At 34.1% G+C, this 57,671-nt stretch carries 47 protein-coding genes (2 of these 47 only partly in view); 34 read left to right on the top strand and 13 right to left on the bottom strand.

The window, feature by feature from the left end; all coding sequences use genetic code 11:
* Together ACE94K_RS11810 and ACE94K_RS11805 are read right to left on the bottom strand one after the other, a co-directional pair.
* A protein-coding gene (locus tag ACE94K_RS11810; protein WP_378172282.1) for an argininosuccinate synthase crosses the window boundary here: on the bottom strand, positions 1-30 show its beginning. It extends 1,161 nt beyond the left edge of the window; the window shows 30 of its 1,191 coding nt (coding positions 1-30); the start codon lies at positions 28-30; its stop codon lies beyond the left edge, outside the window.
* The gene (locus tag ACE94K_RS11805) at positions 18-659 is read right to left on the bottom strand and encodes a GNAT family N-acetyltransferase (protein WP_378172280.1); all 642 of its coding nucleotides are present in this window, start codon (positions 657-659) and stop codon (positions 18-20) included. The genes ACE94K_RS11810 and ACE94K_RS11805 overlap by 13 nt, the downstream gene beginning before the upstream one ends.
* Positions 660-1,458: 799 nt before the next feature.
* Between ACE94K_RS11805 and ACE94K_RS11800 the strand changes: the two genes are divergently transcribed.
* From ACE94K_RS11800 to ACE94K_RS11740, 13 genes are all read left to right on the top strand, one after another.
* Complete coding sequence (locus ACE94K_RS11800; protein WP_378172278.1) at positions 1,459-2,178, top strand: FadR/GntR family transcriptional regulator; 720 nt, start codon at positions 1,459-1,461, stop codon at positions 2,176-2,178.
* 314 nt (positions 2,179-2,492) lie between these two features.
* Positions 2,493-5,639 carry a SusC/RagA family TonB-linked outer membrane protein gene (locus ACE94K_RS11795; protein ID WP_378172275.1) on the top strand — a complete coding sequence of 1,049 codons (3,147 nt, stop codon included), beginning with the start codon at positions 2,493-2,495 and terminating at the stop codon, positions 5,637-5,639.
* A gap of 84 nt (positions 5,640-5,723) precedes the next feature.
* A complete protein-coding gene (locus ACE94K_RS11790) occupies positions 5,724-7,217 on the top strand; it encodes a RagB/SusD family nutrient uptake outer membrane protein (RefSeq protein ID WP_378172272.1) in 1,494 nt (497 codons plus the stop codon).
* Complete coding sequence (locus tag ACE94K_RS11785) at positions 7,217-9,634, top strand: polysaccharide lyase 6 family protein (RefSeq protein WP_378172270.1); 2,418 nt, start codon at positions 7,217-7,219, stop codon at positions 9,632-9,634. Before ACE94K_RS11790 ends, ACE94K_RS11785 begins: the two co-directional genes overlap by 1 nt.
* Positions 9,635-9,652: 18 nt before the next feature.
* Positions 9,653-11,203: an IPT/TIG domain-containing protein gene (locus ACE94K_RS11780; RefSeq protein ID WP_378172268.1), complete on the top strand. Its 1,551-nt coding sequence runs from the start codon at positions 9,653-9,655 to the stop codon at positions 11,201-11,203.
* Between the two features lie 34 nt (positions 11,204-11,237).
* A complete protein-coding gene (locus tag ACE94K_RS11775) occupies positions 11,238-13,499 on the top strand; it encodes a heparinase II/III family protein (RefSeq protein WP_378172266.1) in 2,262 nt (753 codons plus the stop codon).
* A 3-nt stretch (positions 13,500-13,502) separates the two neighbouring features.
* A complete protein-coding gene (locus tag ACE94K_RS11770) occupies positions 13,503-13,871 on the top strand; it encodes a cupin domain-containing protein (protein ID WP_378172263.1) in 369 nt (122 codons plus the stop codon).
* Positions 13,872-13,875: 4 nt separating this feature from the next.
* Entirely contained in the window at positions 13,876-15,195 is a 1,320-nt protein-coding gene (locus ACE94K_RS11765; protein ID WP_378172261.1) for an MFS transporter, read from the top strand.
* A 44-nt stretch (positions 15,196-15,239) separates the two neighbouring features.
* Positions 15,240-16,001, top strand: a complete 762-nt coding sequence (locus tag ACE94K_RS11760) for an SDR family NAD(P)-dependent oxidoreductase (protein ID WP_378172258.1) — start codon at positions 15,240-15,242, stop codon at positions 15,999-16,001.
* 19 nt (positions 16,002-16,020) lie between these two features.
* Entirely contained in the window at positions 16,021-17,025 is a 1,005-nt protein-coding gene (locus ACE94K_RS11755) for a sugar kinase (RefSeq protein WP_378172256.1), read from the top strand.
* A gap of 1 nt (position 17,026) precedes the next feature.
* Positions 17,027-17,707 (top strand): bifunctional 4-hydroxy-2-oxoglutarate aldolase/2-dehydro-3-deoxy-phosphogluconate aldolase, encoded by a 681-nt coding sequence (locus ACE94K_RS11750; protein ID WP_378172253.1) that lies wholly within the window; start codon positions 17,027-17,029, stop codon positions 17,705-17,707.
* A gap of 177 nt (positions 17,708-17,884) precedes the next feature.
* Entirely contained in the window at positions 17,885-19,018 is a 1,134-nt protein-coding gene (locus ACE94K_RS11745; RefSeq protein WP_378172251.1) for a T9SS type A sorting domain-containing protein, read from the top strand.
* 98 nt (positions 19,019-19,116) lie between these two features.
* Positions 19,117-20,211: a T9SS type A sorting domain-containing protein gene (locus tag ACE94K_RS11740; protein ID WP_378172248.1), complete on the top strand. Its 1,095-nt coding sequence runs from the start codon at positions 19,117-19,119 to the stop codon at positions 20,209-20,211.
* Between the two features lie 80 nt (positions 20,212-20,291).
* On the opposite strand, the gene carB is transcribed toward ACE94K_RS11740, so the two are convergent.
* Together carB and rpmH are read right to left on the bottom strand one after the other, a co-directional pair.
* A complete protein-coding gene (gene carB, locus ACE94K_RS11735) occupies positions 20,292-23,144 on the bottom strand; it encodes a carbamoyl-phosphate synthase large subunit (protein WP_378172245.1) in 2,853 nt (950 codons plus the stop codon).
* A gap of 110 nt (positions 23,145-23,254) precedes the next feature.
* The gene (rpmH, locus tag ACE94K_RS11730) at positions 23,255-23,413 is read right to left on the bottom strand and encodes a 50S ribosomal protein L34 (RefSeq protein WP_081414554.1); all 159 of its coding nucleotides are present in this window, start codon (positions 23,411-23,413) and stop codon (positions 23,255-23,257) included.
* Between the two features lie 172 nt (positions 23,414-23,585).
* Between rpmH and ACE94K_RS11725 the strand changes: the two genes are divergently transcribed.
* Positions 23,586-24,101, top strand: a complete 516-nt coding sequence (locus ACE94K_RS11725) for a DUF2892 domain-containing protein (RefSeq protein ID WP_378172242.1) — start codon at positions 23,586-23,588, stop codon at positions 24,099-24,101.
* 148 nt (positions 24,102-24,249) lie between these two features.
* A complete protein-coding gene (locus ACE94K_RS11720; RefSeq protein WP_378172239.1) occupies positions 24,250-25,077 on the top strand; it encodes a TlpA family protein disulfide reductase in 828 nt (275 codons plus the stop codon).
* An 8-nt stretch (positions 25,078-25,085) separates the two neighbouring features.
* Here the strand turns inward: ACE94K_RS11720 and ACE94K_RS11715 are convergent, their stop codons facing one another.
* From ACE94K_RS11715 to ACE94K_RS11705, 3 genes are all read right to left on the bottom strand, one after another.
* Positions 25,086-25,454: a sulfite exporter TauE/SafE family protein gene (locus ACE94K_RS11715; RefSeq protein WP_378172236.1), complete on the bottom strand. Its 369-nt coding sequence runs from the start codon at positions 25,452-25,454 to the stop codon at positions 25,086-25,088.
* Positions 25,455-25,525: 71 nt separating this feature from the next.
* The gene (locus ACE94K_RS11710) at positions 25,526-26,473 is read right to left on the bottom strand and encodes a lytic transglycosylase domain-containing protein (protein WP_378172233.1); all 948 of its coding nucleotides are present in this window, start codon (positions 26,471-26,473) and stop codon (positions 25,526-25,528) included.
* A 72-nt stretch (positions 26,474-26,545) separates the two neighbouring features.
* Entirely contained in the window at positions 26,546-27,205 is a 660-nt protein-coding gene (locus ACE94K_RS11705; protein ID WP_378172230.1) for an alpha/beta hydrolase, read from the bottom strand.
* A 295-nt stretch (positions 27,206-27,500) separates the two neighbouring features.
* On the opposite strand from ACE94K_RS11705, the gene ACE94K_RS11700 reads away from it, so the two are divergent.
* Positions 27,501-27,803 carry an N-acetyltransferase gene (locus ACE94K_RS11700; protein WP_378184270.1) on the top strand — a complete coding sequence of 101 codons (303 nt, stop codon included), beginning with the start codon at positions 27,501-27,503 and terminating at the stop codon, positions 27,801-27,803.
* Between the two features lie 68 nt (positions 27,804-27,871).
* Here the strand turns inward: ACE94K_RS11700 and mtaB are convergent, their stop codons facing one another.
* The gene (gene mtaB / locus ACE94K_RS11695) at positions 27,872-29,188 is read right to left on the bottom strand and encodes a tRNA (N(6)-L-threonylcarbamoyladenosine(37)-C(2))-methylthiotransferase MtaB (protein ID WP_378172226.1); all 1,317 of its coding nucleotides are present in this window, start codon (positions 29,186-29,188) and stop codon (positions 27,872-27,874) included.
* A gap of 137 nt (positions 29,189-29,325) precedes the next feature.
* Between mtaB and ACE94K_RS11690 the strand changes: the two genes are divergently transcribed.
* Entirely contained in the window at positions 29,326-30,951 is a 1,626-nt protein-coding gene (locus tag ACE94K_RS11690) for an ABC transporter substrate-binding protein (protein ID WP_378172224.1), read from the top strand.
* A 117-nt stretch (positions 30,952-31,068) separates the two neighbouring features.
* Positions 31,069-32,145 (top strand): hypothetical protein, encoded by a 1,077-nt coding sequence (locus tag ACE94K_RS11685; RefSeq protein ID WP_378172221.1) that lies wholly within the window; start codon positions 31,069-31,071, stop codon positions 32,143-32,145.
* Between the two features lie 62 nt (positions 32,146-32,207).
* Here ACE94K_RS11685 and ACE94K_RS11680 read toward each other — a convergent pair whose 3' ends face one another.
* From ACE94K_RS11680 to ACE94K_RS11670, 3 genes are all read right to left on the bottom strand, one after another.
* A complete protein-coding gene (locus ACE94K_RS11680) occupies positions 32,208-33,389 on the bottom strand; it encodes a GlmU family protein (protein ID WP_378172218.1) in 1,182 nt (393 codons plus the stop codon).
* A gap of 327 nt (positions 33,390-33,716) precedes the next feature.
* Positions 33,717-33,968 (bottom strand): type B 50S ribosomal protein L31, encoded by a 252-nt coding sequence (locus ACE94K_RS11675; protein WP_025741669.1) that lies wholly within the window; start codon positions 33,966-33,968, stop codon positions 33,717-33,719.
* A 180-nt stretch (positions 33,969-34,148) separates the two neighbouring features.
* Positions 34,149-34,628, bottom strand: a complete 480-nt coding sequence (locus ACE94K_RS11670; protein ID WP_378172215.1) for a hypothetical protein — start codon at positions 34,626-34,628, stop codon at positions 34,149-34,151.
* A 234-nt stretch (positions 34,629-34,862) separates the two neighbouring features.
* Between ACE94K_RS11670 and ACE94K_RS11665 the strand changes: the two genes are divergently transcribed.
* The 9 genes from ACE94K_RS11665 (at position 34,863) to ACE94K_RS11625 (ending at position 44,154) form a co-directional block, all read left to right on the top strand.
* On the top strand, positions 34,863-35,393 hold the full coding sequence (locus tag ACE94K_RS11665; RefSeq protein WP_378172212.1) for a DUF4199 domain-containing protein: 531 nt from the start codon (positions 34,863-34,865) through the stop codon (positions 35,391-35,393).
* A gap of 302 nt (positions 35,394-35,695) precedes the next feature.
* Complete coding sequence (locus ACE94K_RS11660) at positions 35,696-36,223, top strand: DUF4199 domain-containing protein (RefSeq protein WP_378172209.1); 528 nt, start codon at positions 35,696-35,698, stop codon at positions 36,221-36,223.
* Positions 36,224-36,342: 119 nt separating this feature from the next.
* The gene (locus tag ACE94K_RS11655; RefSeq protein ID WP_378172206.1) at positions 36,343-36,852 is read left to right on the top strand and encodes a DUF4199 domain-containing protein; all 510 of its coding nucleotides are present in this window, start codon (positions 36,343-36,345) and stop codon (positions 36,850-36,852) included.
* A 1-nt stretch (position 36,853) separates the two neighbouring features.
* Complete coding sequence (locus ACE94K_RS11650) at positions 36,854-37,804, top strand: glycosyltransferase family 2 protein (RefSeq protein WP_378172204.1); 951 nt, start codon at positions 36,854-36,856, stop codon at positions 37,802-37,804.
* 117 nt (positions 37,805-37,921) lie between these two features.
* Positions 37,922-39,649, top strand: a complete 1,728-nt coding sequence (locus ACE94K_RS11645) for a phospho-sugar mutase (RefSeq protein WP_378172201.1) — start codon at positions 37,922-37,924, stop codon at positions 39,647-39,649.
* Positions 39,650-39,679: 30 nt separating this feature from the next.
* A complete protein-coding gene (locus tag ACE94K_RS11640; protein WP_378172198.1) occupies positions 39,680-41,506 on the top strand; it encodes an ABC transporter ATP-binding protein in 1,827 nt (608 codons plus the stop codon).
* Between the two features lie 979 nt (positions 41,507-42,485).
* The gene (locus ACE94K_RS11635; protein ID WP_378184268.1) at positions 42,486-43,028 is read left to right on the top strand and encodes an RNA polymerase sigma factor; all 543 of its coding nucleotides are present in this window, start codon (positions 42,486-42,488) and stop codon (positions 43,026-43,028) included.
* A 31-nt stretch (positions 43,029-43,059) separates the two neighbouring features.
* Positions 43,060-43,701 carry a hypothetical protein gene (locus ACE94K_RS11630; protein ID WP_378172195.1) on the top strand — a complete coding sequence of 214 codons (642 nt, stop codon included), beginning with the start codon at positions 43,060-43,062 and terminating at the stop codon, positions 43,699-43,701.
* Between the two features lie 9 nt (positions 43,702-43,710).
* Complete coding sequence (locus tag ACE94K_RS11625) at positions 43,711-44,154, top strand: hypothetical protein (protein ID WP_378172192.1); 444 nt, start codon at positions 43,711-43,713, stop codon at positions 44,152-44,154.
* Positions 44,155-44,385: 231 nt separating this feature from the next.
* Here ACE94K_RS11625 and ACE94K_RS11620 read toward each other — a convergent pair whose 3' ends face one another.
* On the bottom strand, positions 44,386-45,447 hold the full coding sequence (locus tag ACE94K_RS11620; protein ID WP_378172189.1) for a WD40/YVTN/BNR-like repeat-containing protein: 1,062 nt from the start codon (positions 45,445-45,447) through the stop codon (positions 44,386-44,388).
* Positions 45,448-45,523: 76 nt separating this feature from the next.
* Between ACE94K_RS11620 and ACE94K_RS11615 the strand changes: the two genes are divergently transcribed.
* The 5 genes from ACE94K_RS11615 to purL all read left to right on the top strand — a co-directional run bounded on the left by ACE94K_RS11615 (position 45,524) and on the right by purL (position 53,387).
* A complete protein-coding gene (locus ACE94K_RS11615; protein WP_378172186.1) occupies positions 45,524-46,735 on the top strand; it encodes an RsmB/NOP family class I SAM-dependent RNA methyltransferase in 1,212 nt (403 codons plus the stop codon).
* Between the two features lie 123 nt (positions 46,736-46,858).
* Complete coding sequence (locus ACE94K_RS11610; protein WP_378172183.1) at positions 46,859-47,158, top strand: hypothetical protein; 300 nt, start codon at positions 46,859-46,861, stop codon at positions 47,156-47,158.
* Positions 47,155-47,586 carry a hypothetical protein gene (locus ACE94K_RS11605; RefSeq protein WP_378172181.1) on the top strand — a complete coding sequence of 144 codons (432 nt, stop codon included), beginning with the start codon at positions 47,155-47,157 and terminating at the stop codon, positions 47,584-47,586. Before ACE94K_RS11610 ends, ACE94K_RS11605 begins: the two co-directional genes overlap by 4 nt.
* A gap of 143 nt (positions 47,587-47,729) precedes the next feature.
* Positions 47,730-49,565: an endonuclease gene (locus ACE94K_RS11600; RefSeq protein ID WP_378172178.1), complete on the top strand. Its 1,836-nt coding sequence runs from the start codon at positions 47,730-47,732 to the stop codon at positions 49,563-49,565.
* 153 nt (positions 49,566-49,718) lie between these two features.
* A complete protein-coding gene (gene purL, locus ACE94K_RS11595; RefSeq protein ID WP_378172175.1) occupies positions 49,719-53,387 on the top strand; it encodes a phosphoribosylformylglycinamidine synthase in 3,669 nt (1,222 codons plus the stop codon).
* 81 nt (positions 53,388-53,468) lie between these two features.
* Here purL and ACE94K_RS11590 read toward each other — a convergent pair whose 3' ends face one another.
* Positions 53,469-54,059 (bottom strand): DUF4136 domain-containing protein, encoded by a 591-nt coding sequence (locus ACE94K_RS11590; RefSeq protein ID WP_378172172.1) that lies wholly within the window; start codon positions 54,057-54,059, stop codon positions 53,469-53,471.
* 518 nt (positions 54,060-54,577) lie between these two features.
* Here ACE94K_RS11590 and ACE94K_RS11585 point away from each other — a divergent pair.
* Together ACE94K_RS11585 and ACE94K_RS11580 are read left to right on the top strand one after the other, a co-directional pair.
* The gene (locus ACE94K_RS11585) at positions 54,578-56,977 is read left to right on the top strand and encodes a M14 family zinc carboxypeptidase (RefSeq protein WP_378172170.1); all 2,400 of its coding nucleotides are present in this window, start codon (positions 54,578-54,580) and stop codon (positions 56,975-56,977) included.
* A 280-nt stretch (positions 56,978-57,257) separates the two neighbouring features.
* Positions 57,258-57,671, top strand: partial view of an AMP-dependent synthetase/ligase gene (locus ACE94K_RS11580; protein ID WP_378172167.1) — the beginning only. Its footprint extends 1,359 nt past the window's final position; the window shows 414 of its 1,773 coding nt (coding positions 1-414); its start codon is at positions 57,258-57,260; its stop codon lies beyond the right edge, outside the window.

Genomic DNA, 57,671 nt, shown 5'->3' with positions numbered 1-57,671 from the left:
TCCGCTATACGCTACTACTACTTTTTCCATAACAACAATTGTTTATTGCTCGTAAGCATGGTTTGCTTAATTTCTTTTAATCTTTTCAATACTTTTTTATCAAACCATTTCTCCTTTTTCTTGGTTGCTTTTGCTGGATCATACAGCATACCTGTGCATAAACACATCTTATGATCTTTTGCGGTAAGAATATTATAATTGGTACAGGTTTGGCATCCAGCCCAGAATTTTGGATCATCTGTTAACTCAGAGAAAGTAACGGGCTTGTAACCAAGATCAGAGTTTATTTTCATAACTGCCAATCCTGTTGTAATTCCGAAAACTTTGGAATGCGGATACTTCTGTAAAGAATAATTAAAGGTGAATTCTTTAATTTTTTTTGCCAACCCCTGATTTCTATAATCAGGATGTACGATTAGACCTGAATGAGCTACATATTTTTCGTGCCCCCAAACTTCGATATAACAAAATCCTGCAAATTTACCCTTGCATAAAGCAATAATTGCATTACTGTTATTCATTTTTGTTTGGATATACTCCGGTGTTCGTTTAGCAATACCGGTTCCTCTTACCTTGGCAGAGTCTGATATGACATCACAAATTTCTTGTGCATAACCTAAATGGTTATTATTAGCTATGATAATTTCTATCTGTTTCATAAACGAGTCCCGCTTATCAAAAAGTTCTTTACTTAAAAAAATTTAAAATGGTATGATTCCTTTGGAGATTACTAATTAGTCTTAAAGAATGAAATAAGATATTCTGGTATCTTCTATTCAAAATTTAAACTCAATTAAAATCGGAATATTTTTAAGGGGAAGAAGGACGCACCTACTTCAAAATAATTTTAAACCCACAAGGGGCGACGAAAGCGGCGTGCAGTTGTTATGATATTAACTAATTGGTTCAAGAATTGAACTCTAACTTCTGTAAATGTAAAATGTACCGTTTTCATAATAGTAACTCTAAATCGTCGGCCGTAGCCCCTTTCGTTAACTAGCTAATACAATATTACATAAAAAAAAGCTTTAGGTAAAAGGAAAAAACGGACATTCTTTCAGAATTATCATTTTGATAAAAACTAAATCATATTTTGATTAAATCTCAACAAACTCACTAAATAATTACATTAAATTAATTATCAAATAGTTAAATTACTTGGAAAGGATTGTTTAGCACGATTAAAAATAAGTTAATAATTTAATCTATTGCAAGGTGCACCCCTAATAAATCCCTATACTAAGTGATCTTTTATTATGGTATTTAATTAGTTATAATTCCATATCTTAAATACCAATTTTACAATACGAAAAGGATTGAGAATAAGCTTTTGATTAAAAAAACATTCCTTTTTTAAGCTTTCTTAATATTTTTAACATATAAATTTTGTGAAAATAAAAAAAAACTATACTTTTGGTTAACCAGATTGGTCAACCAGTTAAAATCAAAACCAGTATTATGAGTATAAAAACAATAAAGGAAGTGGATATTTCATCCAGTCCCAAAAAGGGTTCCGAAGAAATGATTATCTCTAAAATTAGGGAATTAATTGTTTCTAAGCAACTCGAACCTGGAGACAAGCTTCCTGCAGAAAGAATGTTGGCCGAAAAATTAGGCGTAAGTCGTAATCAACTACGTCAAGCTATCCAAAAATTAGAATTTTATGGATTGGTGAAAAAATATCCCCAAAGTGGTACTCGTGTATCTAATATTGGTGTAACCGCACTCAATGGAATGATGTCAGATATTTTACAATTACAGGAACCTGATTTTAAATCATTGGTAGAAACCAGATTGATACTAGAGACTAATGCAGTGCGCCTGGCGGCAACCCGAAGAACTGATGAGCATATATTTCAAATACAAGAAGCTCATAAAGCCTATAGTGAAAAGGCGATTAATGGTCTTAATGCAGTAGAAGAAGATTTAATGTTTCATCTTAAGTTATCTGAAGCTAGTGGTAACAGTGTAATCAACTCTCTTATGCTGGTTATTACACCAGAAATCATTACGCATTTTGTGGCAAAAAAAGTTTGTAATAAAGATGAAAACCACTTGTTAATAAAAGAACATCAAGCGATTATTGACGCAATTATTGATAAGGATCCTGATAGAGCCGTTGCTAAACTCGAAGATCACTTTAAAGATTTATACAAATTTTGTTATGATCAAGAATAAATAAAACAAGGGACAATTCTAACACCAATTTAATATGTAGCAAAAAAAAAACAGAAACAAAAAAAGGGACGGCTACCAAACTCATCCCTTTATTTTCGAAACTTTACTTATATAAAAAAGTAAAATTAATACTATAATTTCTTATAGATAGATAGGTACAAAGATATAAAAAATTGCTAAACAGTTTTGGGTTTAGCTTATTTTTAAGTTTTGTTCAGAAATAAGTAATTATGACATTATGGTTTTGCTTTATATCGAAAATGAATTTAATAGTGATTTAAATCAAAGCATTAAAACTTAAAAAATAATTACTTATGCATTTAAAAAAGATAATAACAGTCATAATGATTGTTCTATATCATTGTACAGTGCTTGCTCAAGACAATATAACCTTAGAAGGTGTCGTTACTACGCAAGAAGATGGAATTCCGATACCAGGTGTAAATGTATTAATAGTAGGAACAAATTCTGGTACAACTACAGATTTTGATGGTTACTACCAGCTCAAAGTTAATAAAGGAGACATAGTTTCTTACTCATTTACCGGAAAAAAAACAGTAACTGTAACGATACAAAATCAGACAAAAATTGACGTTTCTCTGGAAGAAGAAGCATCTGAGTTAGAACAGGTAGTGGTTATTGGTTACGGAGTTCAGAAAAAGTCAAGTCTCACCGCCTCGGTTGCCAAACTAGAAAATACAAATTTAGATGAACTACCTTACTCCAACGTTTCTAACAGTATTAAAGGAAAAATTGCAGGAGTTCAAATCAGAAATACTACTGGTAATGTTGGAGATGAACCTGAAATAATCGTAAGAGGTATTGGTTCTATTAGTCTTAGTTCGGCTCCTTTAGTGGTGGTTGATGGTTTTCCATTTGATGATGGACTTCAATTTATCAATCCAAGTACCATTGAATCCATAGAAGTACTTAAAGATGCAAGTTCCACAGCCATCTACGGATCTAGAGGTGCTAATGGTGTTATACTGATCACAACTAAACAAGGAAAAGCAGAAAAAACCTCTTATGAATTTAAATCTTTATCCGGTTTCAAGCAGGCTGCAAGAAGTATTGATCTTATAGACGCCATCGAATTCTCTGATTTAGATAGATCTAGAAATCAATTGGTAGAGAATTTTAATGCACAACAAGAAAATAGAGAGCCTAATTTCATCAATTATTCTAACACCCAAATCGGTAAAAGAACTATTGCTCAAAATATAGGAGGTGCTACTAATTGGCAAGAAGAAGCGCTAAGAAATCCAGCCAGAATTGATAATTACCAATTAAATATTTACGGAGGTAGCAATAGAACAAACTATTTAGTATCTGCAAATTACATTTATGATGAAGGTCTTAGAAAAGATAACGATTTAGAAAGACTAAATTTATCTGCTAGGCTTCAATCTAAATTATCAGACAACCTTAGTTTTGATTTAAAAATTAATCCTTCTTATACCCTAACCAGACAATCATCTATTAATTTCACAGATACTGGAAGATATGAAACATGGATTCCTGTAAGACATAATCAATATACATCTGATTTAACTGGACAACCAGTAGGAAGTTATGCGCACGCTTTACATTTTAGAAATTTAAATTTTGATTACATAGATCCTGTGACAGGTCAAACAGAAAACACCGGAAATATCGAAAACTTATGGTCTTCTTCTAACTTCAATCCAATTTCTAGACAGGAAGCCAGCAGAAGAAACCGTTTTGAATATAGATTATTAGCGAACGGATCTGTAAAATGGAAAATAGCTAAAGGGCTTACGTTTAGATCTTCTTTGGGAGGATATGTAAGATATAGAACCGGAGAAGAATTTTTTGGCTCAGATGGTGACCGCGACGGTGAAACTGAAGGAATTTTAGCAGATCAGCTTACGGTTAAATACATAAACGAAAACACCCTTACTTACAACAGAGATTTTAACGGACACGATCTAGGATTATTAGTAGGTATCACCTACGAGAATACTGCAGAGCGTCTCAGTAATTTAAGAATAACCAATTTTGATGATGAAACAATAACAACTCTTAACGGAGGAACTATCATTGATCTAAATAATACATTTACTTTAAAAGATGAGACAATTTTGTCTTCATACCTTGCCAGAATTAATTATGCTTACAAAGATCGTTACCTACTTTCACTGGCAGGAAGAGCAGATGGGTATAACAAATTTGGAAAAAACAATAAATACGGAGTTTTCCCTTCTGTTTCTATAGGTTGGAACGTTGCTAACGAAAATTTCTGGAGAAATAGTATAGGTAACGCTGTGAATAACCTAAAACTTAGATCAAGTTGGGGTATAAGTGGAGCAGCTCCTCCTCTATTCGATTTCCTTTCACAAACTATTGTAGATTTTGCAAATTATAGTTTAGGAAATACCGGTGGAGTTACAACCGGACAAGGTGAAGTAGATATTTTACAAGGAAATCCAGACATCACTTGGGAAACGAATACAGAATTTAATAACGGAATTGATCTTGGTTTTTTTAATAACTCAGTTAACCTAACCGTTGATTATTATTATAAATTATCTGAAAAACTGTTACTTAGACAACAAATTTCAAATAGTACAGGTTTTGACGAACAATGGAATAACATCGGAAAAGTACAAAATTCCGGTTGGGAATTTGACCTATCTACAAACATTGGTGCTGGGAAACTGAAATGGCAAGGAAACGCTAACATTTCTTTTAACAGAAATAAACTTATCTCATTTGGTGGATCAGAAAGAGCGATTAATAATGGAGAACGAACCGATCAATATATTACTCGTGTCGGAGAACCATACATTCAATTTTATGGATACCGAACCAATGGTATTTTTCAGGATGCTGATGATCTTGCAAACAGTCCAAGCGGTATAACAGATGCCGTTGGAGGTCTTAAGAGAGTGGATGTAAATGGTGATGGAATTATAAATGAAGATGACCGAACCGTAATTGGTGATCCTTTTCCTGATTTTATATGGGGATTCACCAATACATTTACCTACGGAAACCTAGACCTTAACTTTTCTTTTCAAGGATCTCAAGGAGGTGAAGTTGTATGGGGAGAAGCCTTTTACAATGAAGTAGAACGTTACAGCGCTGTATACGCAGAAGATCAATGGTTCAATGAAAACATTCCTGCTAGCAGACCTGGTGTTAGAATCGGAGTGCCTTGGTTAGAAACAGATTATGCGGTGCAAGATGCTTCGTACATCTCATTACGTGAAGTAGTTTTAGGATATTCGATCCCTAAACATTCTACCAATAAAATAGGACTGGAAAAAATGAGAATATATATTTCTGGCCAAAATTTATGGTATAATGCAGCGGATGATTATTTAGGAAATAATCCAGAAGGTAATACCGATAGAGGAAATGTTTTAATAAGAGGGTATCAAAGAGGAGTTACACCAGTGCAAAGACAACTTGCACTTGGATTGGATATCAATTTCTAAAAAGCAATTAATCAAAGTCTATTTCAGAAGGAATTCGGTAACACTACTATCGGATGACGAAAGAAAGACAAAAAAATATTTATAATGAAACATATTTTTAAACTTCAAAACAGATTCATAAATTTTAATATTTATGTATTGTCCCTGACATTACTTATGATGTCCTGCGATCTTGAAGAAGATGTAATTTCCTTTAGAACGGATGAAAACTTCTATCAAAACCAAGAAGAATTAAATAGAGGATTAATTGCAACGTATTCTAGTTTATATGATGTAATGGCTGTAGAATGGAATGTGACAGAATTACGTTCTGATAATACTTTCACGAATCCAGACAGATCACCAGAATCCGATGCACCAAGATTTACATTAGATCGTCTTACGGTTGATACTAACAATTCTTTAAATCAAGAATATTACGCCTCTTGTTATAAAACTATAGCACTGGCTAACAGGATTTTAGCCAATTTGGAAATAGTGGAAGATCCGGATCTTAGAAACCAATACGAAGGAGAAGCCAAATTCCTACGCGCTTTGATGCATTTTAATTTAACAAGATTATACGGCAGCACGGTAATTGTAGATAGAGTACTGATTGGAGAAGAAGGTTTCGAGCTGTCTCGTAGACCGGTGACTGAAGTATATGAATTTATTATTAAAGATCTAAATGATGCAATAACCCTTTTACCGGAAGAATACAATAATTCCGAATTTGGAAGAGCCACAGGTGTTGCCGCCAGAACTATATTAGGAAAAGTACATTTATCAAGTCCTATGAGGGACTTAGAAGCAGCGATTACTCAACTCGAATATGTAAGAGATAGAGGTATCAATGACTTATTACCCAATTACAATGATCTTTTCGAACCAGGTAATGAATTAAACGATGAAGTTATTTTTTCTGTTCGGTATGAGCAGGGACTTATCGGGCTAGGGTCTCCTTTTCCTAACTTCTTCGCTCCTTTACAGAGTGATGGAAATGTAGTTTTCGGAAACGGTGACGGACTCAACGTTCCTACCGAAGATGTTTCTAACGCATACGCAACAGATGACCAGAGAAAACCTTCATCTATGGCAGATAGTTATATCGCGACTAACGGAACAGAGATTTTCAACAAACACGTAACAAAATATAATTCTGAATTCAATGCATTAGATGACGGAGATGTAGATTGGCCTGTAACACGATTTGCCGATGTATTATTAATGCTCTCTGAAGCATATATAGACGCCAGAGGAATTTCTGAAGCCTTAATAGAATTAAATAAAGTAAGAGAGCGAGCTGGTCTTACTGCTTTAACAGAAGCTGATGTAACTTCAAGTTTTGCCTTTAAGCTAGCGTTAGAGAATGAAAGACGACTCGAGTTTGCTTTCGAAAACCACAGATTTTTTGATCTTTTGAGAACCAATAGAGCTTTAACTGTTATAAATGAGCACTTTATCACAGAATTTGCATACAACAACCCTGATAATCCTGATCTTGACGCAAGTCCAATCTCTGATTTTCAGTTATTGTTACCAATTCCTCAAAGAGAAATTGATCTAAACCCGAACCTGGCTCAAAATGTAGGTTATTAATGACTATAACTAAACAACATATCATTACTAGATTAGTATTCATCCAACTATTTTTTATTGGATATATAGGTTTTGCCAATGAGATTAAAGTAGCGACTATTGATGAATTTAATAGTGCCATAAAATCTATAAAAGCAGGAGATCGTATCATACTCAAAAATGGAGAGTGGAAAGATGTTAAGCTAGTTGTAAAAGGTCAGGGAACGTCTGAAAACCCAATCGTCATCGAAGCAGAAGAATCCGGTAAGGTATTCATTACCGGAGATTCTAGCTTAAAATTGGCCGGAAATCATTTGATAGTGAAAGGGCTTTGGTTTAAAAATGGTTTTACTTCAGATAAATCTGTGATCTCATTTAGAGTGAATTCTAAAGAATTTGCAACACATTCCAGACTTACTAATTGTGCTATCACCTATTATAACCCAAGCTCCAAAGCTACAGATTACAAGTGGGTTAGTATCTGGGGGAAAAATAACAGAGTAGATCACAATTATCTTGCAGGCAAAACTAATTCTGGGACTACACTGGTGGTTTGGTTAAAAGGAGATAATCACATCCAAAATAACCATAGGATTGATCATAATTATTTTGGTGAACGGCCTCCTTTAGGTTTTAACGGAGGAGAAACAATACGAATTGGAACCAGCCAAAATTCTCTTCTATCTTCCAGAACTATTGTGGAAGACAATGTATTTGAAAAATGTAATGGAGAGATAGAAATTATTTCTAACAAATCTTGTGATAACGTATATCGTAACAATCTTTTTTTAGAAAGTGAAGGTGTTTTGACACTAAGACATGGTAACAGGTGTTTAATTGAAAGTAATGTATTTATTGGAAATCAAAAACCAAATACAGGCGGTATCAGAATTATTAATGCAGGTCACGTCATTAGAAATAATCTAATGTTGAATCTAACCGGAGATGGTTTTAGAGGTCCAATTGTAATTATGAATGGCGTACCTAACAGTCCTGCAAACAGATACCATCAGGTAAAGGATGTTAACATCCAGAATAATACCATTATTAATTGTTCTCCTATTCAGTTTTGTGCTGGAAAAGATGAAGAAAGATCTTTGGCGCCTATTAATACTGTTTTTGCAAACAATTTAATTTTCAATAGTAAAAATGGTGAAATTGCTTCAGTTCACGATAAATTAGAAGGCTTTAAATTCTATGGGAATATTCTTGATTCTGAAAAAGGTTTCAATCAAGCAGGGTTTACAAAGGTAAAAGTCAACTGGGATACTTTAGACAATATTCTTTACATTCCAAAAAGCATTAATGAAGAATTAATCAAAAACTCCAAACCTGAAGGTAAGCTGACCCAACTTGATATTACAGGAACAAAGAGAGACATCTTTGTTGCAGGAGCATATAATCTTGGAAATAAAAAACTTCCTAAGGCACTTGTTTTACAGAGTGGTACTTCGTGGAACTCTAAAGTAACACCTCAAAAACCCATCGTTACATCAGATATTATTGAAGTAGAACCTGGAATAGGCACTTTACACAAAGCACTTAAAAAAGCTTCTGCCGGTAGTATTCTTAAACTGAAGCCTGGAGAATATTTTTTAGAAAAAGGAATAAAAGTCAACAGTAGTATTACTATTGAAGGAAATTTTGAAGACAAAAAACCTTTATTAAAAATAAAAGAAGGATTAGAAAAAAATCCAACCTATTTCTTTAGAGTTGAAGGAGGCACCTCGTTACGACTAAAAAATCTGGAAATTTCAGGAGAATTAAACACTCCTATAAAATATGCAGTAGTTTCTCCTGATAAGGACATATCTGAGACCTATTCAGTATTTATTGACAATTGCTATATCCATAACTTTAAAAATACAAACGGGGGAAGTGTGTACAAAGGATATAAAGGAACCTTTGCAGACACCCTTAGCATCGTTAATTCCAGAATCGAGAATGCATATAGAGGAATAAACCTTTCAGAAGAAAAGGATGATACGGGAAAATATAGCGCTCAAGTAGTGCACATTGATAATACTATTTTTAAAGATGTAGAACAATGGGCAGTAAACTATTATCGAGGTGGAAACGATGAATCTACTTTAGGAGGAAAACTGATAATAGATAATTCGGTATTTAGCAATGTAGGCAATATAGAAAAAGGTACTGTTCTTAGAACCCAGGGTATTGTTTGGGTTGATATCAAAAACTCTGTATTTGAACAAAGTTATAAAGTGGTTAACCCTGTTAACCTAAAAGGAGCTAAAAATAGTATTAGCAATTGTGTCATTTTTGAATGTGGTACGGTAAAAACAACAAAAGGAGCATCTGCAAAAGATATCCAATATAAAAACCCTAAATGGGACGATAAAAACAACTTTATTCCAAGTGAAAAATCACCTTTGCTTAAAACACAACGCATTGGATTGAAGTGGGAAGCAAAAAAATAAAATTAACACCATAGAATTATGAAAAATTACGAAGCATCTTTCAAGAGAATCTTAGCAGGGCTATTGGTTTTCTGTTTAATGTTGATATTTGTAATATCCTCATCTTGTGATGCGGATATAGAAGTGGACCAAACTGTTGAAGAAATAGAATCGGCAACTCCGATAATCACCAGTTTTTCTCCGTTAAATGTAGAAATACTTGAAGACGTACTTATAGAAGGAGAATTTCTTCAATTTGTTGATAGAGCAACGATCGGTGGTATACCAACTGAAATTAAAAGTAAGATAAGTGATACTCAGATTTTATTAAGAGTTGATCCCTCAGTAATCTCTGGTCCTATCGTCCTTATCAATGATTTAAGCAGACAAGGTGCAGAAAATCTTGAATTTACGGCTACCTCAATAGAAACTTTAAATGTATCGTACCCGGTGCCTTCTGTAACAAGCACCATTCCGAGTGAAGCTACAGCAAACGACTTATTGATTATCGAAGGGTCTAACCTAGGTGTAGTATCAAGCGTAACGTTTGGAGGAGTTGCCGGTGTGATTTCATTCCAAGAAAATGATGTAATTGTAGTAACTGTTCCTAATCCTGGTACGTTGGATCCGGTTGCGCTAAATCTAGTATTTAACAGTAATAGTGGTGAAATCGCGCAAGAGTTAAGTCCTTCCTTTCTAGTTAATATACCTACTCCAGAACCTAGCAATGTGCCAAGAATAATGTCAAGAGATAATATCGTAACAATAACTGGTGATAATATCAATTTCACAACATCTGTGACCGTAGATGGTAACGAAGCAACAATTACTACAACACCAACTGAATTGACTTTTATGGTTCCATCCGGAATAACAACAGGTATTGCAGAAGTTATTATAACAGACACCGAAGCACGTCAAACTGTATTTAATATACCTTACATCAACGGACCTTATTATGAATATTACGATTTTGATACTAAAGCTCTTGAAACCGTAAGAGATAATAAAAATGGAGATCCTTCTGAAGTAGTATTATCATTGGGAGAAGAGCCATCGGAGCAGCCAAGATTCGCCGGAATGACAGAACCTTTTGGAAATAGATATTTGCATTTAGATTATCCAAAAGCAACCACTAGTACCTTGGCATCTATATATTGTTATGATTTTAGTGATGATTTCGGTACAGAAGAAATGGGAGAAGAATCAGCTGCATTAATCGATCCTGCCGGAAGATTTGGTGGTAATCCTGTGTTACATTTCTGGATGAGAATTAATGGGGCCGATTGTAGAACAAAAATATACTTAGGGACTTCGAGTGCCCAGCGAAGAGAATCCAATGGTCCTCTTCTGGATACAGGAGGAGAATGGGTATTGGTTGCTGTAAGACTTAATGGATTTATGGACAGTGCCGCAGACTTCTCCAGATTCCACTTCCGCCTCACCGCTGGTAGTTCCTCGGATAATATTCCTAGATCAGCTGACTATGACTGGATAATTGTAACAGATAGAGTACTGACGGAATTTGGAGCTGTAGATTATTCTGCCGCCTCTATTACGGACCAAACATTTTGGAAAGATCAAGGTTAAAAAATTATAAATAACGAATCATACAAAATCATAGATGATCCCATCACCTTTACATACTAATCGGTTAAGGTTAGGCATTCTTTGCCTAACCCTAACTCTTGGTATTTTAAGTTTTAGCTGTAACCAAGAAGGCAAAACAGAAAACAAAACGGAGCTTAAAAACCAAAAGCCCGTGCTTTCGTTATCTGGTTCTCAAGCAGAAGAAATTAAAGGATTATTAGCTGAAAACCATGTTTTAAAAACTTCATTTGATGAGCATAAGACTAAAGCAGATAAAGCTATTCTTAATGGTATAGAAATACCTATGCCTAAGGATCCGGGCGGTGGATATACCCACGAGAAACACAAACGTAACTATGGAGAAATGTATGCTGCCGGAATTGCCTATGCAATCACCGGAGATACTAAATATTCCAAATTTGTAACGGATATGTTATTGGGATATGCAGAAATGTACCCTAAATTACCTTTACACCCTAAAAGCAAAGAAAATCATCCTGCCGGAAAACTTTTCTGGCAAGGGCTCAATGAAAGTGTATGGTTGGTTAGTTCCATACAAGCATATAATCTAGTAAGTGATGCTATTTCTAAAGAAAACAAAATAATAATCGAAGATAATGTCTTCAAGAAAGTAGCTGAATTTATAAGTGTTGATTCTAAAAAAACCTTTAACAAAATACATAACCACGGAACCTGGGCAGTAGCGGGCGTTGGTATGACAGGATATGTTCTCAAAGATCAGGATATGATAGACCGTGCATTGTACGGAAGTAATAAGGATAAAGAAACTGGTTTTCTTAAACAAATCGATATGCTTTTTTCTCCGGAAGGATATTATTCTGAAGGACCTTATTATCAGCGATATGCAATGATGCCTTTTATGCTTTTTGCACAAGCGATCCAAAACAATCAACCCGATCTAAACATCTTCGAATACCGAGATCAATTATTAGGTAAAGCGGTAACCACAGTATTGCAACTAACTGATGAAAATGGAGCTTTTTTCCCATTTAATGATGCGTTAAAAGAAAAAAACTATTTAACCAGTGAATTGATATTTGCCAGCAATATTGCATATGCCTATTATAAAGATACCTCGTTACTGCCTATAATATCGGACCAAGAAAAAGTGAGTATCTCTGGAGCAGGATTAGAAGTTGCTAAAGCCTTGAAAGATTTTACACCAAAAGCATATGAAAAAAAATCAATACTAATAACAGACGGTAAAGATGGTCGAGAAGGAGGATTAGCGCTGCTACGAATCCCAAATGGGAGAAAAGATCAAAAACTTACTACCGTTTTTAAATTCGCTTCTCAAGGAATGGGGCACGGACACTTTGATAGATTGTCTATATTTCTATATGATGGAAAACAAGAAATTTTACAGGATTATGGTGCTGCAAGGTTTCTGAACGTAGAATCTAAAGAAGGTGGACGATATCTTACTGAAAATAACACCTGGGCAAAACAAACTATTGCCCACAACACAGTAACGGTAGATGAAACTTCTCAGTTTAACGCGAATGTAAAAACATCGAGTAAAGTGAGTCCTCAATTACTTTTTTCCAATTTAAAAGATGCTAATCTTCAAATTGTTAGTGCAAAGGAAGAAAATGCATATCAAGGAGTTATGATGCAAAGAACATTGGCTTTAGTCAAAAAAGAAGCTTCAGAAAGACCTCCTTTTATTATTGATGTATACGCAATTAAGGCTCAAGAATCGCATCAATATGATCTTAACTTTATGTATCAAGGACAAGTAATGGAAACTAATTTTGAGTATCTAAAAGAAAAAACATTAGTACCTCTTGGAGTTAAAAATGGATACCAACATTTATGGAAATTAGCAGAAGGCAATAGCAATAAAAACTTTGCTACCTTAACATGGTTAAACCAAAATAGCTTCTACTCTATCTCCAGCCTTGTAAATCTGGACAGTAAAATGGTTTTTTCAAGATTAGGAGCTAATGATCCTCATTTTAATCTTAGAAATGATGCTTCTTATATGATAAGAGAAAGTAATAAAAAAAATCATGTTTTTGTCAATATCATAGAACCTCACGGAAATTTTGATCCGAAATTAGAATCAGTTCAAAATCCGCATTCTGATGTTAAAAATATTCAATTGATTTATTCTGATGCGATGTACACCATTGTAGAAGTGATATTCAAAAATAATGAACGCTACACATTAATGATCGTTAATCAAGAACACGATCCACACAAACAACATAAACTGACTATTGATGATCAAAAATATCAATGGACGGGAAATTATAATTTAAAAACCAACTAAACAATGAGCTACTCAAAAATAAAAAGCGACGTATTCTTTATAACCAAAGATAAGCCGTGGGAACAAGCCGCAGAAGGTATTACACGACAGATGATCGGTTATGACGTAAATATTATGATGGTTAAAGTAAATTTTGAAAAAGGAGCGATTGGATATATCCACGACCACTTCCATTCTCAAACAACCTATGTAGAATCCGGAAGTTTTGAAGTTACCATCGGAGATGAAAAAAAGATATTAAATGCTGGTGATGGATTCTTTATTCCTCCTAATGTTCCTCACGGTGCTGTTTGTCTGGAAGCAGGAGTTCTTATTGATGTATTCAGCCCAATACGCGAGGATTTTTTAGAAATTTCACACCAAAAGAAATAATTAGATGACTAAAATAAAAGGATTACGCTGGTGGGTAATTGGGCTAATCGCTTTGGCTACAGTAATTAATTATATCGACAGGCAATCACTTAGTGTATTGTGGCCTGATATTGCAGAAGAATTATATCCAGACAAGTCCGCGGATGAGCGAAAGGATATCTATGGTTGGATCTCCTCGATTTTCCTATTTTCTTATGCTTTTGGTCAAGCAATTTTCGGAAAGATTTTTGATAAAATAGGAACGCGATTAGGTTTTGCTATTTCTATAGGTTTTTGGTCTCTGGCAACTGCATTACACGCCTTAGCTAAAGGTTTTCTTAGTTTTTCGATTTTCAGATCTATTCTGGGTGTTGCAGAAGCAGGCAATTGGCCGGGTGCTGCAAAAGGAAATGCAGAATGGTTCCCCGCTAAAGAGCGTGCTTTTGCACAAGGAATTTTTAATTCAGGTGCAGCCATTGGAGGTATTATATCAATTCCTGCAATTGCTTTTATGACCGTTCATTTTAGCTGGCAAATGATATTTATAATTATTGGAGCTATGGGTTTACTCTGGTTGATCCCATGGATGCTAATTGTCAAAGCCCCACCGGGAAAACATCCGTGGCTTACTGAAAAGGAGAGAAATTATATTCTTGACAAATCGAAATCAGAAAATACAGGTCAAATTGAAAATGAAAACGAACTTGACGAGTATAATCCTGAAACCGGTAAAATGCTAACACATAAAGAGAGTTGGGGAGTCATTTTTGCTTCGGCAGCAATTGATCCGATATGGTGGCTATTTGTTTTCTGGATTCCTATCTATCTAGCAGAAGTATATGGTATGGATGTCAAAGCCGTGGGTATCTATGGTTGGGTTCCTTATGTTGGAGCTATGATTGGTGCTTGGTTCGGAGGACTTTTGGCGCAGAATCGCATTAAATCAGGTTGGAATATTAATAAAACCAGAAAGTTTGTCATCTCACTAGGATGTTTAATTATGCTACCTTGTTTTTATTTGTTATCTGATCCGGGAAGCCCTGTCAATGCTGTAATTATTATGGCTGTTATTCTTTTTGGATTTCAAACAGCTATTGGGAATATACAAACATTACCGAGTGACTTATTTGGTAAAAAGACAGTTGGAACACTCTCTGGCCTGTCCGGAATGTCGGCAAAGTTTGCTGGCGTAGGTCTAACAGCATTAGTATCTACTCTAACTGCCGGAGGAAATTATACTCCAGCGTTTATTGTTGGGGGAGTTTTGACCTTAATAGTGTTGGCAAGTGTCTGGATTTTATGTGGAAACATACAACCATTAACTGCTAAAAAACAACACCCTTAGAAAAATAAATATGTAATCAACTATTAACTATTAATATAAAAAAAATGAGTCAAAAAAGAAAAATTGCCATCGTAACCGGAGCCACTGGCGGAATTGGTTTCGCTGTTGCAAAAAGACTAGGTAAAGATGGATATACTGTAATTTTAAATGGTATAGAAGACGATAAAGGAGCTGACAGAGTAAAAGAGCTTTCTACCCAAGGAATAACCGCCGAGTATTATGGATTTGATGTTACCAACGAAGAAGCAGTTACTTCTAATATAGAGGCTATAGGAGAAAAATATGGTAAAATTGATCTCCTGGTAAATAATGCCGGAGGATTAGGAGGAAGATCCAGGTTTGAAGGCATGACAACAGAATTTTACAGATCTGTTATGGCACTAAATCTGGACTCAACTTTTTTTGCATCCAGAGCGGCGATTCCATTCCTTAAAAAAGGAGAAAATGCTTCAATAATCAACTATACATCCAATGCAGGATGGACGGCTGGTGGTCCTGGAGCTGGAATTTATGGAACATCAAAGGCAGCAGTGAATGCTATAACCAGAGCATTGGCAAAAGACTTGGCAGAGTATGGCATCAGAGTAAATGCAGTATCACCCGGTACTATCGATACTCCATTCCACGCTCAAATAAAATCAACAAAACCTGAAGTTTTTGCATCCTGGAAGAATAATATTTTACTAGGAAGACTAGGACAGCCAGAAGATGTAGCTTCTGTTGTATCTTTCTTAGCTAGTAATGACGCTGCTTTTATAACAGCAGAAACTATTCAGATTGGAGGAGGACAAGCTTTAGGAATTTAAAAATAAAGAACATTACAGAATGAAAAAAGTAGTAACCTTTGGAGAAGTTTTAATGCGTATAGCTCCTTTGGGAAAGAAAAAATTAAAACAATCTAACCAATTAGAATACTACTTTGGTGGAACCGAAGCGAATGTAGCAATATCACTTGCTCAATTCGGAAACAAAACACAACATATTACAGCAGTATCCAACGATTTTGTTGGTGATGCAGCAAAGAGCTACTTGCAGAAACTGGGAGTAGATACTGGTTTGATTATTGACTCGCGTCATCCTCTGGGGTTGAATTTCCTGGAGGTTGGTGCAGTCATGCGATCAAGTACCATTACCTACAACAGAGCAAACTCAGCTTTCTGTAATATTCATCCTGAATCAATTGATTGGGAGACAGCGTTAGAAAATTGTGATTGGTTTCACTGGACAGGTATTACTCCTGCCCTATCTATTAATGCACTTCTATCATTAAAAGAAGGAATTACAATCGCTCATAAAAAAGGAATCACAATATCTGCTGATCCTGCATACCGTAGTGGTCTGTGGAACTATGGAAATAATGCAAAGGACGTACTTAATGAGTTAGTAGCTTTGTCCAATATATTCATCGGTGGCCCTAACGAAATAAACGAGTTACTGGATACTAATTTTTCTTTTAGTAATGATGATTTTATAAAAGCAAGTAAGCTTTTAATGGAAAAGTACAATCATATAGAAGGGATTTATGATAAAACCAGAGTTTCTCTAAACGCCAGTTGGCATAAGATAAAAGCCAGAATGTGGAATGGAAATAAGTTTGCTGAAACAAATGAATTAGAAATTACTCATGTAATTGATAGAATCGGCACGGGAGATGCATATGCAGCAGGCTTAATTCACGGACTAATGCATTATGAGGATACCAAAGCAATGGAATTTGCTAATGCGTCTTGCGCGTTAAAGCACACCATAGAAGGAGATGCTAATCTGGTAACAGAAGCAGAAGTATTAAATATTATACAAGGTAATTTATCAGGTCGAATAAAAAGATAATATGGCACAATATACACGAATTGAGGTTGCACAAGTAATGGGAAACACAGGTATTGTTCCCCTATTTTATCATAAGAATATTGATATATCCAAAAAAGTGATCAAAGCTTGTTATGATGGCGGTGCCAGAGTTTTTGAGTTTACTAATAGAGGTGATCACGCTCAGGATATTTTTACAGAACTATCTAAATGGGTAAACAACGAACTACCGGGTATGATTCTGGGAATAGGATCTGTAGTAGATGCAGGTACAGCATCTCTATTCATTCAGAAGGGCGCTAATTTTATCGTTTCACCTGTACTAAATCCAGAAATAGCTAAAGTTTGCAATCGTCGTAAAATAGCTTGGCTACCAGGTTGTGCAACACTTACTGAAATAAACTACGCCGAAGAACTGGGTGCAGAAATCGTAAAGATATTTCCTGCCGCTCAAGTAGGTGGCCCCGATTTTGTAAAAGGTGTCAAAGCTCCATGTCCGTGGACAAGTATTATGCCCAGCGGAGGTGTTACTTCAGAAGAAAAAAATCTTACAGACTGGTTCAATGCAGGAGTGCATTGCGTAGGAATGGGATCCAAGCTTATTACGAAAGATGAAAAGGGAAATTTTGACTATCATAAAATTACCGAGTTAACCAAAAACTCACTTCAAATAGTCGCAAACCTGAGAAAAGACAATCTCTAAAATATTGCTTAACCTCGCGTTCTGACAAAGCAATTTCTTTAAACATTTATTAAAGACAAGAACCATTTATGTGATTTTTCTTAAAAATTATGTTAAATGGAAATAAATTTATATATTTGGTTGACCAAATTGGTTGACCAAATATATAAATCACTCAATTATCAAAATAAGACAATTATGAAAAATTTATTACTATTAGTAGCTGCTTTAGGTAGTTTTGGAGTTATTAATGCTCAGTCAATATTCTTCAGTGAAATATTAACAACTCCGCCAGGTACTGATACGGATCGTGAATACATCGAACTAAGATGCGACGATTGTACTCCTGGCCAAGTATTAGATAACATATATGTTATATCAGTAGAGGGAGATAAAGAAAATACTACCGGAACTGGTAGAATAGATTATATTGAAAGTTTAGATGGTCTTGTAATGGGTGCCAATGGTTTTATCGTCATTGCCACAGCTGCCTCTCAAGCTTCTTTTACCATAGATGCAGGTGCAACTATTGTAACCTCTACTACTCCTGATATAGAAAACTTATCACAAAATTGGTTTATAGTGCAAACTACTGGGGATACGGATATACCAGATACAAGTGATGATTTAGATAGTATGAATAATGGTATTATAGATGATACCACATTCTTATCCTGGACAATTTTAGATTCAATAAGTCTTATTGATGATGACGGTGCCGGTGCTGAAGGTGAAGCTGCTTATTCTTCACAAATTGTTATTTCTGAACCTGATAATAGTGGAGATGCTAATTTTTCTACTCAAACTGGTTCTAATATATTTTTCCTGCCTTTAAATCCTTCAGGAACTTCAGATGCCTTTTTACCTCTTGAATATGTTGCACGGGTTGGTAATTCTACTGGAAGTACAATTTCGGACAGTGCATCTTCTGATTGGCTTGTTGCTAATATTAGTTCAAGTGGTGATTTTCCCAATTACACAATAAGATCTGGAGGCTCTAATCAAATAGATGCAGTTCCTCAGTTTTATGAAGGTGAATCCATAAATCATATAGGGTCAGAAAATATAGTGCCTACAATATTGTCTGTTACAGAACAAGAATTAACGGATGGCATTTCCTTTTTTCCTAATCCAACCAAGAATGTAGTCAACATAAATGCTAAAGCCGATATAATTTCTTCTATCGAAGTAATAGACGCTACAGGGAAAATATTAGTCCAGAAAAACAATGATTTGGATGTAGTAGATTTAAGTAACTTATCTGCCGGATTGTATTATATGAATGTTTATGCTGAAGGTGCGCGAATTACCAAAACTTTGGTAAAGAACTAATATACGTTTATAATAGTTTGATTTTAGTTTGAGTTAAAAAATACCCTTGCGAGATTTACAAGGGTATTTCTCTTTAAAATATCATTAATAAAACTGCTATGCGATCATTTCACCTTTTTACTTGTCTTCTGCTTTTTTTGGCCACTCAAGCTCAAGTAACCCTAAATGCCGATGGAATTGACAACACCTACGAGTTGATTACCTCTGTTTTAGCCCCTGGATATAATCCTATCGAATCACCGGGAGAAATAGATGGCACCTGTGACAATCACTCCTCTTTTGGAAGACATATTTCTGAAGTTTTTGATAATGAACTAAATGACTATGTTTTCAAATTTAACATTCACGTGTCCGAAGACAACGATAGGTGCAAAAATTTTGATCGTCAGAGAAACGAAATTAAATCCTACAGTCAATCGCCTGATAACCTAAAAGGAACTATAGGAGAAACCGTGGAATATAAGTGGAAATTTAAACTTGATGCCGCATTTCAGGCATCTAGTAAGTTCACCCATCTCCATCAGCTAAAAAGTGTAGGTGCAGATGCTGCCGAAGAGAGTCAACCTCTTATTACTTTAACGGCCAGAAAAGGAAATCCCGATAAACTAGAGTTAAGATATGCCCCTACTACTTCTCAATCAACGCTTACTTCGGTAAATCTTTCGTCATTAAAAGGTAATTGGGTAGAAGTTACAGAAACAGTTACTTATGGGGAAACTAATAATGCAACCTATTCTATTAATATTACTAATATAAATACCGGAGCAGAAATCCTGAATTATTCATCTTCTGAATTAAGAATGTGGAAAACGAATGCTGATTTTATAAGACCTAAATGGGGCATTTACAGAAGCCTTGTTAATGACTCTGATCTAAGAGATGAAGAAGTACTATTTGCAAACTTCTCAATAACTGAAAACCCTCAACTATCTGTTCCCTCAGTATCCAAAGATGATTTATTTAGTGTATTTCCTAATCCCACAAAAGGAATCGTTCATTTCAACTTTCGTGAAAACATAAAAACCTACAACGTCTCTATTCTTGATTCATCAGGTAAAGTTATCAGAGAAATATCTGAAATTGATAATAATAAGATAGATATTAAGAATCTATCTGATGGAACCTATTTCATTAAATTAACAGACTCTATAACCAATACGTACACTGTAAAACAAATGGTGAAAGCAAATTAGAGGTCGAAAATCTTGCTTAAGATAAACTCAAAAAAAATCCCGCCAAAAAGCGAGATTTATGTTTATATAATTTGAAATAATTACTTACTCAAGTACATCTTACGTCTAGAGTATAGATCATAAAACTGATCATCCTTAAGATCATCAATAAATAAGATGCTTTCTCCAGTACTCTTCATCTCTGGTCCCAGCTTCTTATTTACATTCGGAAATTTATTAAAAGAAAATACAGGTTGCTTGATCGCATATCCTTCTAAATGAGGTTTAAAATCAAAGTCTGTTACTTTCTTCTCTCCTAACATCACTTTTGTCGCATAATTAACATAAGGTTCTCCGTATGCCTTGGCTATAAAAGGAACTGTTCTGGATGCCCTTGGATTGGCCTCAATAATATATACCGTATCATCCTTGATAGCAAACTGTATATTTATAAGACCCACGGTGTTCAACGCCAATGCTATTTTATGGGTATGGTCTTTGATCTGCTGCATAACAAATTCACCTAGATTAAACGGTGGCAATGTTGCATTAGAATCTCCGGAGTGTATTCCACAAGGCTCTATATGCTCCATAATACCAATAATGTACACATTTTCTCCATCACAAATTGCATCAGCTTCTGCCTCTATAGCACCATCCAAATAATGATCTAGCAATAGTTTATTATTAGGTATTTTACGAAGCAAATCAACTACGTGTTCTTCTAATTCTTTTTTATTAATCACGATCTTCATGCCCTGACCACCCAACACATAAGATGGACGCACTAATATCGGGAAATTTAAACGATCTGCAACAGCTAAAGCTTCATCAGCGGTTTCAGCAGTATCAAACTCTGGATACGGAATATTATTTTCTTTTAGTAAGGTAGAAAAACTTCCTCTATCTTCCGCAAGGTCTAATGATTGATACGTTGTACCTATAATTTTAATACCGTAGCGGTCAAGTTTTTCTGCAAGCTTCAAGGCGGTTTGCCCTCCTAACTGAACAATGACACCTTCTGGCTTTTCGTGCCTGATAATATCATAAATATGCTCCCAAAAAACGGGTTCAAAATATAATTTATCTGCCGTATCAAAATCGGTAGAAACCGTTTCAGGATTACAATTGATCATAATAGTTTCATACCCACACTCTGCAGATGCCAACACTCCGTGTACACAACAGTAATCAAATTCAATTCCCTGACCAATACGGTTAGGACCAGAACCCAGTACAACAATTTTCTTTCTATCTGTTACGATACTTTCATTTGCAACGCTTACTTCTCCATCAGGTGTTTCAATTTCTGCTTCGAAAGTTGAATAAAAATAAGGAGTTACCGCTTTGAATTCAGCTGCACAGGTATCCACTAATTTATAAACCCTGTTAATTCCTAATTCGTCTCTTTTATTGTATACCTCGCTTTCGTAACAGCCTACCATATGTGCGATCTGTCGATCAGCAAAACCTTTTTGTTTTGCTTCGAGAATCAATTCCTTCGTCAATGATTGAATAGTGTAGGTAGAAATTTCTTTTTCTAATAAATGTAATTCTTCATATTGTTTTAAGAACCACATATCAATTTTGGTAATCTCATGTATTCTACTAAGTGGAATACCCATTTGGATAGCATCATAGATAACAAACACTCGATCCCAACTAGCATAGGTTAGCTTTTCGATGATCTGATCATAATTCTTATAACCTTTTCCATCAGCACCCAAACCATTTCTCTTAATTTCTAATGACTGAGTAGCTTTATGCAAAGCTTCCTGGAAGGAACGACCAATACCCATCACTTCTCCTACCGCTTTCATCTGAAGTCCCAAAGTACGATCAGAACCTTCGAATTTATCAAAATTCCAACGTGGGATTTTAACAATCACATAATCTAATGTAGGTTCGAATAAAGCAGAAGTTGATTTGGTAATCTGATTATCCAACTCATCCAATGTATAACCAATTGCTAATTTTGCAGCGATTTTAGCTATTGGATATCCGGTCGCTTTTGATGCCAAAGCCGAAGAACGAGAAACCCTAGGATTGATTTCAATAGCAATGATATCTTCATTTTCATCCGGACTAACTGCAAACTGCACATTACATCCACCAGCAAATTCCCCAATGCTGCGCATCATATGAATTGCCATATCACGCATACGCTGATATGTTTTATCGCTTAGGGTCATTGCAGGGGCTACGGTTATCGAATCTCCTGTATGAATCCCCATCGGATCCATATTTTCTATAGCACAAATAATTACTACATTATCATTAGCGTCTCTTAATAATTCTAATTCATATTCTTTCCAACCGATTAATGCCTTATCGATCATAACCTCATGAATCGGAGAAGTCTCTAATCCACGAGTAAGCAGTTCATCAAACTCTTCTTCTCTATACACAAAAGAAGCTCCTGCTCCTCCAAGGGTATAAGAAGCCCTAATTACCAAAGGAAAACCAAACTCTTGAGCAATCTCTTTACCTTTCAGATAAGATCCTGCTGTGGCTTGTGGCGCCATACCAATACCGATTTTAAGCATTAATTCTCTGAATTGCTCTCGATCTTCGGTAATATTAATTGCATCAATATCCACACCTATAATCTCTACATCAAAATCCTTCCAAATTCCTTTTTCATCTGCTTCTATACAAAGATTTAATGCAGTCTGGCCACCCATTGTTGGCAATACAGCATCGATCTGAGGATGTTCTTTAAGAATCTCAATGATCGATTTGGTGTTCAGCGGTTTCAAGTATACATGATCCGCCATAGAAGGATCCGTCATAATAGTCGCCGGATTAGAATTAATCAATATGGTTTCTATTCCATCTTCTCTTAACGAACGTAACGCTTGTGATCCTGAATAATCAAACTCACACGCTTGACCAATAATTATTGGTCCTGATCCTATGATCAATATACTTTTTAGTTTTTCGTTTTTTGGCATTTTGGTGTTGGTATTGAAATTTAAAAAAATATGTTTAGGAATCTACGAGACATAAAAAAAGGCGTTACTCCTAAAAGTAACACCTTAATATTTTCATTGCAACGCAATCATTAGTGCTTATGTCTTAATTCTGAAGAAACAGATAGCTTTTTTCTACCTTTAGCTCTTCTGCGAGCTAAGACCTTTCTACCATTAGCAGAAGCCATACGCTCTCTAAAACCGTGTTTGTTTTTTCTCTTTCTCTTCGATGGTTGAAACGTTCTTTTCATTACTATCTATCTTTATGAATCTTCTTGAAATCTCTTTTTGTAAAACTAATGGGGTTCTCCTCCCAAAACTGCGGGCAAATATACGAAGAGTTTTTACTTTCACAAACCTAAATATCAAAATATTTTTAATTGTTTTTATTACCTTTGCCGCGACAAAAAAATAACACTTTTCATGTATAACAAAAATATTAAACTAGTAATTGCAGCATTAATTGTTGGAGCAGCCGTTTGGCAAATGATAGAAGGATATATCGGTAACGGAATTATGCTCATTTTATTAGCTTCAATTTTTGTCTTTTTGTATTTTAAGAATGAATTAATTCTTCTAGCTTTCTTAAGATTGCGTAAACAAGATTTTGCGGGAGCAAAGAAGTGGTTGGATAGAATTAAAAACCCAGAGAGTGCGTTAACTACAAAACAACAAGGGTATTATAATTACCTTTTGGGGATCATGCTATCACAAACTAATATCACACAAGCAGAGAAATACCTTAAAAAAGCGATTAAATTAGGATTATCTATGAATCAGGATCTTGCCGTTGCAAAATTAAACCTTGCCGGAATCGCAATGACTAAAAGAAGAAAAAGAGAAGCTCAAAATCTTCTTACCGAAGCTAAAAAATTAGATAAACATGGTATGTTAAAGGAGCAAATTACCATGATGAAACAACAAATGAAGAAGATTTAGGCACACTAATTGTACCTATAATTGCGTTATCTATTCGTTTAAAAGTAAATTAGTAGCGGTATTTAAACTAATATCAGAAAGGTTTCGACCTGAATAACTGTTATTTTTAAAGACTTTATAGTACTTTAGCTACCGTAATTAAGTTGTAATGAAGAAAATTTTAATTCTAGGAATACTCTTTTTATATTTTGGAAATGCTTTTGGACAGCTAGAAAGAAAGGTCCCTTTTTCTGTAGCTGTTGCTGCACACATTAAAAAATATAATCTAAAAAGTAACGAAGCATATAAAGATCAAGATCTTGAATATGCCCAATTTCTTTTTGACTCCCTGGTACGAAATCATTTGGTTGGTACTTATATGGATGATTTTAAGATGAGTCCAATTAAAGGAGAACCTATTTCTTTTGAAGATATCGAAAAACCAATATTTCTGATCACCTATGCCACCTGGTGTGTTCCCGGAATTGGAGAAATACCCGCGCTTAATGATTTAGCTGATAAATTTCATGATCAAATAGACTTTATCGTTTTATTTTGGGACACCAAGGAAAGATTAAAGGAAAAAGTTGGTGAATACAGCGAAAACATCCAGCTTTTGTATGTAAATGAGTTAAGTAATCAAAACTCCTATATCATTAATAACCTGAAACATTCATTAGGTTTTCCGATGATGTATTTTATGGATAGTGAAAATAAGTTATTAGATATCCGCAAAATTGTAACCCATCATTCTAGCGAAACATTGAGTAACTCATACACAATCCACTATAACTCATTGTCCAAGGGAGTTTCTCTATTGATTGCAGATTTGGATGCTAAAGGAGCATTAGCACCGCCAGTAGAAGAGGAAGAAAAAGACTCTAAGATAAAAGGTGATACACGCACACAAGAAGAGCGTGATATCGATGAAGAGTATGAAAGATATAGGAGAGAAAAAGATTCAATAGATAACAATAGAAGAAGGGAGAAAAAGTAATTTTTTAATTACTTCCCAAAAATCATTTTCAAAGCCACTAGTAATAAAATCCCTCCAAAGATTCTTTTTAAAGTCGTTTGATTGATAGAAATAGCAAGTTTACTTCCCAGATAACCTCCAACGATAAAGGTGATTGCAATAATAGCTGCAAATTTCCAATTTACGTGACCTTCTTTATAGTAATTAAAAGCCGCCAGTAAGGTAACAGGAACCGACAATACGGCAAGGCTGGTACCCTGTGCCTGATGTTGTGTGAAGCCAACCCACAGTATTAACAATGGTATCATAACAACACTGCCTCCTATACCCATTGTCCCACTTAGAAAACCTGCTAAAAGACCTATTACTATTAGTGAAATAATTGTCATCGTATCCATACCACAATTTTACAATAATTGTAGTTATGGATCTATAAAAAGATTAAAATATTTACTTTAAAGGCAATATACTACTGTCCTACTCCCGTTTTATAATATCCTTCTCTCGGTATTTTAATCAAATACTCTTTCCCTGTTCCATTATTGAGATGCGTTTCTCGTAACCAAGGATTATGAAGTTTTAAAATTTTGTAATTGATATTATACTTCGCTGCAAATTCATTGAAATCTGCAATTGGCTCATCTACCAACACATTAAATGTTGGGATGTACTCATATAAATCATCTTTAGTGAAGTTAAATCCATACTTTTTAGGATTACTAAGTATTTCTTTTACCGCAGTAATTCTAAACACATAACGTCCGGTTTCCTCTCCTAAAAGAAGATCATAATAAGAAGTAGCATTTTGTCTTTCTAATTGTTTGTTAACTCCGGCAGGTCCAGCATTATAAGCTGCAGCTGCCAGCGTCCAACTTCCAAAACGCTCTTTTGCATTTTTTAAATATTTACAAGCTACTCTGGTAGACTTTTCTATGTGATATCTTTCGTCTACATTGTCATTAACCTCCAAACCATATTCTCTTCCTGTGTTCTTTAATATTTGCCAAAAACCAGTTGCTCTTGCAGGGGAAACTGCTTGTGTTAAACTACTCTCTATAACAGCCAGATACTTAAAATCATCTGGAACACCTTCTTCTTTCAAAATAGGTTCTATGATAGGAAAATATTTATTTGCTCTTTTAAAAAGTAATAACCCGTTAGATTGCCAGTACGTATTCACTAAAAGTTCTCTATCCATACGCTCACGGATATCAGGATTTTCTACAGGAACCAATTCTCCGGCAAAATTTATATTTTCCGGCATAGGTACCGCATAAACATTATAATCATTGATCAACTTTTCTTCTAAAAGCTCCTGAGCAATGGTTTTTTGTGGCTCTTCTTGTGTTGCATTTACTAAAATACTAAAGGTAAATAGTACTCCTAAAAAAACTAAAACTTTTCTTATCATCTTCATCTTTAAGTAGATTTTATTGGGGAATAATTTCTATGGTCTCCAAAATAATGTAAAATATTGAAATATTGGTAATTAATTCTCAATTATTTCAGGTAAATGCTTGTTAAACCATTTAGCACGATTAATAATCATTACATGCGTACCTTTTTCTAACGTAATACAGTCTTTAATATGTGAAATAGGAAATACGATATCTTTATTACCGTGAATATGTACAATACCATCTATAGACTTTTCCTGATCCCAACACACTATCTTTTCAATTGCCCAATCTAAATACGTTTTATCATTAACCGATAAGTACTTTTGATACAATGCAGCTCTTTTTTTTGCAAAATCTCCAAAAGCTAATTTTTCCCAATTATCTATTTTAGAAACCAACCCAGTTGGCATGAACTTATAAGCTTTAGTTTTTCTAACCAATCTTATTCTTCTGGGTAACTCGTGCTTATTTTTTACACTAGAGATAATAATTAACTTTTTAACATTCAAGTACTTACTCATTTCCTGCACCATAATCCCACCAAAACTAACCCCAATCAGAATGCAATCTTTATGCTCTATTTCTTCGCACATACGCTTGGCATAATCTGCAATAGGTTCATTCTTTTTTGGAATTTTCCAGGGTATCGTATATTTCTTATATAAATCTTCAGGTAGCTGGATAAAATCAAAAATGGATACATCAGCAGCCATTCCCGGAACAAAATAAACATGTCTAACTTGCTTCATACTAGGTATTTTAACAATGGTTTGTACATTTTAAAGTTCTAATTTTCTTATCTTTGCAGCTCAAAACTATAGTAATACTTTATCAGAAAAAAGTAAAGCTTACATTAAATTATTGTAAAAAGGGAAAAAATTGACTAACAAATCTTAGTTAGGTTTAAAGAACGACAAAAAGAATTTATACAGACAATATACTAACTTCAGGAGTAAATAGGGAATCCTGAGAACCAAAAAACTATATATTTTGAAACACCCCTTTAATTTTTATTAAATAGTAAATTAAAAAAATATGGAGAACATGAGCGATGTGGAATTAGAAATAGTAGATAACGAATTCTTAAGACAATTCGAAACTACTATCGAAGGTCAAAAATCAAAGATCGAGTATGCTCAACAAGAGAGAAAAATTTTCCTTACTAAACTTATCATGAGTGAGGAGCAAATAGAAAAAGGATATTCTGAAGATTTTATTGTAGCTGTTTTTAATATTATTGAAGAGCGTAATATTAGATTAGTTCCTACAAGTCCTATTATCGCTAAATTTATGCGAAAGAACAGAAGAAAATATAAAGATTTACTTCCGGTAGGGATCAACATATAGAAGATCTCTTTCAAACAAAAAACCTGCTTTTGAGAGCAGGTTTTTTGTTTCATACAATGACATTATTCCTACTTATTAATAAAGACAAATCTTACCATGCCATCCTCATCTATCTCTGTGAGCTTTACCTTATGCAACGTATTGACATAGGAAGGATCCCAAGGCATTTTTACCTTTACGTAATTCTCAGTAAATCCGTGGATATATCCTTCTTTATTTTCAGATTCAAATAAAACCATTCGTTTAGTATCAATTTGGCTTTCATAAAAGGCTCTTCGTTTTTTAACAGATAAGCCACGAAGCATTTTACTTCTCTTCTTTCTTACACCAAGTGGAACCACATTTTCTAAGGACGCGGCTACAGTATTTTCTCTTTCAGAATACGTAAAAACGTGTAAATACGATATATCTAATCTAGACAAAAAATTATATGTATCTAAAAAATGATCATCTGTCTCCCCAGGAAAACCAACAATTACGTCTACTCCTATACAGGCATGTGGCATCACTTCCTTTATTTTGCTTACGCGATCCACGTATAAATCGCTTAGATACCTACGGCGCATTAATTTTAAAATATCATCACTCCCGGATTGTAGCGGAATATGAAAATGAGGCACAAAAGTCCTGGATTTTGAAACAAAGTCAATCGTTTCATTCTTCAACAAATTAGGCTCTATCGATGAAATTCGTAGTCTTTCTATACCTTCTACTTCATCCAATGCTTGCACCAATTCATAAAAAGTATGTTTATGCTTTTTATTACCAAACTCTCCTTTTCCGTAATCTCCGATATTCACTCCGGTAAGCACAATCTCTTTAATTCCTTGTTCAGAAATTTCTTTTGCGTTTTTTAATACACTATCCAACGTATCACTACGTGAAATTCCTCTGGCTAAAGGAATAGTACAATAAGTACACTTATAGTCACATCCATCCTGTACCTTAAGAAATGCTCTGGTACGATCTCCTATGGAATAACTACCCACATAAAAGTCAGCCTCTTCAATTTCACAGGAATGTATTTCTCCAAACTCATTTTTGGACAAATCATTGATGTAATCAGTAATTTTAAATTTTTCTGTTGCACCCAATACTAAATCCACACCGTCTACAGCTACTAACTCTTCCGGTTTTAATTGAGCATAACAACCTACAGCAGCTACAAAAGCTTCTGGATTTGCTTTTTGCGCTTGCTTTACAATCGTTTTAAACCTTTTGTCTGCATTCTCTGTTACAGAACAAGTATTAATTACGTAAATATCAGCGTTTTCAGAAAAATCCACCCGATCAAACCCTTCATCCGTGAAATTTCTGGCGATCGTTGATGTCTCCGAAAAATTTAGTTTACAACCTAAGGTATAAAAAGCAACTTTTTTTCTCATTAACAAATATGAAGTCATTTCTACAAAGGCAGAAATCTGTTTATATTTACACTTGTTTTTAATTAAAAGATTCCGACCTTCGTCAGTATTAGAATTAAAAGCCGTCAAAGATACCAACAATAATCCGTTTACTAAAATTGAAAATCAATCAATTCACTTCTATAATCCGTTATTTAACAATAGTTTACCTTTGCTTACTATGTTTTTCTTGTAAAAATTCTTCTGCAGAAAATAAAGATCATCTCGTATTTAGATATAATGAATATTCCAACATTCTTACTTTGGATCCGGCATTTGCCAGAAATCCATCCATCATCTGGCCCACAAATCAATTATTTAATGGTTTGGTACAACTGGATGATTCCTTACATGTACAACCCGATATCGCAAAAAAATGGAACATTTCTGATGATAACTTAACCTATACATTTATACTCAGAAACAATGTAAGATTTCACAAACACGCCGCATTTAATACAAAAGACAGCACGCGTACAGTCATTGCAAAAGATTTTGAATATAGTTTTAACCGTCTTATTGATCCAAAAGTTGCTTCTCCTGGAAATTGGGTATTAAAAAATGTAGAAAACTATGAAGCTATTAACGATACAACATTTCAGATACGACTTAAAAAACCATTCCCGGCTTTTTTAGGGTTAATGAGTATGCGATACTGTTCTGTAGTACCTAAAGAAATTGTAGAATATTACGGATCAGATTTTAGAGCCCATCCGATTGGTACCGGGCCTTTTAAATTTAAACTGTGGGAAGAAAATGTAAAACTGGTACTCAGACGCAACGAATTATACTTTGAAAAAGATGAAAATGGTAAGCAATTACCATATCTAGAAGCCGTAGCTGTTACATTTTTACCAGATAAACAAACCGAATTTTTACAATTTGCTAAAGGCAATATCGACTTTTTAAACAGTCTTGATGCCTCGTACAAAGATGAACTTTTGACCCCCAGCGGTAAACTTAGAGAAAAATTTAAGGACAAGATCAAGTTTACTAAAAGTCCGTACTTAAATTCTGAATATTTAGGCTTTTATCTGGAAGGAGAAAACGAAGAGGTAAAATCCGAATTGATCAGAAAAGCAATCAATTATGGCTTTGACAGACAAAAAATGATTACTTATCTTAAAAACGGTGTTGGAACTCCGGCAAACAGTGGTTTTATACCAAATGGTTTACCAGGTTACAATGCACAAAAGGGATATGATTACAACCCTAAAAAAGCTAAACAACTTATCAAAGAATACATCAAAATAAGCGGAAATAAAAAACCAACCATTAGTATCGCTACAGATAATAATTATCAAAGCTTGTTTGAATTTATACAACGTGAAATGGAAAAGGTTGGTCTTACGGTGATTGTTGATGTGATGACACCTTCAACGATTAGAAAAAAGAAATGGAGTGGTGAATTAGATACCTTTCGTGCAAGCTGGATCGCTGATTATCCGGACGCAGAAAACTTTTTATCACCTTTTTACAGTAAAAACTTTACACCAAACGGCCCCAACTATACACATTTTAAAAACAAAGTGTTTGACAGTCTCTATGAAAAAAGTTTTTCTATTACAAATAGTAAACTAAGAGAACAACTATATATAAAAATGGACTCGATTGTCATTGCACATGCTCCAATCGTTCCTTTATATTACGATCAGGCAACCCGCTTTGTGCAAAAAAATGTAAAAGGATTAACAAATAATCCACAAAACTTTCTGGTTCTAAAACGAGTTTGGAAGGAGAAATAGAATGTTTTTAACAAAAAAAGTCTTTTAGTCGACTAAAAATGTATTTTATCGAATATTTTTTAACTATATTCGCATCCAATTAATTTTATTTTAACATAAATTTTCAATCCAAATCTTATGAAAAAAACCTTTTTATTTGCAGCATCATTATTATTAGCTGCAGCATCTTGCAGTGATGATGATTCTGATGGCGGAATTGTTGCGGTAAACCCGGATCCAGCTGAAGAAATTGCTTTAAACGCTAACGATGTATCCGGTGGTATCATTATAAATAACGCTACATTAGTTGCAGGTGATGCGCCAACCCCTGTTGGAACATTACCTTTTAGCATGAGTCAAACAACTCAGTCTGGTTTTCAAAAAAACGGTTTCGATATTTCTTTTGAAGCACCAATAAATTATGCAGGCGCATATATCCAGGTACAATCCACAGACGGGACGCAGGCTGATGAATATTGGAACGTTACAGGATCTGGTAGATCAAATGTAATTAACAGTGAAAAAAGAAAAGGATTATTTACGTCGCAAATCAGCAAGTCAAATGATCAGGAAATTCAAATCGATGTGGATTTTGAAGATACAGTAACTGCGGGAACATTTTGTTATGTTATTTGTATCTATGACACCGATGGAAATATTAGCCAGCCTGTAGAGGTATGTGTAGAAGTAGAAGCTTGGGGAGGAAATCCTAACTTAATAGGCACTTGGAACTACTCAAAAAGAACCAGAAATGGAGTAACCGAAGACACTATCGGTACCGAAGAATGTGATGACACTACAGTATTTTGCACTAATGAAACAGAATTGTTAGTAGAAAATGCATATTGTGATACACTTTTATCATTGCCTATTACTTTTAACGCTGACGGTACCTATTCTTATGTAGAAACATCCAACTATACAACATTAGACTACGAAGCTACAAGAGAAACTTGTACAGCTACTTTTGAAGCTGAAGAAGAAGAATTATATAGCTCTAGAGGAAACTGGGCGTATGATGAAGAAGAGGGAAAACTAACATTGGTAGAATTTGAATATTCAGAGACTGTAGATGGAGTAACATTCGATGGTGTTGAAGAAAACGGATATCTTTTATTTGATGGTAAAGCTACAATTTCTGGTAGCCTGATTATCGAAGGAGAGTATGATGATGATTTTGGAGTTTACACAGCCGAATTTCATTTCACGAGATAATATATTATCCATATTTAGGATAAAACTAAAATCCCATCTGCTGTAGATAGATGGGATTTTTTTTATGAATCATAACTCTTTCGCCATGTTTTTGTTTCTTCAAAAACGTGTTCTAGAATTTTTTGATCTTCTTCTGTTAGTTCTATATTTCTTCTGGACATCACCACTTTGGCAACTTCAAAAGCTTTTTTGGTTAAATAGGTTGTAAAACCGCTGCTTCCACCCCAACTATAGCTTGGAACAAAATTTCGTGGAAAACCACTACCAAAAATGTTAGCATTAACTCCTACGACTGTTCCGGTATTAAACATGGTATTGATTCCGCATTTAGAGTGATCACCCATCATCAATCCGCAAAACTGTAGTCCCGTTTTAGCAAAACCTTCGGTCTCATAACTCCATAATCGCACAGGTGCATAGTTATTCTTTAAGTTGGATGTATTAGTATCTGCACCCAGATTACACCACTCACCTAACACAGAATTTCCAATGAATCCATCATGTCCTTTATTAGAATATCCAAATATAACAGTATTATTCACCTCTCCTCCTACTTTAGAATGTGGCCCTACTGTGGTACCTCCATATATTTTAGCTCCCATTTTTATCGTCGCATGATCGCAGAGAGCAAAAGGACCTCTAATCAAACTACCCTCCATAATTTCTGCACCCTTACCAATATATATCGGTCCTGAAGAAGCATTTAATGTGGTGAATTCCAGTTTAGCGCCTTCTTCAATAAATACATTTTCCCGTGCGATCACATTATTACTATCCGGAATCGGTTGGCTTGTACGGTCTTTGGTTAACAACTCAAAATCTTCGTTGATAGCGCGTTCATTTTTTGAAAAAATATCCCAGGTATGTTGTACCGTAAACACCTCATAGTTATACTGAATCACGTCATAGGTATCAAAATCTACTTCCTGATCTTCTTTTGTATAAAATGCGATTGGTTCATCTTCATAAAAAATGGCTTGATCTGGCTGTAAGTTTTGTACCATAATAGCCAGGTTCTCTGTGGGTAAATAGGATGCATTGATCATTACATTCTCTTCTAACTCAACCATCGGATATTTCTCACTAAGATACTCTTCGGTGATAGTAGAGGTGGTATATCCTAAATACGTTTCCCATTTCTCTCGAATGGTTAAAATACCGATCCTAATATCCGCTACCGGTCTGGTATAAGTAAAAGGTAGTAATGAATTTCTAGAGGCCCCATCAAAAAGAATATAATTCATAATTGTCAAATGAAATGTTTGTATTAATTGGTTTCGTTAGTTTTATATTTTTTAGCAGATCAATATGAATAATAGATAAAGTCAAATCTAAGAAAACCATCACCTCGAGTGATATGTCAAAGCGGATCGTATCGAGATGATTTTCAAGACGAAATTTTACTTGTCTTCGATACAATCCCGATTATGATCGGGATCACTCAGATTGACGTAAAATTTCACATCCAATGTCTACATTTAGCAATCTGAATTCAAAAATACGGCAACGTACAAAAACAAAAAAGCCTTTCCGAAAAAGAAAGGCTTTTAAATATATTCTTGTGTACTAAATTACTTTTTGAACTTAGCATATTTGTTTTTGAACTTGTCGATACGTCCTGCAGTATCGATTAGTTTAGATTTACCTGTATAGAAAGGATGAGAAGTTCTTGAAATTTCTAATTTCACTAACGGATACTCAACACCGTCAACCTCAAGTGTTTCTTTAGTATTCGCAGTAGATTTAGTTAAAAAAACCTCATCATTTGACATATCCTTAAAGGCAACTAGTCTATAATTTTCTGGGTGAATATCTTTTCTCATTATTTTATATTATCATTTTCGAGGTGCAAATTTAAACAATTTTTAGGAAATAGCAATGTTTGACAAGATTATTTTTTAAGTGAGAAAAAGAAAGTTTTATAAATACAGTTAACACAAAACTGATGACCCTAATAACTCCAAGGAATAATACAAAAAATTCATCCCGAATAAAATAATTATTTAATTGATTGTAGTTCTAGATACTTCACAAATCAGCCGGAGAAATATAAGCAAGAAAGATTCTTCTTCATCAGTTTCGATAATTGCGCATTCTTCGGTATCGTTTTTTGTATCAGCACTAAAACTTTTATTAGCAGAAGAGAAATAATCAAAAATCAGTTCCATTAATTCATCTTCGGTTAAGTCTAAAGAGGCTACAAAGTAATACAACTCAATAAATTCATCTGTTTGCTTGTTTAAAAAATCTTCCTCCAATTGGTTCAATTCTGATTGTGATAAACCAGTAGAAGATTTGATTCGAACGTCATTCACAAAATTAATATAATCTTTAGAAGGAATAACATCCTCTGCAAAGGACTTAATTAAGCTATTAACTTTTAGTTCTTTTTCTTGTTCTAATACTTCATTATTTTCATCCACAGAGCAGGATGTAAAAAAAACAAATAGTAAACCTGTAATGTAAAGTAATTTTGTTTTCATAAGCCAATATTTTGGGAGTTAAAAAGCTAAAAAAAACAGCTAAAATGCATCTTATATTTTATTATGTTTGACTTGTAAAAAATAACAAAAACGATGGTTTAACCGTAATTTAATGATGTAAATATAGTCTTTTTTTATCAATTCGAGCCAGAAAACACACAAAATAACTATCTTGATGCTAACATTTTAGTATATTTGAAAACATCAAATCACTAAAAAAGCAATTTACAATTAATGACAAGTAAGAGTATTCCTACCGCAAAACACATCCTGAAATATGGAATTCTTTTTGGAATAGCCAGTATTCTATTTGGTGTTACAACATATTTAACTGGTAATTACACCAAGCAAGGTTTAATTCATTTAATCATACTCCTAGTCATAACATTATCAAGTATCATGGCCGGACTATTGATGTTTAAAAAAAATAATAACGGCTACATTAGTCTTGGAGAAGCATTAAAAATTAGTATCGGAATAACATTACTAGGTGGTTTTATGGCAATTTTATGGAAAGTTATGCTATTAAATGTTATTGATCCCGAAATTATTACTCAAATCGAAGACAAACATATCAAACGAATTGCTGAAAATTCTGCTGATTTCACCCAAGAAAATATAGAACGTAAAATTGCAATTACGAAGAAATATACATCACCATTAAGAATGATTTTAATTGCATTGGCGGAAGATTTATTCAATGGTTCTTTATTTGGACTCATAGGTGGCCTCATTATCCGAAAAAAACGAGATCCTTTTAATTAAAACATCAACTACTTAAGCACTATTCAGTTTTTTAATAAATGCTGAAGTCACCTTATATTATTATAACGACTAGGCAATTGTTTTTGAGATTTCATTTTTACATCCCACAATATCTACCTTCCACTTCGGCGAACTCAGTGACCTGAAAAGACTTTTTTATCATTCCTAACAATTAAAGATTCAGGATAGATATTTTTTAACACGATCGATTTCCTAAAACAAAATTTTCCCGATCATTTTGTAACAATTCATTACATTTATATACTTATGTGTTATATCTAAATAACCTAAACTATATAATTATGGAAAAATCTGTAAAATCAAACGCTATATCAATGGGAGTGATGCTGGGTGTTATCCTATCTCTAATAACTGTAATTGCTTATACAGTATACCAAGGAATGTATACCAACTGGATTGCCGGAATCGGACTGGCAATTATGATTATTATTTTTGGTATTGTATCGGCCGTAAAAAGCAGAAAACTTTTAGGAGGATTTATTGGATTTAAAGAAGCTTTTACTTCTTATTTCATTACTGTTGTAATCGGTACTGTTATAAGTTCTACCGTGAGTATCCTGATTTATGTGGTGGTCGATCCGGATGCAGCTGCGGCAATTAATGAACAAATTATAGAATCTTCTGTTGGTTTTATGGAGAAATTTGGAGCCCCTCAAGCTGAAATCGAAAAAGCTGTAACCAAAATGGAAGAAGAAAATCAATTCGGTATTGGTAATCAAGTAAAAGGGTGGTTTTATGGAATGATATTTTACATCATCGTAGGACTACTTGCATGTCTTGCGGTTAAAAAGAAAGAACCAGAATATTAGAAATCGTTTATTCTAAAACATATCATTGGGTTGTCATATCGGCAATCCAATTTTTTTTATACAATTTCCTATAAATGGAATACCTATATTTGTCAACCAATTCGTTTTATTAATACATAATGGGATTAACTCAGAACAATTTTCTTAACTATATCCTTGGTATCGCTCTTTTATCCGGTATCGCCAGAGTAGCTTTGGACTATCTATCCAGAATGATGAATATCACACCTATTCTATATTATCTTACTTTTTTAGTTGCTTTCATCTTGGAAATTTTGATTATAGTGTATGTAATCAAAAAATACAAAGAAGTAAAAGGTACCTTAACCATCATAGATGCTTTAAAATCAGGTATCATCATTATGGGAATCATAGGATTATGTTATTGTTCTATGGCCTATGTATATGATATGTATATTGATCCCGATTTTCAGATAAATATGCAATTAAAGTTTACGGAGCAATTTTCTCCCGATCAATTAGATCAAGTAAAAGAAAATCTTAAAAACCAAGATACCAGCATGTCCTATATTGGTGTGATTATGTACACGATTTGGTTTGTATTTTTAGGAGCCGTTATATCCTTAATTGCAGGGTCTGTATTTAAAACTAAAGTAGCATCAACATAGTATGGATATTTCTGTTGTCATACCATTACTCAACGAAGAAGAATCACTTACCGAATTATATGATTGGATTGTCAAAGTGATGCAATCCAACGCTTACTCCTATGAAATTATTTTTATTGATGATGGTAGTACAGACACTTCATGGGATGCGATAACTGCTTTGTCAAAAAAAGATCTAAATGTAAAAGGTATCAGATTTCTTAGGAATTATGGTAAATCCCAGGCGCTGCACGTAGGTTTTGAACAAGCCCTAGGAGATGTCGTAATTACCATGGATGCAGATTTACAAGACAATCCCGAAGAAATTCCGGAAATGTATAATTTGATCATAAAAGATGGATATGATCTTATCTCAGGATGGAAAAAGAAACGATACGATTCTGTCATCGCTAAAAATTTACCTTCTAAACTTTTTAATGCAGCTGCAAGAAAAACATCGGGCTTAAAACTTCATGATTTTAATTGTGGATTAAAAGCCTACAAGAATCAAGTGGTAAAACACGTTGATGTTCATGGTGAGATGCACCGTTATATTCCTGTATTAGCAAAAAATGCCGGTTTCAATAAGATTGGAGAAAAAGTAGTATTACACCAAGCCAGAAAATATGGCAAAACTAAATTCGGGATGAGCCGGTTTATTAATGGCTTTCTAGACCTGATAACTATCTGGTTTATGTCTCGTTTTGGTAAAAGACCCATGCATTTCTTTGGGTTGATCGGTACCATCCTTTTTATTGTGGGATTTTGCTTTTCGCTGTATTTAGGAATAGACAAATTGTTTATAGAGATAAAGGGAAGACTCATAGCGCAGCGACCAGAATTTTACATTGCATTGACTTCTATGATCTTAGGTACTCAATTTTTCTTGGCCGGATTTCTGGGAGAAATTATGCTTACCAGTAAAAGAGATAAAAAAAGGTATAATATTTCAGAAAAGATACATCTGGAATAATTGATTTCTATTTTTAATTTAAAACCCTAATAAAGGAAATATAATCAATAAGCATCCTGTTTAAAGGAGCTTCCAAACCAAAATTAAATAGTATTTTTGCTAATAAAACCTAAATAAATGCAAGTTTCTGATTCCGTAATAAATAGCAGAGTTAAAGAATGGTTATCACCCGTTTTTGATACTGAAACCCAAAAAGAAATTTTAGAATTACAACAGCAAAATCCTGAAGGGCTTAAAGAAAGTTTTTATAAAGATCTGGAGTTTGGTACTGGAGGAATGCGTGGTGTTATGGGTGTTGGTACAAATCGTATCAACAAATATACTTTAGGAAAAAGCACACAAGGTTTAAGTAATTACTTAAATAAAGAATTTGCAGGACAACAAATTAAAACCGTTATCGCCTACGATTGTAGGCATAATAGCGATACCTTAGCCCAGCTTGTTGCCGATGTGTTTTCTGCAAACGGAATTAAAGTATATCTGTTTTCCGAATTACGTCCTACTCCAGAATTATCATACGCGGTAAAAGAACTAGGTTGCCATTGCGGAATTGTATTAACTGCCAGTCATAATCCACCTGAATATAATGGATACAAGGTATACTGGCAAGATGGAGGGCAATTGGTACCTCCCCAAGATGGCGAAATCATTGCTGAAATCAATTCGTTAAACTATAGCGACATTAAATTTGATGCAAACTCAGAGCTTATACAGAAAATAGACAAAGAAATTGATACCGTTTTTATTGAAAACAGCGTTAAAAACGGAAGTTTTGCTGCATCCCAGGAAGCAAAAGATAATACTACAATCGTATTTACGTCTTTACACGGAACATCTATTACCGCCGTGCCTGAAACATTAGAAAAAGCAGGATATAGAAACGTTCATATTGTAAAAGAACAGGAAGTACCTGATGGTAATTTCCCAACAGTAAAATCTCCAAACCCTGAAGAACCCGAAGCACTGGAGATGGCGATGGAATTGGCAAAGAAAGTGGATGCGGATATCGTAATCGGTACAGATCCAGATTGTGATCGACTAGGAATTGCAGTACGCAATAATGACGGACAATTACAATTGTTGAATGGGAATCAAACTATGGTTGTAATGACCTGGTTTTTACTAAAATATTATAGAGAAAAAGGATTAAAAGGTAACGAATTCATTGCATCGACCATAGTATCTACTCCAATGATGAAAAATCTTGCAGAAGCGTATGGAGTAGAATATAAAGAAGTACTTACCGGTTTTAAATGGATTGCTAAATTGATCAAAGACTTCCCTGAAAAACATTTTATCGGCGGTGGAGAAGAAAGTTTTGGTTTTATGGTAGGAGATTTTGTGAGGGATAAAGATGCGGTAACTTCTACACTATTGGCTTGTGAAATTGTAGCATACACAAAATCACAAGGAAGCTCTTTTTATAATGAATTACTCAAGTTATACACAGATCACGGATTTTATAAAGAAAGTCTGGTTTCGCTTGTAAAAAAAGGAATTAAAGGTGCTGAGGAAATCAAACAAACGATGATTGATCTAAGAAATGATCCTCCTAAGGAACTTAATGGAGAAAAAATAGTATTGATTGAAGATTATCAATCCAGTATTGCCAAAAATACTCAGGACCATACAGAACAAGCTATCGATGTCCCTAAATCCAATGTATTGATTTTTTATACCGAGTCTGGAAGTAAAATTGCCGCAAGGCCAAGTGGAACAGAGCCCAAGATTAAGTTTTATATCAGTGTACAAGAATCTCTTGATGATTTGTCAGCTTTTGATACTGTGGAACAAAAACTGAATAACAAAATAATGGAAATCAAAAAAGATTTACAATTAACTTAAATAACGACCAATGTCGTTTCTAAATAATTAATGAACTATTTTAAACAAATTCTTCGCTTTGCGAAACCTTACAGAATCTATGCCGTATTAAATATAATATCTAATATTTTTTATGCTTTATTCGGAACGCTGGCAATGGTATCCTTATTTCCAATGTTGAGTGTTCTTTTTGATAAAACTAAAAGAGTAAACCAGGAACCTGAATGGCAAGGATTGCTAAAAATTCGAGAATATGCAGAAGGCTACCTTAACTATTTTGTAACACAAAAAGCCGAGCAAGGAAATGAAGATGTACTAGTATTCATGGTAATATTAGTTATTAGTATGTTTTTTCTTAAAAATATCTTTAGCTATTTGGCTATGTACTTTATCACCTTTCTAAGAAATGGTGTTTTAAAAGATATAAGAAACGAATTATATCAAAAAACAGTTGCGCTTCCTCTTTCCTATTTTTCTGAAAAAAGAAAAGGTGATACTATAGCCAGGATTTCTACGGATGTATTAGAAATACAACATTCTTTCTTATCAATATTAGAATTGATAGTAAGAGAACCTTTGATGATTATATTTACGATTTGCGCGATGTTATTGATTAGTGTAAAACTAACCGTCTTTGTATTTATTTTTATCCCTGTTTCAGGGTTTCTAATCTCCTTAATTGGTAAAAAATTAAAAAAACATTCAGATAAAGTACAGTTAGAACAAGGATATTTCCTATCAATAGTTGAAGAAACCCTGGGAGGTCTTAAAGTCATTAAAGGATTTAATGCTGAAAATATTTTTGGTAAAAAGTTCAAAGAATCAACATTAAGATTTTATAACTATTCAAATTCTCTTTTAAATCGTCAAAACTTAGCCTCTCCAACCAGTGAGTTTTTAGGAATAGCCGTAATCGCTATTCTATTATGGTATGGAGGGCAAATGGTACTAGTTGAAAAATCGCTAGATCCAAGTTTATTTATCGTATATATGGGTCTCGCATATAACATCCTAACTCCTGCTAAAGCAATCTCAAAGGCGAGTTATGGGGTAAAAAGAGGAAATGCGGCTGCCGAACGTGTGTTAGAAATTCTTAATACTGAATCTCCGTTACAAGATAGACCAGGAGCAACTGATAAAACCAACTTTGATAAAGATATTCTTCTGGAGAATATTTCATTCAAATATGAAGATGAATACGTGTTACGTGATTTTACCTTGAACGTGCCAAAAGGAAAATCAGTTGCTCTGGTTGGACAATCCGGTAGTGGTAAATCTACGATTGCAAATCTAGTGACACGATTCTATGATGTTAATAAAGGTGCTATTAAAATTGATGGCATTGATATTAGAGATATCACTAAAAATTCGTTAAGAGCATTAATGGGACTTGTGACTCAGGACTCTATCCTATTTAATGATACTATAAAGAATAACTTGCTCATTGGTGATGAGTCTGCATCTGAAGAAGAAATCGTAGAAGCACTAAAAATTGCCAATGCGTGGGAATTTGTAAAGGACTTGCCTAAAGGTATAGAAACTAACATTGGAGACAGCGGAAATAAATTAAGTGGTGGACAGAAACAAAGACTCTCTATTGCACGAGCCGTACTTAAAAATCCCCCAATAATGATTCTGGATGAGGCTACCTCAGCATTAGATACAGAAAGTGAAAGATTGGTACAATCCGCTTTAGAGAATATGATGAAAAATCGAACCAGTATCGTGATCGCACATAGACTATCTACTATACAAAATTCAGATTTAATCGTTGTAATGCAAAAAGGAAAGATAGTAGAGCAAGGTACTCACGAGGAGCTCATCGCCAAAGATGGAGCTTATCAAAAATTGGTAACTATGCAATCTTTTGACAATTAACACCTGACCGCCAGATATATAAAACAAAAAAGAGCGTCTCCACGCTCTTTTTCTTCACACAAATCATCTTAATTTAGGGGCTTAATCTAAAATTAAAACTCACTTTTATAAAAACTTTCACTTTGGGGGAAATGAAAGCACTAACTCATTTTCACGGTGTAAATATACAATCAATTCTTGTACCATCAAATAAATTTGTGTATTTTATCTATAAAAAAGTGTATTTTAACATTTGTTTAATTAAAAATATAACAAATAGTAATCTTTTTCCTACTTAAAAAATATAAAAAAGAAAGTGGTTCTAAACCTACGGGAAATCAGAAAGAAAGTACTGCAAATAAAAAAGAGTGCTTTCGCACTCTTTTTCTTCACACAAATCATCTTAATTTAGGGGCTTAATCTAAAATTAAAACTCACTTTTATTAAAAACTTTCATCTTGGGGAAAATGAAAGTACTAACTCTTAATCTTGATGTAAAGATATTACTTTTTTTTTTATCAACCAAACTTTTTGTGTATTTTATCTATAAATAATGTTTTTTGTCATACGTAAGTTTAGTAAAATTATCAAAAAGTAATATTTTTCTTACTTAAAAATTAAACGTGCTTACTCAATTATTTGTAGTGTAATTTCAGGATATAAAAAAAGAGCGTCTCCACGCTCTTTTTTAATTCACACAAATCATCTTAATTTAGGGGCTTATTCTAAAATGAAAACATAATTCTTTAAAAACTTTCATCTTGGGGGAAATGAAAGTATTAACTCTTTATCACGATGTAAAGATACGATAATTTTACAAATAATCAAATATTTGTGTATTTAATCTAAAATAATTGTAATTTATCTACTTATTTATTTAATATTCTTACAAATTCCTACAAAAATATTTTTTTCCATCTTATTAAACCTTTTTTCCGTATTTTAGTCTAATACCATATAATAAGGACTAACTACTTCTAAATTTATTGTACTATTGAATATTCAGGATGAAGAAAATTTACTAATCGCGCTACAAACGGATAAAGATATTAATAATGCCTTTTCGAAGCTTGTTGCTACCTATAAACAGCGATTGTACTGGCACATTAGAAATATGGTAAAAAATCACGATGATACAGATGATATATTGCAAAATGTGTTCATTAAAATATATAAAAACATAACCAAATTTAAAGGAGATAGTAAATTATATTCGTGGATGTATAGAATAGCCACTAATGAGTCCATTACTTTTTTAAATCAAAAAGCAAAAAAGTTTAATATTAGTAACGAAGAATTACAACAACAACTCATTCAAAACTTAGAAGCAGATATTTATTTTGAAGGAGATGAGATTCAACTTAAATTACAAAAAGCCATTGCTTTGTTACCACAAAAACAACAACAAGTGTTTAATATGAAATATTTTCAGGAACTCAAATACAAAGAAATATCAGAAATTTTGGAAACCAGTGAAGGAGCATTAAAAGCTTCCTATCATCTAGCCACCAAAAAAATTGAAGAATTCCTTAAATCCAATTAAACCTTTTTACCTTTACAGTGTCATATATACAGTGAAAAAGAATAATTTACATAATAACAAAGAAGGATTTAAAGTTCCTGAAAACTATTTCGATACTTTCGAAGAAAGACTTTTTGAAAAAATCTCTAAAGAAGATCATGAGGATTTCACGTTACCCAAGAAAATATCTTCTGGTCTAAAAGAACCTTATAATTATTTCGATACGTTTGAAACTAAGCTTATGGAGAAACTAAATACAGAAACTCAAGAACCTTCTGTACTTAGCGAAAAGCTCAAAACTGGTTTAACAGTTCCAGAAAAGTATTTCGAAAATCTTGAAGACTCCATTTTAAAACAAACTATTGAAAAAAATAACGATACCAAGGTGATATCGATCTTTTCTAGAGCAAACATTATCTATTTTTCGGGTATTGCTGCAATGATTGCTATTATTATTTCCATTACAACTTTTAACCAAAAAGAAACATTAAGTTTTGACACGGTAGCTCTTTCTGATATCCAGAAATATTTTGAAGAAGGAAATGCTGAATTAAGTGATGCTGAAATTGCTGAATTATTTAATGGCAAAATCGATCTAACAGAAACCTTTTACGAAGATGAAATAAGCGATGAAGAATTAGAAAATTATCTTTCTAATGAGGAGCTGGCAGATGAAATTATTTATATTGAATAAAAAGAACACATGAAAAAAATACTATTACTATTAATTATTGTTTTTACCATTAATCACTCCTATACTCAAAGAGGTCCTGCAGGTAGAGTAAAGGCGTTAAAAATAGCATACATAACAGAGCAATTAGATTTAACGAGCAAAGAGGCACAACAGTTTTGGCCTATTTACAATGCGCACGAGGATACGATGGAAAACCTGAAAAGAAAGGAAAGAAAATCGGTAAGAGCGCTAAAAGAAGCTAATGAATTTCAAAATTTGAATGAAAAAGAAGCTGAAAACTTTCTAAACAACTATCTTTTAGCAGAAGAACAAAAATATCTCGCCCGTAAAACATTAATTACAGACTTGAGACAAATAATACCTCATAAAAAAATTTTAAAACTTGTAAAGGCTGAAATGGATTTCAACAGACGTCTGCTAAAACAATTGCGTGACAGACGACAAGGAAATTGACCATAAGAAATCTAGCTGATTTTGAATAAAAAATAAATGAGATCACTTTGTCATTTACTTTTTTGTTTAACCCTTATTATGTATTGGAACTTCGTTATGAAAGTTTCAACCGCTATAAAAAATGATTTTTTATAAGTTTCAGCATAGCATTGCTATGGTTAAGCTTAAAAACATAGTAAAACGATATGTTTTGCAGTGGTTGGAAGTTGTAATAGATTTTCCAATACATAATCAGGGTTTGAAAATCAATTTTGCTATTCTGTTCTTTCCGGCTGCAATAGCTATACTGTCATTTATAAATCGGATCGTATAAAAGCTTTCTTTACTAACATCATTCCAAGTGCTACCTGAATCATTAGAAATAGAGATTCCGTTAAAACCCACAGCAACCATTTCATTGGCTCCACTATTTGGAATGTACCGAATGGAACTTTTATATCCTGCTCCTACTCCATCAGCAATTAAATTCCAAGTCTTACCTCCATCATTAGTAATTGCTTTATTTTTTCGATTCATTTTCGGTTTTGTATAATCACCGCCAAAGATAATTCCATTATTTGCATCATAAAAATCTAAGGAATAGGCTCCGGTAGTTTCATTACCTTGAATTATCGGTGTTTCAGAAACACTCCAACTTTTCCCTTTATCTGAAGAATAAAACACTCTGGATTTCTTACCTCCGGAAACAATCCACGTGTGATCACCTACAATTGCTATATTTCCATTGCTTGCCGCAAATGCGGCCTCCCCTTCTGCCGTTTCAGGTAAATCATTACAACCAACCTTATGCCAAGATTCTCCTGAATCTCTGGTAATAATAATTGATAAACAGCCATCAGTCGGATCTCCCATCGCAATCCCTTCTTTGTCATTCCAAAACGCCATTGCATCATAAAACACCTTTTCATGATCTTCTCTATAAACCAACCTTCGCTCTCCAGTTTTCTTATTTATTTTATATAACAACGCAGGAGATACAATACTCAATAAGAAAATATCAGATGATGTATCAGCAATAGATCTAAAATGCACATTATTGCCTTCAGAATTTACCGATGCAACCTTTTTGTTTTTAATTTTAATATTATCATCTATATCAAAAGAACCATAAATCCCATTGTTTCCAGCAAACATTAGTAAATCATCATCCACTTCAATAGCTCTTATACTAATGGAATCATTGAAAAAAGGTTCAATTAAGACTTCTGTAAAATTATGTCGGATTACTTTTCGACCTTCAGAATTACAGCTCATATGGAAAACTGCCATCGAAAACACTAGTAAAAATCTCATCCCCAATATTTTTGAATCAAATATAATACTATTCTAAAGCAAAAAACTACCTTTGCAAACCTTAAAAAAATAAAGGATGCGTTTACATAGAAATCTGGTCTTTGCAGTAATTGACGGACTCAGCGAAATTTTTAATGAAGGAGCTTATGCAGATAAAGTAGTGCAGAAGCTATTGAAACGTGATAAACGATGGGGATCCCGTGACCGCAGTTTTGTTGCTGAGACAGTATACGATATTGTTCGTTGGAAACGTCTTTATGCAGAAATCGCAGACGTTTCTGAACCATTTTCGAGAGAAAATCTATGGAGAATCTTTGCTGTTTGGGCAACATTAAGAGGAATTACATTACCCGATTGGAAACAGATTGAACCGACACCAACAAGACGTATTAAAGGTCGTTTTGACGAACTGAGCAAAACAAGAAAATTCAGAGAGTCTATTCCTGACTGGATGGATGAGTTGGGAGAAAAAGAGCTAGGAGCTAAATGGGACAAAGAAATTGCAGCCTTAAATCAACAAGCTCCTGTAGTGCTGAGAGCTAATTCTCTAAAAACATCTAAAGAAAAACTCAGAGGTATTCTTGAAGACGAAAATATCGACACAGAATTTATCAAAGGATATCCCTCTGCCCTTCAACTTACCGAAAGAGCGAATGTATTCTCTACAGAAGCTTTTAAAAACGGTTTATTTGAAGTACAGGATGCTTCTTCACAATTAGTAGCGGATTTCTTAGAGATAAAACCTGGACAACGTGTGGTAGATACTTGTGCCGGCGCTGGTGGAAAAACATTACACTTAGCAGCCCTGATGGAAAACAAAGGACAGGTAATCGCTATGGATATTTATGCTAATAAGCTTAAAGAATTAAAACGAAGAGCCAGACGTGCCGGTGCCCATAACATAGAACCTCGAACCATTGAAAGCACAAAAGATATAAAAAAGTTATACGGAAAAGCCGATCGTGTTTTGATTGATGCCCCTTGCAGTGGCTTGGGAGTTTTAAGTAGAAATCCAGATGCTAAATGGAAACTACAGCCAGAGTTTTTAGAAAAAATTAAGGAAACACAATCACAGATATTGGAAAGCTATGCCAAGATGGTAAAACCCGGTGGTAAGCTAGTCTATGCTACCTGTTCTATTTTACCTTCAGAAAACCAAGACCAGGTTAAAAGGTTCTTAACCAAAGAAATAGGAAAAGAGTTTATCTTTGTAAAAGATAAAAAAGTGCTTTCATCAGAATCCGGATTTGATGGATTTTATATGGCATTGCTGGAAAGAAAAGAATAAAAATCCATTGATTATACCAATTTCCGTACATCTATTTCCCTGAAAACCGGGTAGTTCAAGAATTTAAACCAATCGATATTTGTTACATATTTAGTTAACCAACTATAGTAACACATAAAAATCGTGAAATTCATCAACTACCAAATGGTCATCTGGCTTATCATTCAATTACTGATCATTATCTCCACAAAACCATCTACTAATTCGGATAGCAATGTAGTATTTTGGTGCACTTTGCCATTTCTGATATTAAATTGCATTGCAATTGTGACCATTCTCCTTGGAAAACCCAAAACTGGAAGTATTATTTTTCTTGTAGGAAGTATTCCCTTCGTTCCTATTGGGCTTATTGGAGTAGTTGGTGCCAGAAAAATTACAAATCAAATCAAAAAAGATCAATTTTTTAAAACATTAAACTCATGAAACCACTACAAGAACTTTCTATTAGTCAAAAAGCAATCAATCATAACTTTCTAATGGCCGGATTTATGCTTATTATGGGAATTTTGATGGTTGTTACATCCGGATTTTTCACCTTAATAGGTTTTGCAATTCTCTTTTTTATTATCGCTGCAGTAAATAGTAATATAAAAATCGTAAAAATTTATGATGATTTTTTAGAAATAAAATTAGGCGCTATTGCATCTAAAAAATTCATTAAATACAATCAAATTACAAAATTTAACAAAACCTCTAAATTTCTAGAGATTCATTGTAGAGATGAACAGGATAGATATAAAAAAGTAAAAATTCCTGCCAAAGTTCTGGAAGAAGAAGATATCCAAGAACTGAATGATGTATTAATGCAAAAAACAAATTTAGAAGAATCCAATTATTTCGTTTCTACCTAAGTCATAATATCTCAAAGTTTTATTTTCAAAACCCTGTAAAGAAATTTCGAAAATTGACCTCTACATATAAATAAACAGTAGAAAAAAAGTACCTTTGTCCATTCAGTTTGTGCATTTTAATTGTGCCAAAAATAATCATAAGAATGAAAACAAAATTACTTTTAATAGCCCTTTGTGCATTTTATATTGGCTTCAGTCAGGTACCATCTGGATATTACGACTCTGCAACCGGATCAGGATACACCTTAAAAACGCAACTAAAAAACATTATTGATAGTGACAATGATGGTTTAACACCCGAATTTCAATCTACAGACCCTGGTTATGCTGGATTGTACACAACCTATGTGACTTCTGACTCTGATTTTTATTACGAGAATAATGGAACTGTTCTAGATATGTATACTGAAAACCCAACCGGTATGGATGTGAAAGAATATACTCATTTTACCGATCAGGATCCTGGATCCGGTGGGACTGCAGAAGGTCAATTCTATAATCGGGAACATATAATTCCACAGTCAATATTTAGTCAGGTTACGCCACAACGTTCGGATGCGCATTTTGTAGTTCCTTCCGATAAGTTTGTAAATGGTGCACGTGGTAGTCTCCCATTTGGAAGAGTAGAAACTGCAAACTTAACAACAACAAATAATTCAAAAAGAGGTAATAATCTAGACGCCGGATATTCAGCAGGATATACTGCTACGGTTTTCGAGCCTATTGATGAATTTAAAGGAGATATTGCTAGAATGCATTTCTATTTTGCTACTCGTTATGAAGATAATGTAGCTGGTTATTCATATACTATGTTCAATGGTACTAGTGATCAGGTTTTCGAAGATACTTTTTTAAGCATTCTTGTAACCTGGCATTTGTTAGATCCGGTATCACAGAGAGAAATAGATAGAAACGATGCTATTTTTGCCAGACAAAATAACAGAAACCCATTTATTGATCATCCCGAGTATGTACAAATGATATGGAATGTGACTGTAGATACAGAAGCTCCTACAGTACCAGCAGGCTTGATGGTATCTAATGAAACTTCGAATAGCATCGATGTTTCCTGGACAGCTTCTACAGATAATACCGCTGTAACGGAATATGATGTATATGTAAATTCAGTATTTAATAAATCAGTGGCGACTACCAGTACTACTGTTAATGGTTTAAGTGCAGAAACTACCTATTCTTTTACAGTTTTGGCAAAAGATGCAGCAGGTAATGAATCCAACCAAAGTAGTCCTGTTAATGGAACAACTTTAGCAAGCGGAAATTCTTGTGGAGGTGGTATATCGGTTACCGAGACGTTTACCAATATTCCTTCAACAGATGGTAGTGGTTATACAAACAGAATGTGGATAGGTGATGATGGAGGAACCTGGACCGCAACAGATGCCAGGACGGATCAAACCATTACAGGGGCAGCTATAACCCTCGACGGAAGAGGAACAGATAATGGAACGCTGACATCGCCATCGATTTCTGGCGGTATTGGAAACCTAACAGTTACCACTCAACGTAAGTTTACAGGCACAACAGGTAATTTGAATGTATATATTAATGGAATAATAGTCGGAACTATTCCTTACGACGATACGGTACAGACAACCACATTGAATAATATTAATATAAGTGGAAATGTGGTAGTCGTTATTACCGAAGACAGTGGAAATAACAGAGTAGCTATTGACGACCTTAGTTGGACTTGCTTTGAGCCTTTATTGAGTGTGAATGACTTCTCTCTCGAAAATATGAAGGTGTATCCAAACCCATCAACAGATGGCTCCATAACCATTAATATTCCTAACGCTAAGGACTTAGAATTAAATATTTATGACATTACGGGTAGACGAATCATAGTAAAGAAAAATCTTGAAGAAATGATTCAGCTATTTAATCTCCCAAAGGGAATACTGCTGGTAGAAATTATTTCACCCCAGCGAAGCACAACCAAAAAGGTAATCATACAGTAAAATGAAAAGCGGCAAATCTGCCGCTTTTTTTATTTATAAATCACTGTTTAAAATTCAGTGGATAACTCTATCATTAGAATCAAGTTTTATTCTATATTTTCTATTTAAAATAGTAAATTTGCAGCTTATTAAAACAACACAAAGTCTGGGAGCATGATCCACTTCTTCGGAAACCAAAATGAGAACGTATTTGCGGTACAAACTACCGATGAAATCTCAATTGAAAATAGTAAAAAATTAGTATGGTTATTTGGTAACCAACCTAAAATTACATCGGCGTCTATTGACGCTTTTTTTGTTGGTCCACGTGCCGCTATGATTACTCCTTGGAGCACCAATGCGGTAGAGATCACTCAAAATATGGGAATCGAAGGGATCATTCGTATTGAAGAGTTTCAATCAGTAGCAGAGGATTTTACTGATTTTGATCCTATGCTTTCGCAAAAGTATGCAGGTCTTAATCAAGACATATACACCATTGATATTGAACCTGAAGCGATTCTGGAAATCGATGATATCGAAGCTTATAATAAAGCAGAAGGTCTAGCACTTAGTAGTGAAGAAGTAGCCTACCTGGAAGGTGTGGCAGAAAAAATAGGAAGAAAGTTAACAGATTCTGAGGTGTTTGGATTTTCTCAGGTCAATTCAGAACACTGCAGACATAAAATATTTAATGGAACCTTTATTATTGATGGAGAAGAACAACCTACTTCTCTTTTTAAATTAATAAAGAAAACCTCAGAAACACATCCTAACGATATTGTTTCTGCCTACAAGGACAATGTAGCTTTTATCAAAGGGCCAAAAGTAACTCAATTTGCACCCAAAAGTGCTGACAAGCCCGACTTCTACATAGAAACACCTTTTGACAGTGTGATTTCTTTAAAAGCCGAAACACATAACTTTCCTACTACAGTAGAACCTTTTAATGGAGCTGCTACAGGTTCTGGTGGAGAAATCAGAGATCGTCTTGCAGGAGGAAAAGGCTCATTACCACTAGCGGGAACGGCAGTTTATATGACCTCCTATTCACGATTAGAAGAAAATCGACCTTGGGAACAAGCTGTAGAGGAAAGAAAATGGCTGTACCAAACTCCCATAGATATTTTAATAAAAGCTTCAAACGGAGCTTCGGATTTCGGAAATAAATTTGGGCAACCTTTAATCACAGGATCAGTATTAACTTTTGAACATGAAGAAGATGCTCGTAAATTAGGTTTTGACAAAGTGATTATGCAAGCCGGTGGAATAGGATATGGAAAAGCCGATCAAGCACTTAAAGACAAACCTGAAACCGGAGATAGAATTGTGATTCTTGGTGGTGAAAATTACCGAATCGGGATGGGTGGAGCTGCAGTTTCTTCAGCAGACACTGGAGAATTTAGTAGTGGTATCGAATTAAATGCTATCCAACGTTCTAATCCCGAAATGCAAAAACGTGCTGCCAATGCCATTCGTGGCATGGTAGAAAGTGATGTAAATACGATTGTTTCCATTCATGATCACGGAGCAGGTGGGCATCTTAATTGTCTTTCTGAATTAGTAGAAGAAACCGGTGGAAAAATTGATCTCGACAAATTACCTGTTGGAGATCCAACGTTATCCGCAAAAGAAATAATTGGTAATGAATCTCAGGAACGTATGGGATTAGTTATCGGACAAAAAGATATTGATACTTTGGAACGTATTGCAGAACGTGAGCGTTCTCCGATGTATCAGGTAGGAGAAGTGACCGGTAATGACCGTTTTACTTTCGAATCTAAAACCAAGGGAGATAAGCCTATGGATTTAGCTTTAGAAGATATGTTTGGCAGTTCTCCAAAAACTATCATGACCGATAAAACCATCCATCGTAATTATCAGGAAATCACATATCAAAAAGAAAATCTTCATACCTATCTTGAACAAGTATTACAACTAGAAGCAGTTGCTTGTAAAGATTGGTTAACAAACAAAGTAGACCGCTGTGTTGGTGGAAAAGTAGCAAAACAACAATGCACAGGACCACTTCAATTACCATTAAATAACTGCGGAGTAATGGCATTGGATTATACCTCTAATGAAGGTATTGCCACCTCCATTGGCCACTCGCCTATTTCGGGATTGATTGATCCGGAAGCCGGAAGTAAAAATTCTATTGCTGAGGCGTTAACCAATATCATTTGGGCACCGCTCAAAGATGGTTTACAGTCCGTTTCTTTATCTGCCAACTGGATGTGGCCTTGTAAAAATGAGGGTGAAGACGCTAGGTTATATAAAGCAGTAAAAGCAATTTCTGATTTTGCTATTGATTTAGGAATTAATGTGCCAACTGGTAAAGATTCACTTTCAATGAAACAAAAGTATCCGAATGAAGAAGTGATTTCTCCGGGTACGGTTATCATATCGGCTGCTGCCAATTGCAACGATATTACTAAGGTAGTAGAACCCGTGCTTCAGAAAGATGGTGGAAACATCTACTATATTAATCTATCACAGGACTCTTATAAATTAGGTGGTTCTTCCTTTTCTCAAATACTAAACAAAATTGGATCTGAAGCACCTAGTATTAATAATTCGGAGAATTTTAAAAATACTTTTAATACTATTCAGCAACTGATAAGAGATAACAAAATAGTTGCTGGTCACGATGTAGCCTCCGGTGGTTTGATTACTACTTTATTAGAATTGTGTTTCGCCGATGTAAATTTAGGAGCAACATTAGATGTGTCGGATCTAGGAGAACAAGACACTATTAAATTACTTTTTGCAGAAAACGCAGGAATTGTATTCCAAAGTGCTCGAAATTCAGATATTGAAACGATTCTTTCTGAAAACGGCATTGAATTCTTTAAAATTGGTAGCACAATGAATAAAGCTTCGTTAGAAATTAAAAACGCAAACGATTTTTATAGCTTTGATGTAGACGCTTCTAGAAAAACTTGGTTTAAAACATCGTATCTATTAGATCAAAAGCAAACTGCAAATAACCTTGCACAAGATCGTTTTGATAATTTTGCTAAGCAACCTTTACAATATACATTTCCAAAACAATTTACAGGAAAATTTCCGGTAATTGATACTAACAAACCAAAACCCAAAGCAGCCATCATTCGTGAAAAAGGAAGTAATTCAGAGCGTGAAATGGCCAATGCTATGTATCTGGCAGGTTTTGATGTAAAAGACGTGCATATGACCGATCTGATCTCGGGTCGTGAAACATTAGAAGATATTCAATTTATAGGAGCTGTTGGTGGATTCTCAAATAGTGATGTTCTTGGTTCTGCAAAAGGTTGGGCAGGCGCTTTCTTGTATAATGAAAAAGCAAATACTGCACTTAAAAACTTTTTCAAGAGAAAAGACACACTATCCGTTGGAATCTGTAACGGATGCCAGTTATTTATGGAATTAGAAGTAATCAATCCTGAGCACAGTGAACATGGAAAAATGCATCATAACGATTCTCATAAACACGAAAGTGGCTTTACTTCTGTAAAAATTCAGGAAAATAATTCGGTAATGCTGTCTTCGTTAGCCGGAAGTACCTTAGGTGTTTGGATATCCCACGGGGAAGGAAAATTTAATCTTCCACTTTCTGAAGATCAATATGATATTGTAGCAAAATACGGATATAAGGAATATCCGGCTAATCCTAACGGATCTGATTATAATACCGCCATGATGTGTGATAGTACAGGAAGGCACTTAGTGATGATGCCACATATAGAACGTTCTATTTTTCAATGGAACTGGGCTAATTATCCAAAAGGAAGACAAGACCAAGTTTCACCTTGGATAGAAGCCTTTGTTAACGCAAGAGTATGGATTGAAAGTAATTCTTAAGATATCTGAATAATTCATAGAAAAAAGATCTTTCAACCCAGCAAAGTTGAAAGATCTTTGTTCTGTTTTATATTTGACAATCTAATATCCAGCTACGGTAGGAAACTCTTCAAATATATCATCCACGTATTGAGCTATTGCTCTAGAATCATTGTTGGAATAGATCTGGTCAGAAGCAGTTCCTCTCCATACAACTTTTTTCGTTTTACGGTCTACTAAGTCCATAATAAGAGTACCTTCCTTATACTTATATACATCAGTATCATACCCAATGATTTCATTGTATTGATAATATGTATTGTAGTAATAGGGCTCATAATACGGATTAATAGGTATAGAAGAAGTATAAGGATAAGTAGCATACACCGGATCTGTATCAGTTATGGTTTCTGTATCGGTCTTTGTACGAATTAACACTAATAAGTCTGGATTGTCTCTATCCAGAGTATATCCTGCTTTCATCATATTATTGTTAATACTCTCAATAACCGATTTACCAACAGTCTGATCATCGTATCCAAGATTTTTTCCTCCTACATTGCTATTAGGCAAATAGGCAAATGTTTCATAATTCTTTAATTGTTTATTACTTTTATTAACAGTTTGAACCGTAGGCCCACATGATGAAAATACGATTAACGAAAACAGTAGTGAAGAAATAATTTTTTTCATTTTTCAATTTTTTAAGTTTTACTTAGTTTAAAGTTACCTCACCTTGATCTCCTCAATTGATTCGATTAATATTTTAAAAATTCTTTAACAAGAAATAGTTTAAAAATTCAATTTTTTAAAGAAAATTAAGGTTTTGACAACGTCTTGCAGTTCAACAACCAAAAACAAATTGTTAAAACAATCGCCTTCCTACATCAAATCAATTATTGATTGAGCACATTATTTAATTGGTTTTGTGGAGTACTGAAGAATTTATTCGCTTTTTTTTTAAATTCAACTAAATAGATTAATTGACGTTTTACCATAAACAACATTATTTGTCAATGTTAGATTAGAGATTGAAAACAAATTATCATCATATTTTCTTAGAATATTGTTTACAATAATTAGGGTTTATTTATTTGAAATTGTTATATACTAACAGCTGTATTACTAATAATAACATCGTATCATTGATGATTAAATCAGTATTTTTACAAGCCTATTGACAATTACTTTAAAACCTAAATACACAAACCTTGAAAAAAATTTTCATAGCCACATTTCTTTTGGTTTCAGCTTTATCTATTGCTCAAATAAGACCAACCTACAGTAAAGCCAAAATCACTTATAATTCTCCAGAAGGTTTTCAAAAGCTTATGAAAGCCGGCGTACCTATGGATCACGGACAACATAAGCGTGGAATTTTTATCATTTCGGATTTTTCTTCAACAGAAATTGAAATTGCAAGAAATCTAGGTTTCCAGGTAAATATTATTATTCAAGATTCCGAAGCAGATTTTGTAAGAAGAAATGAAATCGCAAAAACTCAAAAAACTACCAGAAACCTGACCTGTCCTTCTAGTAATGGAATCATATTAGACTACCCAACTCCATCTAATTTTGAATTAGGATCTATGGGAGGATATTTAACCTATCAGGAAATGTTGGAGAATCTGGATGCGATGCGTTCTAAATATCCAAATCTTATTTCGGCAAGAGCAGACATAGGAACTTTCTTAACAAATGGTACACCAGACGGTTCGGTAACTCCATCTATTGGAGGTAACGCCATTCAATGGGTTCGTATCTCTGATAATCCAGATGCTGATGAAAATGAATCAGAAATATTATATGATGCTATCCATCATGCCAGAGAGCCTGCCAGCTTATCCCAACTTATCTATTATATGTGGTATTTATTGGAAAATTATGATTCTGATCCGGATGTAAAACAAATCGTGGACCATACAGAACTTTATTTTATACCTGTTATAAATCCTGATGGATATTTGTATAATCAAGTGACCAATCCAAATGGTGGTGGACTTTGGAGAAAAAACAGATTCAACACACACGGTGTCGATAACAATCGTAATTATGACCATTATCCAAATGGAAATTCTGCTGAAGCCACTTGGGGAGGTTCCGGATCTTCCAGTAATATTAACAGTCCAACATATCACGGTAACAATGCTTTTTCTGAGGTAGAAAACCAAGCTATAAAATGGTTTACAGAACAGCACAACTTCATCATTGCCCTAAATAATCATACTTTTGGTGAATTGTTATACTTTCCGTACTCATATGCTGCCAACACACCCACTCCTGACGAAGATATTTTTATAGCAATAGGTACAGAACTTACCTCACAAAATGGTTATACTCCGCTTAGAGACGCCCCTTTTTCTGGTGATAGTGATGACTTTATGTACGGAGGGACGACTCAACCACATAACAAAATCTTTTCATTTACTCCTGAGGTGGGGACATCTTTCTGGCCGGCTTCTAACCAGATAGACGCTATATGTAAAGAAATGATGTATTTAAATCTTACAGCTGCCAAGATGACAAACAACTATGCACAAGTAAAAAGCACAGGTAATATCTTTATAGGAGAAACCTCAACTTTTGATGCAAATTATACTTTAAAAAGATTAGGAGTCACAGGAAACGGAAATTTCATGGTAAATATCATACCAATATCTAATAACATCACTAGTGTTGGTAATTCGAAAAACTATACAGGTACTGAGATTGGAATGGATATAACGGATGGTATTGAAATAACCATAAATAATTCGATCCAAATTGGTGATGAGATTTCATATACGATTGAAGTAGATGGAGGTTTAATTACGGAATCGATCAATGTTACTAAAAGATATGGAAATTTACAAAGTATAATAGATAATAATGCTAATAGTTTAGTAGAATATACGCAATCCGGCTGGTCTACAACCACATCTACATTTGTATCTCCCAATGCATCGATTACAGAGTCCCCAATGGGTAATTATAATCCTAATCAAAATAAAACCATAGAGCTTTCGCAGAGTATTGACCTAAGTAATGCTGCATTCGCAAACGTTCAATTCTATGCAAAATGGGATATAGAAAACAACTGGGATTATACACAATTCGAAGTGTCAATCGATAACGGAAGTTCTTGGATTCCACAATGCGGAAAATTCACAAACTCAGGTAGTACAAACTCAGGACAACCAACTGGAGAACCTTTGTACGACGGAACACAAACAGATTGGGTATTGGAAGAAATTAGTCTTAGCGATTACTTGGGAGAAATAATTAAAGTTCGCTTTCAATTTGTTTCTGACAGTAATACAGAGGCAGATGGCTTCTTTTTTGATGACTTAAAAGTTAATTCCATAAACCAAAATATCTTAGATGTAAAAGATAATATATTCTCAGAATTTAAAGTTTTTCCTAATCCTGCAAAAGATATCTTACAAATTTCTCCATCATCGTCCACGTCATTTAATCTACGTTTCAGAAACTTAGTAGGTCAAGAGATTATTGTGAAAAACCAGGTCTCTGGTAATCAGGAATTTAATATCTCAAAACTAAATTCGGGATTATATTTCCTTACCATAGAAATAGGTAAGAATATTAAAACTTTCAAGATTTTAAAACGATAATTCTTCAATGATATCCCATAAAACTTAAGGAGTTATCAAAATATAGCTCCTTTTTTTATATATTAGAGTTGTGTATTACTAGATTTTTTATAATTTGCGAAACTATGCATGCATAGTAGTTTTTGAAGTTTCAATTTTTAAAACAGAAAGAGAATTTTAAAGGCATATTTCAAACTTTTTATGCAACTTTATAACAATATTAATTACTTGTTTTTTTTAAAACATAATGATTAACTTAAAGGTCTTTTAAACAAACAGAGTAAAATATCTATAACAACGTATGAATACAATTACTAGATTATTTGATTTCCCACATTATCAGCTAGAAAAATACAATTTAGACAAAGCTTTAGTAACAAAATATAATGGTGAATGGGTTGCCACTTCTACCAAGGAATATGTAGAAAAAGCAAATCAGATCAGCCGTGGTTTATTACGGTTAGGTGTCAAACCAAATGATAAAATTGCTATCATTTCATCTAATAACAGAACGGAATGGAATATTGTTGATATTGGTGTTTTACAAATAGGAGCTCAAGATGTTCCAATCTACCCTACAATTTCGCAAGAAGATTATGAATATGTATTGAACCATTCAGAATCTGTATACTGTTTTGTCTCGGATGATGAAGTTTACCAAAAAGTAAATAATATTAAAAGTAATGTACCTTCTTTAAAAGGAGTATACTCTTTT

Source organism: Aquimarina besae (genome assembly GCF_042434905.1).
In the GTDB taxonomy this organism is placed as follows: domain Bacteria; phylum Bacteroidota; class Bacteroidia; order Flavobacteriales; family Flavobacteriaceae; genus Aquimarina.
The sequence above is the reverse complement of the archived record's forward strand: the minus strand, read 5'-3'. Positions and strand labels throughout refer to the sequence as shown.

Coding starts and splice junctions, on each gene's coding strand:
- ACE94K_RS11590 (WP_378172172.1), bottom strand. CDS start 54,059: ATGAAAAAAATTATTTCTTCACTACTGTTTTCGTTAATCGTATTTTCA.
- ACE94K_RS11745 (WP_378172251.1), top strand. CDS start 17,885: ATGAAAAATTTATTACTATTAGTAGCTGCTTTAGGTAGTTTTGGAGTT.
- ACE94K_RS11640 (WP_378172198.1), top strand. CDS start 39,680: ATGAACTATTTTAAACAAATTCTTCGCTTTGCGAAACCTTACAGAATC.
- ACE94K_RS11660 (WP_378172209.1), top strand. CDS start 35,696: ATGGAAAAATCTGTAAAATCAAACGCTATATCAATGGGAGTGATGCTG.
- ACE94K_RS11780 (WP_378172268.1), top strand. CDS start 9,653: ATGAAAAATTACGAAGCATCTTTCAAGAGAATCTTAGCAGGGCTATTG.
- rpmH (WP_081414554.1), bottom strand. CDS start 23,413: ATGAAAAGAACGTTTCAACCATCGAAGAGAAAGAGAAAAAACAAACAC.
- ACE94K_RS11770 (WP_378172263.1), top strand. CDS start 13,503: ATGAGCTACTCAAAAATAAAAAGCGACGTATTCTTTATAACCAAAGAT.
- ACE94K_RS11645 (WP_378172201.1), top strand. CDS start 37,922: ATGCAAGTTTCTGATTCCGTAATAAATAGCAGAGTTAAAGAATGGTTA.
- ACE94K_RS11605 (WP_378172181.1), top strand. CDS start 47,155: ATGAAACCACTACAAGAACTTTCTATTAGTCAAAAAGCAATCAATCAT.
- ACE94K_RS11765 (WP_378172261.1), top strand. CDS start 13,876: ATGACTAAAATAAAAGGATTACGCTGGTGGGTAATTGGGCTAATCGCT.
- purL (WP_378172175.1), top strand. CDS start 49,719: ATGATCCACTTCTTCGGAAACCAAAATGAGAACGTATTTGCGGTACAA.
- carB (WP_378172245.1), bottom strand. CDS start 23,144: ATGCCAAAAAACGAAAAACTAAAAAGTATATTGATCATAGGATCAGGA.
- ACE94K_RS11705 (WP_378172230.1), bottom strand. CDS start 27,205: ATGAAGCAAGTTAGACATGTTTATTTTGTTCCGGGAATGGCTGCTGAT.
- ACE94K_RS11665 (WP_378172212.1), top strand. CDS start 34,863: ATGACAAGTAAGAGTATTCCTACCGCAAAACACATCCTGAAATATGGA.
- ACE94K_RS11685 (WP_378172221.1), top strand. CDS start 31,069: ATGAAAAAAACCTTTTTATTTGCAGCATCATTATTATTAGCTGCAGCA.
- ACE94K_RS11715 (WP_378172236.1), bottom strand. CDS start 25,454: ATGGATACGATGACAATTATTTCACTAATAGTAATAGGTCTTTTAGCA.
- ACE94K_RS11675 (WP_025741669.1), bottom strand. CDS start 33,968: ATGAGAAAAGATATTCACCCAGAAAATTATAGACTAGTTGCCTTTAAG.
- ACE94K_RS11725 (WP_378172242.1), top strand. CDS start 23,586: ATGTATAACAAAAATATTAAACTAGTAATTGCAGCATTAATTGTTGGA.
- ACE94K_RS11650 (WP_378172204.1), top strand. CDS start 36,854: ATGGATATTTCTGTTGTCATACCATTACTCAACGAAGAAGAATCACTT.
- ACE94K_RS11615 (WP_378172186.1), top strand. CDS start 45,524: ATGCGTTTACATAGAAATCTGGTCTTTGCAGTAATTGACGGACTCAGC.
- ACE94K_RS11625 (WP_378172192.1), top strand. CDS start 43,711: ATGAAAAAAATACTATTACTATTAATTATTGTTTTTACCATTAATCAC.
- ACE94K_RS11620 (WP_378172189.1), bottom strand. CDS start 45,447: ATGAGATTTTTACTAGTGTTTTCGATGGCAGTTTTCCATATGAGCTGT.
- ACE94K_RS11800 (WP_378172278.1), top strand. CDS start 1,459: ATGAGTATAAAAACAATAAAGGAAGTGGATATTTCATCCAGTCCCAAA.
- ACE94K_RS11795 (WP_378172275.1), top strand. CDS start 2,493: ATGCATTTAAAAAAGATAATAACAGTCATAATGATTGTTCTATATCAT.
- ACE94K_RS11760 (WP_378172258.1), top strand. CDS start 15,240: ATGAGTCAAAAAAGAAAAATTGCCATCGTAACCGGAGCCACTGGCGGA.
- ACE94K_RS11805 (WP_378172280.1), bottom strand. CDS start 659: ATGAAACAGATAGAAATTATCATAGCTAATAATAACCATTTAGGTTAT.
- ACE94K_RS11670 (WP_378172215.1), bottom strand. CDS start 34,628: ATGAAAACAAAATTACTTTACATTACAGGTTTACTATTTGTTTTTTTT.
- ACE94K_RS11720 (WP_378172239.1), top strand. CDS start 24,250: ATGAAGAAAATTTTAATTCTAGGAATACTCTTTTTATATTTTGGAAAT.
- ACE94K_RS11740 (WP_378172248.1), top strand. CDS start 19,117: ATGCGATCATTTCACCTTTTTACTTGTCTTCTGCTTTTTTTGGCCACT.
- ACE94K_RS11750 (WP_378172253.1), top strand. CDS start 17,027: ATGGCACAATATACACGAATTGAGGTTGCACAAGTAATGGGAAACACA.
- ACE94K_RS11775 (WP_378172266.1), top strand. CDS start 11,238: ATGATCCCATCACCTTTACATACTAATCGGTTAAGGTTAGGCATTCTT.
- ACE94K_RS11700 (WP_378184270.1), top strand. CDS start 27,501: ATGAGCGATGTGGAATTAGAAATAGTAGATAACGAATTCTTAAGACAA.
- ACE94K_RS11710 (WP_378172233.1), bottom strand. CDS start 26,473: ATGAAGATGATAAGAAAAGTTTTAGTTTTTTTAGGAGTACTATTTACC.
- ACE94K_RS11680 (WP_378172218.1), bottom strand. CDS start 33,389: ATGAATTATATTCTTTTTGATGGGGCCTCTAGAAATTCATTACTACCT.
- ACE94K_RS11785 (WP_378172270.1), top strand. CDS start 7,217: ATGACTATAACTAAACAACATATCATTACTAGATTAGTATTCATCCAA.
- mtaB (WP_378172226.1), bottom strand. CDS start 29,188: ATGAGAAAAAAAGTTGCTTTTTATACCTTAGGTTGTAAACTAAATTTT.
- ACE94K_RS11655 (WP_378172206.1), top strand. CDS start 36,343: ATGGGATTAACTCAGAACAATTTTCTTAACTATATCCTTGGTATCGCT.
- ACE94K_RS11790 (WP_378172272.1), top strand. CDS start 5,724: ATGAAACATATTTTTAAACTTCAAAACAGATTCATAAATTTTAATATT.
- ACE94K_RS11600 (WP_378172178.1), top strand. CDS start 47,730: ATGAAAACAAAATTACTTTTAATAGCCCTTTGTGCATTTTATATTGGC.
- ACE94K_RS11755 (WP_378172256.1), top strand. CDS start 16,021: ATGAAAAAAGTAGTAACCTTTGGAGAAGTTTTAATGCGTATAGCTCCT.